The organism is Bacillus sp. SM2101 (genome assembly GCF_018588585.1).
GTDB classification, from domain to species: Bacteria; Bacillota; Bacilli; order Bacillales; family SM2101; genus Nanhaiella; species Nanhaiella sioensis.
This window is the reverse complement of sequence record NZ_JAEUFG010000001.1, coordinates 173,014-230,684: the sequence shown is the minus strand read 5'-3', so window position 1 is coordinate 230,684 and position 57,671 is coordinate 173,014. Positions and strand designations below refer to the sequence as shown.

Here is a 57,671-nt window from a genome sequence, read left to right as displayed (position 1 = left end):
AAATTAAGAACGGGTGTTACTAATAACTTGATTTATTACTAAATTATATAATGAAAGGTGTATCCTAGAAATGGAACTCTTAAAAAATAACTTTTTTATAATAACAGTTGATGATGATTCAAAAGTTTTTATTAATGTGTTTAAGGCTGGTTATACAATGACTGAGTTTAATAGTCTATTAACTAAGTATCCACGAATCAACATTTCGAAATTTTTACTGCTGAAACAAGCGATTAAAGAAGCTACATGTGAAACTGTGCAGATTGGTGAGTTAAAACCACTGGTTACTTGCAAAATTTCACAGGACAAAATGGTTGCGACAATTCACTTTCATTGTTCAAATGAAGAATTAAATGAGAATAAATTATTATATATTCCTAAAGCAATAGAACTTCTACATTCTAAAAGGGTAACAGATGGTATTTCCCTAGATGTTCTACACCAACAATTAGAAGCCAAAAAAGATATTGTTGTTGCAAGAGGTGTTGAACCAGTTAATGGGGAAGATTCTATTGTTTCATATTATAAGATGTCTGAAAGAAAGCCAACAATTAGAGAAGATGGGAAAGCTGATTATTTTGATATGAATTTTATCGATGTAGTAGAAGCAGGAGAATGGCTTGGAGAAAAAATTCCACCAACAACGGGGAAAGCTGGACGAACAGTTTTAGGAAGTCTGTTATTCCCGAAAAAAGGAAAAGATAAAGTTTTATATTATGATAAAAAAACGGTTAAAAAGGAAGAGTTAGAAAACGGGAAAGTTGTATTAAGAGCTGTTATTGATGGTGTGGTACAAATAGAAAACGGGAAGTTATCTATAGGCGACCATTTAGTCATTAATGGTGATGTTGGTGTCGAGACCGGAAATATAAATTTTGATGGAAGTGTTACGATAAAAGGTATTGTACAAGATGGATATTCGGTAATTGCAACGAAGGATATTTCTATTATGAGTGAAATCGGCATAAGTAGGGTTAAATTAATTCAATCTAAAACAGGTGATGTATTTATTAAAGGTGGTGTGTTTGGAAAAGGTGTTACGAACATTGTTTCAGGACAAGATATTTTTGTTAAATATGCAAATGAGTGTACGCTAACTTCAAAACGAAATATTAATGTCGGTTACTATGCAATTGGGTGTACTATAAAGGCAACTAATTTATATGCCCATGAATATAAGGGGAAAATTATTGGAGGGGAAGTAGAAGCAAGAGCAAGTGTTACAGCGGGTTTTATAGGAAATGAAATGGAAAAACCAACAGTTGTTATTGTAGAGGGTTTTGATCGTGATGAGATTAAAAAAGAGTTGGAAGAACTTCTTAAAAATTATAAAAAAGCAGTTCAAAAAACAGAATCAACAAAAATGCTTCTTGACAACTATAATCATAGTGATTTAGTAGAGAATGACCAAGAGTATGATCGCTTGAGACATAAATTTGATGAACAAGTTACAGAAGTTTCAAACTTTGAACAATCTCGAAAAGGGTTAACCGAATTGTTAAATTTAAAAGGTGATGGGCAAGTATCGATCTTTCAAAAGGTTTATCCGGAAACGTTTATCCAAATTAAGAAACAAACAAAGAAATTGAAAAGTCCAAGTAAAGGAGTTTTCTATGTAGTGGATAAACAACTACATATTGATTGATACGACATAAAAAATAATAAACTAAGCAATTGTGAGAAAAAGACGACAAGGAGTATAGCTTACTCCTTGTCGTCTTTTTTTTTCTCTGCTTCAGCCATTTTTTGAACAAGAATATGCTTTGGCATATGCATAATTTGTTCTATTGGAATATTTAGCGTGCTTGCAAGCTTTTGAGCAGTTTCAAGAGATATTTGATGTGGATTCATTTAACATGCACCTCCAGATATTCATTGTTAATGAGAATTTGACCAAATCAACATGTCTAGCTGTCCTCAGTTATTTTATCTTACTATTTTGCTGTAAGCGTGGTTGTACTTTATTTCGTTTACGGTCTCGGTGCAGTATAAAGCCGGCAACAAATACTAAACCAGCTATAAACATGATGAACCCTACGAGAAATTGAAGCCATAAAAAAGGAAAAGGTTTCTGTAATATATTGAAGAGCATATCCCTCATTAATTTAATTCCAAGGGCCGATAAAATTCCTGGTATTAATAATACTAATAATGCAATGATTCGTTTCATCGTATTAATCCTTTCAATGGAGTTTCTCTATTACAAGTTTTGTTGCTATTTCCTAAATTTGTACGATTAGAAAATGGTCTCGTGAACGCTAATCAAATATGAATTTAGTTCTTAGTATGGCAACTACAAGTAATGCAAAACAGTGCTCTAAAAAAAGAATAACTCTTCTAATTTATTTGTCAAGCAGTTAAAAAAACGGTATGATATGTTAGTGAAAGATATTGCATATATTTTGTTGAGAAGTATGTAATTTATTTCAAAGAGGCCGTAGAGGTGTGTTGTTCATGAAAAAAGCGTTGATTGTTGGGGCTGGAAAGGGTGGCTCGGCAATTCTAAAAATATTACAAGAAACAGAGATAATGGAAGTTGTAGCGGTTGTCGATATTAAGCCTACCGCGATTGGATTGAAGATGGCAAGAGATTTGAGTATTCGTACTGGGAGTAATTGGCGAGAGTTTTTAACAAGTGAGATTGATGTTGTTATAGAAGCAACAGGTAGTGAAAAGGTTTTTGAAGAAATTCGTGAAGTAAGAACTAAAAAAACAGTGTTAATCCCTGGAGCTGTTGCTTATATAACTGCCCAGTTAATGGAGCAAAAAGAAGGGTTAATTACTAAATTAAAAAACGAATCAGATAAGCATGATTTAATTTTAAATTCCACTCATGATGGTATGATAGTGATCAATTTCGACACAAATATTGTTTTGTTTAACAGAAGTGCTGAACGAATTGTTGGCTTGAGTAAAGAAGATGTGATAGGGAAGCCGATTGAGGAAATCATACCTGCAAGTCAACTGACTAGAGTGATGAAAACGAGGCAAACTGAAATTAATCAGGAGCTTATATTAAGTAATGGTAAGAAAATTATTACGACAAGAATACCTATTATTAATGAAGCAGGTGTCCTATATGGGGCGGTTGCTGTATTTAAGGATATAACTGATGCAGTAAAACTAGCCGAAGAAATAACTAACCTGAAAGAGATTCAAACAATGCTAGGAGCAATTATTCAATCATCTGAAGAAGCAATCTCAGTAGTGAATGAGAACGGTATTGGCTTACTAATTAACCGTGCCTATACAAAGATTACGGGGTTAACAGAAGATGAGGTGATCGGAAAACCTGCTACTGCAGATATTTCAGAAGGTGAAAGTGTTCACATGAAAGTGCTGAATACGAGAAGACCTGTTAGAGGGGTTAGGATGAAGGTTGGCCCTAATAAGAGAGATGTCTTAGTAAATGTTGCACCTATTATTGTGGATGGGAAATTAAAAGGGAGCGTTGGTGTCATCCATGATGTTTCTGAAATTCAGCAATTAACTACTGAATTAAATAGAGCAAGGCAAATTATTCGTACGTTAGAAGCAAAGTATTCATTTGATGATATCATTGGTCAATCTGAAGAGATGGAATTTGCTATCCAACAAGCGAAACTTGGAGCAATCACACCTGCTACAGTACTATTACGGGGTGAGTCAGGAACTGGTAAAGAACTATTTGCACATGCGATTCATAACGCAAGTAATCGAAAGTTTAATAAATTTATACGTGTCAATTGTGCGGCTTTATCTGAAACACTCCTAGAGAGTGAATTGTTTGGTTATGTAGAAGGAGCTTTTTCAGGAGCGAAACGTGGTGGGAAAAGAGGTCTGTTTGAAGAAGCGAATAATGGTAGTATTTTCTTAGATGAGATAGGTGAGCTATCGCCTAATACACAAGCAAAGTTATTAAGGGTGCTACAGGAAAATGAAATTATTAAAGTTGGAGGAACGCAGCCCATTCCAATTAACGTAAGAATAATAGCTGCAACAAATGTGAATCTTGAAATGGCTATAGCTGATGGGTCTTTTCGGGAAGATTTATTTTATCGCTTGAATAAGTTACCTATACAAATTCCTCCTTTACGAAATAGGAAACAAGACTTACCAGCATTATGCGAACACCTTCTTCGTAAAATAAACCAAGAATATGGAAGAAATGTAGAAGGTTTAGACTTGGAAGTGCTTGATTACTTTCATACATACAATTGGCCGGGAAATGTTAGAGAATTAGAGAATATTATTGGACGAGCAATGATCTTTATGAAATTTAATGAAGTTCATATAGGACTTAAACATGTTCCTACTCTTGAACCTGAAATAGCTAACAAAGCTGACGCATCTCTTATCACTATACCTACGCAAAATGATCAAACGTTATCAGAAATGTTAGAGAATTATGAAGGGGCTATTATTGAACAAGTTTTAACGAACAACAACGGGAATAAAACTGCCACAGCAAAATCTCTGGGTGTTTCATTACGGAATTTATATTATAAAATTGAAAAATATAATATTGCAATAAAAAGCATGCAATAAATTTCAAGTTTTGAATTTTTTTGCGCAGTGCATGTTGTGAAACATAACTTAATTAAACAATTACTTATCATTCTTTTTATGGCATGCTTCTTGCAAATATAAACATATGAGAACAATATACTCAGAAAGTAGGATTAGCTCAAGTAATTCTTATGAAAGGGTTGAAGTAGATTACATGAAATTGGACCTATTAATTGAGCAAGCTACAATGTCTCCCAAAAAAACTGTAGCAGTTGCAGTTGCTGAGGACAAAGAAATCATTGAAGCAGTAGTGGGAGCACTTCGAAAAAACTTAGCTAATTTTCGACTATTTGGTGATGAAGTGAAGATGAAACAATTGCTTCAGGAGTTAGCTCCTGACGATGTCAACAGTGAAGCAATTTTGCTTATTGCTGCAGATTCACATGAGCACGCAGCTGAGCTAGCCGTTAAATCCGTTTCTTCAGGTGAAGCGGATGTATTAATGAAAGGAAATCTTTCAACTTCGTTAATTTTATCTGCTGTGCTTCACAAAGAGTGGGGGCTTAGAACAGGTAAGGTATTATCTCATAATGCAGTGTTTGAGGTTGAGGGTTTTGATCGACTTATATTCATAACTGATGCAGCTATGAATATTGCACCAAACCTTGACCAAAAGGCACAAATAATAGGAAATGCAGTTCAGCTTGCCCGATCGATTGGCATTAATCAGCCCAAGGTAGCTCCAATATGTGCTGTAGAGGTAGTTAATCCAGTGATGCAAGCTACACTTGACGCAGCAGCCTTAACACAGATGAATAAAAGAGGTCAAATTAAAGATTGTATTGTTGATGGTCCATTGGCACTTGATAATGCTATTTCAGTTCATGCTACTAAACAAAAAGGTATTGTAAGTGAAGTAGCTGGAATGTCAGATATATTACTTGTTCCTAATATTGAAACGGGAAATGCCCTTTATAAAGCTCTTATTTACTTTGCTAAAGCAAAAGTGGGGGCTGTTATATCTGGTGCCAAAGCTCCAATTGTTTTAACTTCAAGAGCAGATTCATCAGAGAGCAAGCTTTACTCACTAGCTTTGGCTATTCGTTCTGTTCATTAAATAATTTAGAATTTTAGGAGGATTTTAATATGCAGATTTTTTCTTATATGGAAGAGTATGATTATGAGCAATTAGTGTTTTGTCAAGATAAACAATCAGGATTAAAGGCTATAATTGCAATTCATGATACAACTTTAGGGCCTGCTCTTGGTGGGACTCGAATGTGGACATATGCCTCTGAGGAATTAGCAATTGAAGACGCATTACGTTTAGCCAAAGGAATGACATATAAAAACGCTGCAGCAGGCTTAAATTTAGGTGGTGGTAAGACAGTTATTATTGGTGATCCACGCACTGACAAAAATGAAGAAATGTTTAGAGCATTTGGCCGCTATATTCAAGGACTAAATGGTCGCTATATTACTGCAGAGGATGTCGGTACTACAGTAGCTGACATGGATTTGATACATGAAGAAACAGATTTTGTAACAGGTATTTCACCAGCATTTGGTTCATCAGGTAATCCTTCACCTGTGACTGCTTACGGCGTGTATCGCGGAATGAAAGCAGCTGCAAAGGAAGCATTTGGAACAGATTCGTTAGAAGGAAAAGTCATCGCTGTTCAAGGTGTCGGTAATGTAGCTTTTAACTTGTGTAAACACCTTCATGAAGAAGGAGCACAATTAATCGTTACTGACATTAACAAAGAGGCAGTGCAAGCAGCAGTTGAACAATTTGGTGCACACGCTGTAGACCCTGATGATATCTACAGTGTAGACTGCGATATTTATGCACCGTGTGCTCTTGGTGCAACGATTAACGATGATACTATTCCTAAGCTGAAAGCAAAAGTAATTGCAGGAGCAGCGAATAATCAATTAAGAGAGCCACGTCATGGAGATACTATTCATGACTTAGGAATTGTATATGCACCTGATTACGTGATTAATGCTGGCGGAGTAATGAACGTGGCAGATGAATTAAATGGTTATAACCGTGACCGCGCTATGAAAAAAGTAGAAACGATTTATAATAATATAGAAAAAGTCATTGAAATAGCAAATCGTGATCGTATTCCAACTTATGTAGCTGCTGATCGTTTAGCTGAAGAGCGCATTGAACGTATGAGAAATTCACGTAGCCAGTTCTTACGAAATGAACATCACATTCTAAGTAGACGAAATCGCTAAAATAGGAAGCTTGTGATGAGGGTAAACGTGGATAAATTTTAGCAATTGTCAATAGAGTAATCATTGCTAAAGATTAATTGGAAAATTAGGTGGCAAAATGACGCCACCTGAGTACTCCATACATATGCTGTGGAGTTATCACGAAGCCCCAATGACATCACAAAATGGAGGTATTGATTTTGCAAGAGAGAGAATATCGTATTCTTGTTATCAACCCAGGGTCAACATCGACGAAAATAGGAGTCTTTGATAATGAACTCTCGATATTTGAGAAAACGATTCGGCATGATAGTAAGATCATTAACTCGTATGAAGCAATTATTGACCAATACGAATTTCGAAAAAACACAATCCTAGAAACATTGCATCATGAGGGCATTAATATTTCTAAATTAGATGCTGTTTGTGGACGTGGTGGGTTATTACGTCCTATTGAAGGTGGTACCTATCGCGTAAATGAAGCAATGCTTGCTGATTTACGTATTGGTTACGCTGGCCAACATGCTTCAAACCTTGGTGGCATCATAGCACATGAAATTGCTGGAGGATTAAATATACCTGCCTTTATCGTTGACCCAGTTGTAGTTGATGAAATGGATTCAATTGCAAAGATTTCTGGATTCCCACTTATAGAACGAAAAAGTATTTTTCATGCGCTGAACCAAAAGGCCGTTGCAAGAAGAGTTGCAAAAGATTTAGGTAAGAGATATGAGGAATGTAATTTAATTGTCACCCATATGGGTGGTGGTATAACGGTTGGTGCCCACAAACAAGGTCGTGTTGTAGATGTAAACAATGGGTTACATGGAGACGGACCATTTAGCCCAGAACGCGCTGGGACTGTACCTGCTGGTGACTTAGTTACGCTTTGCTATTCTGGTGATTATTACCGTGATGAAGTGATGAAAAAGCTAGTAGGTAACGGAGGTCTAGTAGGTTATCTAGGAACAAATGATGCAGTAGCGGTTGAAAAAATGATAACCAAGGGAGATGAAAATGCCCAACTTGTGTATGAAGCGATGGCTTATCAAATTGCGAAGGAAATTGGTGCTGCAAGTGCAGTCCTGTCAGGTAAAATCGATGCAATTATTTTAACTGGGGGATTAGCTTACGGCAAAGAGTTTGTTAAGCACATATCTACACGCGTTAACTGGATTGCTGATGTAATCGTTCTTCCTGGGGAAAATGAATTACAAGCGTTAACTGAAGGTGCGTTACGTGTTTTGCGTAATGATGAAGATGAAAAAATATATCCTGCTAACTAACATATAAGATCGTGTAATGAGGAAGGGGATAGTAACAATGTCAAAAGAATATGATCTCGTGATACTCGGCGGTGGTACAGGTGGTTATGTAACAGCGATCCGTGCATCACAATTAGGTTTGAAAACAGCTGTGGTTGAAAAGGGTAAATTAGGTGGTACATGCTTGCACTCAGGGTGTATCCCTAGTAAAGCACTGCTTAGAAGCGCTGAAGTCTATTCAACAACGAAAAAAAGTGAAGAATTTGGAGTTCTAACAACAGATGTTTCCTTAGATTTTTCAAAGGTTCAAGGTAGAAAAGATCAGATCATTTCCCAATTGTATAAGAGTGTTCAATATTTAATGAAAAAAGGTAAGATTGATGTTTATGAGGGAGTTGGAAGGATTTTAGGTCCATCAATTTTTTCTCCGATGCCTGGAACAATTTCAGTTGAAATGAATAACGGTGACGAAAATGAAATGCTCATTCCGAAAAATGTCATTATCGCAACAGGGTCACGTCCAAGGTCATTACCTGGGTTAGAAATTGACGGCGAATTTGTGATGACTTCTGATGAAGCTCTTGAAATGAAGGAACTACCATCATCAATGATCATTGTCGGTGGAGGAGTTATTGGAATAGAGTGGGCTTCTATGTTAGCAGATTTCGGTGTCGAAATTACTGTTCTTGAATATGCAGATCACATTCTACCAACTGAGGATATTGAAATCTCCAAAGAGATGCGACGCCTCATGAAGAAAAAAGGAATCAACATTGTTACTGGGGCAAAAGTACTTCCCGAAACGTTATCAAAAAGTCAAGAAGTGACGATTAAGGCAGAACATAAAGGGGAAGAAAAAACTTTCCAAGCAGAAAAAATACTCGTGTCTGTAGGTCGTCAAGCAAACGTTGAAGGAATTGGTATTGAAAATACTGATATTGTAATTGATAAAGGGTTCGTACAAACAAATGAATTTTATCAGACGAAAGAATCTCATATATATGCGATTGGAGATTGCATAGGAGGCCTTCAACTTGCACATGTTGCGTCACACGAAGGAATTGTTGCTGTAGAGCATATTAAGGGAGAAAATCCCTCTCCAATTGATTATTCACTAATATCAAAATGCGTATACAGTAATCCAGAGGTTGCAAGTGTTGGTTATACTGAACATGAGGCAAAAGAGCAAGGGTTTACTGTAAAAACAGGTAAATTCTCATTCAAGGCGATAGGAAAAGCGCTTGTGTTTGGTGAATCAGATGGTTTCGTTAAAATTGTTGCTGACACAGAAACAGATGATATATTAGGCGTACATATGATTGGCCCACACGTGACTGATATGATATCAGAAGCTGGGTTAGCACGTGTATTAGATGCTACTCCATGGGAGGTAGCACATACTATTCACCCGCATCCTACTTTGTCAGAAGCTATTGGTGAAGCTGCGCTAGCTGTAGATGGTAAACCAATTCATGGCTAATAGATAATATAAATAATGGCTCTTACCGTAAACATTGTTGCTATTGGTACTAAAGTATGGACAGTACGATGAATTTTATGAGAACTCAATAATTTTATAAGTAGAAAAGATGCCACGAATAAATTGCTTGCATTTAAGAACGAAAAGCAACAATCAATGTGAAAACAGCCAAAATAATAAAGGAGGTATATATGTATGACTGAAAATCGTCATCAAGAGCTCGGTTTAAATGATGAAAGAGTACTTGAAATGTATGAAACGATGTTACTTGCACGAAAAATTGATGAACGTATGTGGTTATTAAATAGAGCTGGTAAAATACCGTTCGTAATATCTTGTCAAGGGCAAGAAGCAGCACAGGTAGGTGCCGCCTTTGCGTTAGATCGCAATAAAGATTATGTCCTACCGTATTATCGAGATATGGGAGTCGTATTAACGTTTGGTATGACTGCAAAAGATTTAATGTTATCAGGATTTGCAAAAGCAGAAGACCCAAATTCAGGTGGACGTCAAATGCCAGGACATTTCGGTCAGAAGAGCAACAATATCGTAACAGGGTCATCACCAGTTACAACTCAAGTTCCACATGCTGTTGGAGTAGCTCTAGCTGGCAAAATGGAAGGAAAAGACCTTGTGACATTTGTTACTTTTGGTGAAGGATCTTCAAATCAAGGAGATTTCCATGAAGGTGCGAATTTTGCGGGTGTTCACAAGCTCCCTGTTATTTTTATGTGTGAAAACAATAAATATGCTATTTCAGTTCCAATTGAGAAACAATTAGCATGTGAGAAAGTTTCTGACAGAGCCATTGGATATGGAATGCCTGGTTATACAGTAAATGGTAATGATCCGTTAGAAGTGTACAAGGCTGTAAAAGAGGCTGCTGAGCGAGCACGTAACGGTGAAGGTCCTACATTAGTTGAAACAATTTCTTATCGCTTAACACCACATTCTAGTGACGATGATGACCGTAGTTATCGAGAAAGTAATGAGGTAACTGAAGCGAAGAAAAATGATCCTATCATCACTTTTGCTTCATATTTAAGAAATATTGGCTTATTAAGTGAAGAATTAGAAAAAGAAATTGATAATCGAGTGATGAGTCAAGTTAATGAAGCAACAGAATATGCGGAAAATGCTACTTATGCTGAAGCAGAAGAAGCAATGAAGTATGTTTATGCAGAGTGAAAGAGGGGGGAAATTAAATGCCTGTAATTTCATATATTGACGCTGTTACAATGGCAATACGTGAAGAGATGGAAAACGATTCAAAAGTATTTGTACTTGGAGAAGATGTAGGAAAAAAAGGTGGCGTATTTAAAGCTACGGTTGGCTTACATGAACAATTTGGGGAAGAGCGAGTCATAGATACACCTCTTGCTGAATCAGCGATTGCTGGGGTAGGTATTGGTGCTGCCATGTATGGTATGAGACCGATCGCAGAAATGCAGTTTGCTGATTTTATCATGCCAGCTGTAAACCAAATTATATCAGAAGCAGCTAGGATTAGATATCGTTCCAACAATGACTGGTCGTGTCCACTAACGATTCGTGCTCCATACGGAGGAGGAGTACACGGTGCGTTATATCATTCCCAGTCTGTTGAAGCTGTTTTTGCAAATCAGCCTGGTTTAAAAATTGTCATGCCTTCAACACCATATGATGTGAAGGGGTTATTAAAGGCAGCTATTCGTGATAATGATCCGGTCTTGTTTTTCGAGCATAAACGCGCGTATCGTTTAATTAAAGGCGAAGTACCAGATGATGACTATGTGTTGCCAATTGGCAAAGCTGACGTTAAGCGTGAAGGTGAAGATATTACTGTTATTACATACGGTTTATGTGTTCATTTTGCACTCCAAGCGGCTGAAAAACTTGCTCAAGATGGAATCTCTGCACATGTTCTTGATCTTCGTACAGTGTATCCATTAGATAAAGAGGCAATTATAGAAGCAGCTACAAAAACTGGAAAAGTACTTCTTGTAACAGAAGATAATAAAGAAGGAAGTATTATAAGCGAAGTTTCAGCTATTATATCTGAACATTGCTTATTTGATTTAGACGCTCCAATAAAACGTCTAGCTGGCCCCGATATACCTGCTATGCCATATGCACCAACTATGGAAAAATTCTTTATGGTGAATCCTGACAAAGTGGAGAAGGCCATGAGAGAGCTTGCAGAATTTTAGATGAAGGAGGGTTTATCCATTGGCACTTGAAAAAATTACAATGCCGCAGCTTGGTGAAAGTGTAACAGAGGGTACGATCAGTACCTGGCTCGTTTCTGTTGGTGATAAAGTAAATAAATATGATCCACTTGCTGAGGTAAATACAGATAAAGTAAACGCTGAAGTACCATCATCATTTACTGGTGTGATAAAAGAATTAGTTGCTGAAGAAGGTGAAACGATTCCTGTTGATGGTCTCATATGTACAATAGAGGTAGAAGGTGAACAACCTGCTCAAGAGGCAAAGGAACAGGATACACCTACGGCTAATGAACAACCTAAAGTGGAAGAGCTACGTGAAAATAAAGTACGCTATTCACCGGCTGTTTTAAGATTAGCTCAAGAACATAATATAGACCTTGAACTTGTTTCAGGTACAGGCAAAGGTGGCCGTATAACGAGAAAAGACTTGAAGAAGTTAATAAGCTCTGGTGATATTCCAGTGGCAGGTGCAAATAAAAAGAAGGAAACGGTTATTGTTGAAACAGTTGAAGAATCAAAGGTGCAAAATACTGTTACAGAAAGAGTGCAACACAAAGAAACAAGCCAAGCTCCTAACATTCCTGTCCAAACTGGTGATATTGAAATCCCTGTATCAGGCGTTCGAAAAGCGATTGCAACAAATATGTTACGTAGTAAGCATGAAGCCCCACATGCGTGGATGATGGTTGAAGTTGATGTAACAAATCTAGTTGAGTATCGAAATGAAATTAAGAACGAATTTAAACAAAAAGAAGGATTTAGTCTAACTTTCTTTGCATTCTTTGTCAAAGCTGTTGCTCAAGCTTTGAAAGAGTTCCCACAAATTAATTCAATGTGGGCAGGTGACAAAATTATTCAAAAGAAAGATATAAATATATCAATCGCCGTAGCTACAGATGATGCATTGTTTGTACCTGTAATTAAGCACGCTGATGAGAAAACGATCAAAGGAATTGCACGTGAAATAACGGAACTGGCTACAAAGGTTCGCTCAGGTAAGCTATCGGCTGATGAGATGCAAGGTGGAACTTTTACTGTAAATAATACAGGGTCATTCGGGTCAGTACAATCAATGGGAATTATTAATTATCCACAAGCAGGAATCGTCCAGGTCGAATCAATTGTGAAACGACCAGTTGTTATGAATAATGGGATGATAGCTGTTCGGGATATGGTGAATCTATGTATGTCTTTAGACCATCGTGTTCTTGATGGACTTGTATGTGGACGCTTCCTTGCACGTGTGAAGGATATTCTAGAAAAGACATCAAAAGATAATACATCTATATATTAGTAACGAAAAACACTGCTGCAAATTTGTAGCAGTGTTTTTTGAAGTATTGCTTTTTCAATTCTCTTTTATAAAGTCAAAATGTACTAAACGTATATGGAATTAAAGTCATTTTTTTAATATACTAATGTTAGCAGTACTTTTGAAAATATTTAGACAATTATGTTGAAAGCGGTTTCTTTGTTAACTCATGTTGAATATGAGAACAAGAATAAATGAATAGTTTTTACGCACCATATGACTTGGTATTGGGTGATGTGGGAAGAGTAATGCCAATGCTACGGTGACTAGATGACATCACTTATTTGTAGATTGGCAATGACTGGCAACATGAACAGCATAGTGAGGGAAAACGGGACGTAGAACTTACAATCTATATTTCTTGTAAGGGAATCTTCAAGGATTAAAAAATTTTATAATAATAAACTACCTTAAGGAGAGAAGGAACGGTTATGAAGAACATAAATGAAGTTAAGAATTCACAATTCGCTGTTCCGTCATTCGATGACTGGAAAGGCAAAGCGACACAATCTCTAAAGGGTAAATCAATTGAACAGCTTTACACTAATACATATGAGGGCATTGAACTAAAACCATTGTATACAGAGGAGGATGTAGAGGGTTTACCTTTTTTGAATGATTTACCTGGGCAAGGATCACATCTTCGTGGGACAAAGCTTTTAAGAACGAGCGGGCAGGCTTGGGACGTTAGTCAAGAAATAGATGAGCCATGTCCCCATCAGTGTAATCAAGTGTTGAAAGATGATATAGATCGTGGTTTAACAATGATTCATCTATTATTAAATGATAAAACTAAACGAGGATTTAGTTTGCCTAACTCTAATGGTAAGGGTCTTTTAGTAGAGACGATTCATGATATTGAGAAAGCTTTAAATAATATTTCTCTACAACATAAATCGCTTATGATTGACACCCATTATTGTTCATTGCCAATGCTATCAATGTTGACAGCTTATTTTGAAAAGAACAATATTCCTTTGGAAACGATTAAGGGAACGATTGGCATGGATCCGTTGGCTGCTCTAGTGGAAGATGGAGAATTACCTATGAATACATCTCAGCTCTATGATGTAATGGCACAATTAACATTGTGGGGAAAGAAACACAGCCCAAATATAAATACCATCCTAGTGAAAGGACATCCATACCATAATGGAGGGGCAAGCGCTGTTCAAGAATTAGCCTTTTCGTTAGCAACTGCTGTCGAGTATGTAGCGGAAGCGCTGAAAAGAGGCTTGGCCATAGATGATGTTGCTCAAAAAATAACATTTTCGTTCTCAATCGGAGCAAATATGTTTATGGAAATTGCGAAATTACGAGCTGCTAGAACTCTTTGGACATCGATTGTTAAATCTTTTGGTGGAAATAAAACATCACAAAAAATGAACATTCATGGTCGTACATCTGCATTTACGAAAACATCCTATGATCCGTACGTAAACATGTTAAGAGTGACAACAGAAGCGTTTGCAGCAGGAGTGGGCGGAATTGATAGCTTAGATGTTTCGTCTTTTAATGAAGTAATAGATCGATCGACTAACTTTTCAAGGAGAATTGCAAGAAATACTCAAATTATTCTTCAAGAAGAAGCTTTTATATCAAAGATTATTGATCCAGCTGGTGGTTCTTGGTATATTGAAAAGCTCACGAATGATGTTGCAAAGGAGTCATGGGAATTATTCCAAAAGGTTGAACAATTAGGAGGTATGGAGCAAGCATTGAAATTGAACTTTGTTCAACAAGAAATAGATGATGTTGCAACAAAACGGCAAGAGCATGTTCATAATAGAAAACACAAAATTGTAGGAACTAATTTTTATGCAGATTTGCATGAAGAACCTATGACGATGAGTAGTTTGAACAAAGATGAACATGCTGACACTAAAAATCAACTATCAATTGAGAAGTTAGCGCGATTACAAGAAGTACTTGAAAAGGATATTAATAATGTCATGGATGTAGCTGTTCATTATATGCGTGAAGGGCTCACTATATCACAATTTATTAATTTGATGAAAGATAAAGAAGCTACTGTAAAAGTAAACAGCATAGAAAAAATAAGACTTACGCAATCTTTTGAAGAATTAAGACAAACATCTGACCAATATGTAGAAAAGTATGGTTTTCGTCCTAAAGTTGGCTTAATTAATTTAGGTTCGATACCTGAGCATAAGCCTCGTGCAGATTTCATTACGGGATTTTTTGAAGCAGGTGGCTTTGAAATTGTACCATCTCATGGTTATTTATCAGTAGAAGATGCTATTGAAGGTACAAAAGCTATGAACCTAGCAACATATGTAATTTGTGGTAGTAATGAAACATATAAAAAAATGGCTGTTGCTATTTGTAGAAAACTTCTTGATGGAACAAAGGATATTAAGCTATATCTAGCTGGAAAGCAAGAAGATAGCCTTACAAAAGAGCTAGCTGAAGCTGGAGTAAGCCACATCATAGATGCTACAACAAATTGCTATGAGTTTTTAACTTCATTACATCAGGAACAGGAGATGTAAAAAATGAAACGACCGGATTTTACAAAAATAAATTATACTAGCCCACATAATCATACCTCACAGCCTGATAATGGAGAAGCCATTCGTCAGCACATCGATGCGACGATGGAGGACTTATTATTTGAAACGAATGAACACATTGCTTTAAAACAAGTGTATACAAAAGATGATTTGAAAGACATAGATCATCAACATTATATGCCAGGTGTAGAACCTTATTTACGAGGGCCATATCCGACAATGTATGTCAATCGACCTTGGACTGTTAGACAGTATGCTGGTTTTTCTACAGCTGAAGAAAGTAATGCTTTTTACCGTCGAAATTTAGCAATGGGGCAAAAGGGCCTATCTGTTGCATTTGATTTAGCCACACATCGCGGCTATGATTCAGATCATCCCCGTGTTATTGGTGATGTTGGAAAAGCAGGTGTAGCAATAGATTCTATTGTAGATATGAAAGTATTATTTGATGGGATCCCACTTGATAAAATGTCCGTGTCAATGACGATGAATGGAGCTGTACTACCAATAATGGCATTTTACATCGTCACAGCAGAAGAACAAGGGGTAAGCCGAGAAAAGCTAGCTGGGACTATTCAAAATGATATTCTAAAAGAGTATATGGTTCGTAATACGTATATTTACCCTCCTGATACTTCAATGCGTATCATTGCAGATATTTTTGAGTATACATCAACATTTATGCCGAAATTCAATAGCATTAGTATATCCGGATACCATATGCAAGAAGCCGGAGCACCAGCAGATTTAGAGTTAGCATATACACTTGCAGATGGTCTAGAATACGTCCGAACAGGGATAAAAGCTGGAATTGATATTGATTCATTCGCTCCGAGGTTGTCGTTTTTTTGGGCGATAGGTATGAATTATTTTATGGAAGTTGCCAAAATGCGGGCAGCTAGACTGATGTGGGCACAATTAATGAAACAATTTAATCCTAAAAATCCTAAATCTTTAGCTCTGCGAACACATTCACAAACATCTGGATGGAGTTTAACTGAACAAGATCCATTTAACAATGTCACAAGGACATGTATTGAAGCATTGGCAGCCTCGCTCGGCCATACTCAATCACTGCATACGAATGCACTTGATGAAGCAATTGCCCTACCAACAGATTTTTCGGCGAGAATTGCAAGAAATACTCAGTTATATTTACAAGATGAAACAGGTATTTGTGATGTGATTGATCCATGGGCTGGGTCATACTATGTTGAATATTTAACGCACGAATTGATGAAACGTGCATGGGAACATATAGAGGAAATTGACAGCTTAGGGGGCATGGCTAAGGCGATAGAAACTGGATTGCCAAAAATGCGTATTGAGGAAGCTGCTGCTCGCAGACAGGCCAAAATAGATTCTGGTAAAGAAGCGATCATTGGTGTAAATAAATATAAATTAACTGAAGAAGAACCGATCGATATTTTGGATATTGATAATACTGCTGTGCGTAAAAAGCAAATTGAACGTTTAGAAAAGCTTAGAGCGACTAGAGATGAATCTACAGTACAGCAAACTTTACTTGACATAACAAAAGCGACAGAAAGTGGCGAAGGGAATTTACTTGACCTTGCAGTAAAAGCTGCAAGGGCTCGTGCAACATTAGGAGAAATCTCTGATGCGATTGAAAAGGTAGCTAAACGTCACAAAGCGATTATCCGTTCAATTAGCGGCGTGTACAGCTCAGAGTTTTCAAGTGAGGAGGAAATTGAGCTGATCAAACGTACTACAGATGAATTTCTTGAACTAGAAGGAAGAAGACCACGTATTTTGGTTGCAAAAATGGGGCAGGATGGACATGATAGAGGAGCTAAGGTGATTGCAACTGCATTTGCCGATTTAGGTTTTGACGTAGACGTTGGTCCTCTCTTTCAAACACCTGAAGAAACGGCGATACAAGCAGTTGAAAATGATGTTCATGTAGTTGGCATAAGTTCTCTCGCTGCTGGTCACAAAACGTTGCTTCCTCAATTAGTCTCAGAATTAAAGAAGCTAGGTCGTGAAGACATTGTTGTCGTAATTGGTGGAGTCATTCCAGCTCAAGACTATGATTATCTTAAAGAAAATGGAGCTTCCGCTATTTTTGGCCCTGGTACGATCATCCCGGTAGCTGCCCAGAAGGTCATTGAAGAAATTTATCATAGACTCGGCTATGAGGAAGTGGATGTTAGTGACGAATATAAATGAAAGACCTGATTGGGTACCTTCAAAAGAAAATGACAGCTTTACATCATATATTAAAAAAGGTGTAGCTGGTAGTCACGATGGGATGGAAAGTCAACATTCTGAAAACAAGAAGTTTATGAGAAAAACGGAGAAGCAAGTAAATGACTATGTTGATGGAGTATTAAACAAAGATCGAACAATGTTGGCTCAAGCGATAACGTTAATCGAGAGCAACGCACAGAGACATGTCGAAAAAGCTCAGGCTGTTTTAAATGAATTACTTCCACATGTAGGTTCCTCTATTCGAATAGGCATTACTGGGGTCCCTGGTGCAGGCAAAAGTACATTCATTGAATCTTTTGGTACATATCTTTGTGACCAAGGGTATCATGTTGCGGTATTAGCTGTTGATCCTAGTAGTTCAATTACTGGAGGAAGTATTCTTGGAGATAAGACTAGGATGGAGAACCTATCTCGACACCCCCGGGCATTTGTACGGCCATCACCTTCAGGTGGGACGCTTGGGGGAGTACATCGGAAAACGAGGGAAACGATGTTGCTCTGTGAAGCGGCAGGCTTTGATGTTATCCTTGTTGAAACAGTTGGTGTAGGGCAAAGTGAAATCGTAGTTAGAACGATGGTTGATTTCATTTTATTACTCGTTCTTACAGGGGCAGGCGATGAGTTACAAGGGATGAAAAAGGGTGTACTTGAACTGGCTGATGCGTTAATTATCAATAAAGCAGATGGCGAAAATAAGCGTCATGCGGAGATGGCACAACGAGATTATAATCGATTTCTACATTATTTACGACCCGCTACTGAAGGGTGGGAAACGAAAGCGTATACGTGTTCAGCGCTCTTTGGAAAAGGAATTGATAATGTATGGAAAATTATTAATGAATTTGTAGATCAGACAAAGGCAGCTGGTACTTTTGAAAGCCGTAGAAAAGCACAAATGAAAGAATGGATATATGCGACAATTAAAGATCAGCTAGAAACAAGGTTTTTTACTCATCCACAAATAAAAGGAAGATTACCTCAAGTAGAGAGTAATGTAATATCAGGGAATGTACCAGTAACGTTAGCTGTTCAACAGTTACTTGCATTGTATTTTAATGAAAACTAGTTATGTTTTATACGTTTATATAGTGAAATCATTGCAAATAAGATTGATTACTTGCTATCATAGTAATAGGTTGATAATTAAGGGAGTGATATTGTAAATGAATATTGATTTTAACTTGTTTATGAATGATGTTGTTCGTCAAGCTCGTCAAGAAATGGATGCAGCGGGTTACGAGCAATTGACTACGATAGATGATGTAGAAGCAGCTTTCCAGCGTTCTGGAACAACATTAGTTATGGTTAATTCTGTTTGTGGCTGTGCAGGGGGGATTGCTAGACCAGCTGCTACCCATGCAGTCCACTACGATAAACGCCCTGATCATTTAGTGACAGTTTTTGCTGGACAGGATAAAGAAGCGACTGCTCAAGCTAGAGAATACTTTGAAGGCTACCCACCATCTTCGCCTAGCTTTGCTTTATTAAAGGACGGCAAAATTTGCACGATGGTAGAACGTCATGAAATAGAAGGGCATGAACCAACGGCAGTTATTAATAAGCTCCAAGCATCATTTGAAAAGTATTGTGAAGAAATATAAACACGCTTATCCTCTAGAGAATAAAGCCTTAATGAATTGTGTCTAAACATTTCTATAAGGCTTTTCTTTAGAAAGGCTGTATATATACTTATAAATGAAAACGCTTACTAAAAATTATTTTCTCATATAAGAATGAGGTAATTGAATAAAATTATTATTGCTGTTCTATATTAATCTCAAAAGCGACAAAGTATACGATATCAATGGTAATGAATCCCTCTCAATGTGCCATATACATATAACTAAATCTTGAATACATAATAGATTTCATATTTAGAATAAAACATGTATTAGATGAGTGGTCGTGGAGTATATACTCTTCTGTATAGATGAAAGCCACATAAAGCCTTATTTGTGTTCTAATTTAGTAAATAGGTTTAGAAAAGAGCCATCCAAAAAGAGGTGATACATTCTAGTAAACATAATAATTATTTTTGTTGCATAATTATAGATTTATGTTAAAATACAATTACTTGCATAAAAATACAATGTTTTAAGGGGGATAAATGTGAAAAAGAATATTTTGTTAGGCTTAATTAGTATATTAGTAATTGGTTTGTTGGCAGCATGTGGAACAACGAAGGATGAAGGTGCAGATAACGGACAAGCTGCTGAGGGAGAAGCTGAAACAAAAGTATTAACAGTTGGTACTTCGGCAGATTACCCACCTTTTGAATATATTGATACAGCACAAGGTGATGATATAATCGGATTGGATGTAGACATTGCGAATGCAATTGCTGACAAACTAGGCTATGAGCTAGAGTTCACGGATACAACTTTTGATGGGATTATCGCTGCATTACAAACAGGTAAGTTTGACTTAGTTATTTCAGCAGTTACACCTGATGAAGATCGTAGGAAAAATGCAGATTTTACTGATATATATTATGTAGCAAATAACATGATTATTTCAAATAAGGACAGTGGAATTACTTCAATTGAAGATTTAGAAGGAAAAGTTGTCGGTGCACAATTGGGTTCGGTTCAAGAGGATGAGGCAAACAGTCTTGCTGAAACAGTTGATATCACAATTGAAAGTAGAAGTAGAGTTCCAGAGCTTATACAAGAAATACTAATTGGGAATTTTGATGCAGTCATTATAGAAGATACAGTTGCACAAGGGTATTTTAAAAGCAATGATAATTTATCGGGCTTTACACTTGAAGGAGACGAAGAAGGCTATGCCATTGCATTTCCGAAAGGTAGTGATTTAACGGAAGAATTTGATAGTGCTTTAAAAGAGATGAAAGAAGATGGAGAGCTTGAAAAATTAATTGTTAAATGGTTTGGCGGAGAAGAATAATAGTAGGAAATACTGTGATTTTGTAAGGTGAGGAACGATTCTCACCTTTTTAAATGTTTAGTTGGAAAGGAATGAAGAGGGTTTTGAATTTAGATTTTGGACAAATCGTTCCATCAATGCCTTTCATATTAAAGGGTATTTTTGTTACTTTACAAATTGTAATTAGTTCGGCAATCATCGGTTTTCTATTAGGTGTAATAATATCACTCTTTAAAATTGGTCGAATTAAGGTTCTAGTTTTACTAGCAGATTTTTATACATCTATTTTCCGAGGAACACCTCTCATATTACAAATTATTATTATCTATTATGGTCTACCGCAGTTTATTGGAGGAGATATTGATAAAATTCCAGCTGCTATTATTGCATTTAGCTTAAACTCATCAGCGTACATTTCTGAAATTATAAGGGCAGGAATTTTAGCAGTAGATAAGGGGCAAAAAGAAGCGGCACAAGCACTCGGGGTACCGTATAGTAAAATGATGCTTGACATCGTATTACCACAAGCCTTGAAGAATATTTTACCAGCTCTAATGAATGAGTTTATTACATTAACAAAAGAATCTGCTTTAGTTATGACAATTGGTATCATGGATATTATGAGATCAGCATATGTAGTTGGAGGAGATTTATTTAGATTTTTCGAACCATTGTTATTTGCAGCAGGTATTTATTATGTTATGGTTATGATCTTAACCCTCCTTGGCAAAGCGATTGAAAGGAGATTGAGAACAAGTGATTAAAGTAGAAAACCTGTATAAATCATTTGGTAAACTTGAAGTATTGAAGGATGTCTCGACAATGATTGATTCTGGTGAGGTAGTGGCTGTCATTGGACCTTCAGGGTCTGGTAAGTCAACTTTTCTACGCTGCCTTAACCTATTAGAGGAGCCTACGAATGGTAAAGTTTGGATAGGACAAGATGAAGTAACGAACCCTAAAACTGATATTATGAAAGTCCGTCATCATGTAGGGATGGTTTTTCAGCATTTTCATTTATTTCCGCATAAAACGGTCCTAGAAAATATTATGTATGCTCCTATTAAAGTAAAGGGTGTTAGTAAAACTGAAGCAGAAACGAAGGCTAGAGATTTATTGGGGAAGGTCGGGCTTTCAGATAAAGCAAATGAGTATCCTAAGCGACTGTCTGGAGGGCAAAAACAACGTGTTGCCATTGCCCGTGCTCTAGCCATGGCACCTGATGTTATGCTGTTTGACGAGCCTACGTCTGCCTTAGATCCAGAGATGGTGAAGGAAGTGTTAGAGGTTATGAAATCACTAGCCCATACAGGTATGACGATGGTTATTGTAACGCATGAAATGGGCTTTGCAAAAGAAGTAGCTGATAGAATTTTGTTCTTAGATGACGGTCAATTGATTGAGGATGCAGCACCAGAACAATTTTTCTCCTCACCAAAAAGTCAACGTGCACAAGATTTCTTAGCAAAGGTGTTATAATTTTAAACTCAATTAATTAACAACCCTAAGTGAAGCTGTAATTTACACTTAGGGTTGTTCAGATGGACATTTACGCAAGGATTGTTGTAATTCGTACCATGATTATAACTACATTTCATGGCACATTAATAGTTGACAACCGTAGTAACAATTTGGTTAAATTTGTAACTAAGTGTACGATAAATTCTTTTCAAATGGCTCTTTTCGTAAACGTAGTTGCTATTGTTTAAATAGACAATATGATGAGTTATAAGAGAGCTCAATAATTGTACAAGTAGAAAATGCCACTAACGCTAGATTGTATATGTGCTTATATCTTAGAAAGAAAAGTAACAATCAATGGGAAAACAGCTTTTCAAATACAGTAATGAACAAGTTAGGGGCAACTTGTTCGTCTTTTATTTCTACAAATCCTAATTTACTGTATAAATTTTTTGCTGGAGTATTCATTTTGCCAGTCCTAACAATATACTTGTCCACATTTTGGTAGTTGTTTAACGTATATTGAACTAATGCTCTACCTACACCTGCTCTGAAAAAGTCAGGATGGACGAATAATCGATGGATATCTAACATATTGTCGTAAAGTTTGAATGAAATTGCACCTGCTAGCCTTTCATTAACATAATACCCGTAGAATTCCTCCCCGCATGACATTATCGCCTCAGTTGTATCATTTAACGGAGGTAAATTCTTATAGTCAATAATTTTTGCCTCTACCTCATACGATACGAGCTGGACATTCAATAGCTCGGTTGCAATTAAAGAATTACGAATATCCAGTTTTTTAATCACCCTTACCAGCACCTTTATACATTGTCAATTTCATTTTGCCATGTAACTGAATATTGTGTACACATTTCTATAAATGCGTCTAAAGCAGGCGAGAGCCATTTGTTTTTATGAATGGCTAATAATGTTGATACATTTTCACCATCAATTTTCCAATCAAGTGATGCGATCTTTCCCTCCCCCAGCTCAGTTTGTACTGCTATCGAAGGAAGATATGAGATTCCTAACCCACACATCACACATTGTTTAATTGCTTCGATACTCCAAAATTCAAGTGTTGTATCAGGGACATAACCGTGCTTAAGTAAGTGATTTTCAAAAGTTGCTCGATAATCACAGCCTTTCTCTGTATAAATAAACGTTTCATCGAATGGGATCGAAATTGGTTCATCGTGTTTTTTAGCTAAAGGATGTTCGATTGGTGCAATAACATTCATTGGTTCATCTATTAGTTTTGTAAGTTGTAAATCCGAATCTTCGTGTTCTGGTTGTAGCAGCAAGGCAATGTCTATTTCGCCACTACGTAATAACTCTTTTAATCTCCAACACTCAAATGTTTTAATGATAATTTGTACATTAGGATATAGCTTTTTATATGCTGAGATAATTGGTGGTAGTCGATAAACTGTTAAGGATTCAGGGGCACCAATTTTAATTGTTCCGGCTGGGTTTTCTTCCTCTTTAGCAATATGTCTTGCTCGATCATATAAATCTAGCATTTGAATAGCATATGGTAATAGTTTTTTACCAGCATCTGTAATAACAACCTTTTTACCGATCCTATCAAATATAGGAGAGCCTATTTCATCTTCAAGGGTTTGAATATGTGCAGTAACCGAAGATTGAGCATAACCAAGCATATCTGCGGCTTTAGTAAATCCTCCCACATCTGTAATAACCTTAAATGTTTTTAAATGTTTAAGTTCCAATTACATATCTCCCTTCATGAAGAATCGATCGTTTTATTCGATTGTTTTGTTCGGAACTATCTATTTTACTGAAGTAAGAAACGAAGATATAATCAAACCAACAAACATTAAACGATTTATCATTATTTTACATTGGAGTGAAGCAAAATGAAATCAAAACTTATTGGTCCACTGCTTTTAAGTGGTTTAATTATCGGTCCAATACTTGGGTCAGGTATCATACTATTGCCTCCAATCATTAAGGAGCAGGCTGGAAATTCCGCTATTATTGCTTGGCTGATCATTACGATCTTAAGCTTTCCCTTTGCTTATGTGTTCGGCAAGCTTAGTATTTTATTTCCTGGTGATTCAGGTGTGACGAATGCAGTAAAGCACACTTTTGGTGACACTATTAAGCAATTAACAGCTGTTTTTATGATACTGGCAGTTTGTGTAGGCCCAGTAGCGGTGTTAATGACTGCGAGTGAGTATATTTCATTGTTATTTCAATGGTCAACAATAAAAGTTGAAATATATGGAGTTGTGCTGTTAATCATATGTCAGATGATATTGTTGAGAAACATTTCATCTTTAGGAAAAATCTCATTAGTATTAACATCTATTTCAGCACTCGTATTATTTATTGGAGGCCTTTCAACTCTACTATTTTATAGATCAGAAGTATCAATAGTAGGGTCACTTAATATTCAATCGTTAGGAAACAGTGTGTTACTTCTTTTTTGGGCAATGATGGGATGGGAGATTATTGGAAACTATTCAATGGAAGTGAGAGATCGTGAAAAAACGATTAAAAAGAGTGTTTTCTTTAGTGCAATTATCATTGCGATCATTTATATAACTGTTGCTGCAGCTTATCAGTGGATTGACACAGCTGCCTTAAGCAGTGGGCAAGCCTCTTCTCAGCTCAAATTGGCGTTAATCATAGCACCTCTCTTTGGATCGTATGCAATACCTGTACTGACATTAATTACTTCAGCTCTATGTGTTACTACATATATTATGATCGTAGGTGGGATCGCAAGATTAATTTCTGCTCAAGCTGAAGATAGCAAGTTACCTAAGGTGTTGGGATATAAGTCAAAATCAAATATCCCGATTGTAAGTTTAATATTACTAGCAAGTATCCATTTAATCGTTTTAGTTATTCTGTATACTGATTTAGTTAACCTTGAATTACTCGTTGAAATTGCAAATGCATTTTTTATTAGTAATGCAATTATTGGGTTGCTAGCAGCAATGCGTATCATCAAGAACTGGGCAATTACCTTTAGTTGTATGGTTTTAATTGTAGCCTTATTTTGGATGCTGACATATTCACCAATCTGGGTATTGTTGTTAATAGGCATACTAACCCTTTACGCGATTTTAGCTGAAATGAAAAAAAGATCTACTCGAGTAAAGCTAGTGCAAATGAAAGAAGAAGTGTAACATAACTTTTCATGTCACACTTCTTTTTTAGTAGTATAATATAATGAAACGGAAAGAAAGGAAAAGATATAATGGCCACAACGCATACATTTACGAAAAAAGAAGAGATTGCCAACGCCATAACACATGGAATTGGAGCTTTACTAAGTGTAGCCGCACTCGTTATACTCATTGTTACCGCTGCAACAGAGGGAACAGCATGGCATGTCGTTAGCTTTACGATATATGGTGTGACGATGCTTTTACTATTCTTATCTTCAACTTTAGTTCATAGTTTCCCTGATGGAAGGGTCAAGGATTTATTTCAGATTTTTGATCATTCAGCGATTTACTTGTTTATTGCAGGAACGTATACACCCATTTTATTTACTGTTATTAAAGGTGCGTTAGGCTGGACGTTATTTGGAATAGTTTGGGGTCTTGCCATCGCGGGAGTTATTTTTAAAGTATTTTTTGTTAAGAAATTTCTTTATACTTCTACTTTCATGTATGTATTAATGGGTTGGATCATTGTGTTTGCTTGGAAGCCGCTTACTGTAAGTATACCTGTGGTAGGAATGTACCTACTCGTTCTTGGAGGAGTGCTTTATACAGTAGGAACGATTTTTTATATGTGGCGCAGCTTTCCATACCACCATGCAGTTTGGCATTTATTCGTTCTTGCTGGTTCAGCTGCACACTTTTTTGCAGTCTTAAATTTTTAGGATCTTTTCGTGCATTTCGTTATTATACTAGGAAAAAAGTACACATCATTTAACTGATTATTATTGTTATTGAGAAGACAAGATGGTACAAAATAATTAATTCAAGAACAACAATACGAATACGGATTTATAATTAAGCTGTAGTAGATATAACGATCTTTTACAGCTTTTTTATTTTATTCTTTGTTCTTTTCGTTTGAATCCAATATAAAAAGAACTAATTTGTTTATTTACAATTTACCTTGGCTGTTCTGGTATACTATCACGCTAAAACGAATAGAATAAGGGTGGCAAATCTATTTCTAGGGGTGGAGAGCAAATGTTAGATTATGAGTTAATGAGTATTGACATGATTAGGAACAAAATACTAGCTAGTGTTGAAGAGTTAACAGATTCTCAAATAAATAAACGAAGTTCAGATGATAAATGGAGTATTGCACAGCTTTTGCGCCATTTGTACGATAGTGAAACTGGACTTACACAGATGATAAAATTTGCAATAGAACAATCTAATACTGGAAATCTAGAAAGAAAACCACTATTCATGATTCTCGATAGAACTCAAAAAGGTAAAGTTCCAGAAGGAAGGGCACCTTCACAAGAATTTACAACGAAGGATGAGTTACTATTACTGTTGGCTCAATCAAGACAAACATTGTTACGGCTAATTGATGAGATTAAAGATCAAGATGAAGTAGAAAGGTTAGCGATCAGTTTTCCCAAGTTTGGTGTATTAAGTGTAGCACAGTGTCTAGAGTTTATCGGCCTTCATGAGTTAAGACACTTTGAACAACTGAATGAGATTAAACTAGAAACTCTTTATGTACCTGTTTCACCATAAATGTTGTAAGCTATTATTGTCACAGTGCTTTTGCTTAGATAGTTGTATTACTTACGAGGGATTACAAGGTCATCAATGTGGTTGAGCTTTTATAAATTTGGCTGAAAATAGAAAAATTAAATTCACAAGGTGGATCTTATTTTTTGATAAAACGCAGAGTTTGCTTTTTACAACTCTGCGTTGTTGTTTTATTGGTTTATTCAAATACCATGTATAATGAAGAGCTTTACTTCACCTAATTCACCGATGGACAAGTACTTGTTTTTCAAGTTCACTTCTATTCTTTGACTTCTACAACAATACTTCCATAAAGTTTATCCCCTATAAAAGCATTTAATCGCCATAAACCAGCCGTTGGAAGTGAAAACACAGTATGTTGAGACGATTGAGCCCCTAGTACACCTTTTATTCCCGTTTCCTTATCATTTTGATTTACGACTTCCCACCCCTTTGATTCAATCAAAGTTATTTCTTTTCCTGTTTTTTTATGAATACCAATCAATTTAAAATTCTCCTCATTAACTTCTTTTAATTCTTCACTCCAGAAAAACCACCTTGTTTTACCACCTTGACCAATTGTAAAATCCATTGTATCCAAAAAAGCGACTTCACCTTTATATCCTCTTAACTCTCTTTCATGCTCTTCGCTTTTTACAGTAAATGTAGGGGAAACTTCCCAACTCTCCTCAGTAACGGTTCTTTCTGAACAACCTACTAATATTCCAATAACAAACAAACATAATATATTTTTTTTCATAAGAACCTCCTCATATATAATTGACGAATAATTCAAAAAAATGTTTCAGAGAAAGGTAAGCTGATTACCCGTTTTTATAACAAAGTTAACATAAAATCCCATAATTCAATCATAAGAAGCTAAACGAATTATTTTCACTTTATATAACCAATTAATCCATTAAATATCTTAATTCGAGATGCTAGTTTTTGATCACGTATCTTAAAAGAGGTTTCTTCATTTTTCTTTATGATATGAGCCAAAAATAAGCTATTAAATTGTCATTTGAGTGTGAATGAAATCAAAACCTATTTTTTTAAAAGTTCAAGTAATGTATGATTAGTGGTACTTTCTACCTGTATACGTATAAATATAAACTGGTTCTATCGATATATTTTCTGAATTTTCTGCATATAACTAGTTTTGTAGCTTATGAATATATTAAAAACAATATAAACATATTGTTAAACTAGTAAGGAGGAATTTGAAATTGTATAAGAAAATGTTGTTATTTGTTATTATTTTTGTTGTTGTACTTTCATACTCGCCTGTAGTAAAAACTGAAAGCGCTACCAATTCAAATGGATTTGATTATTATGTAGGTGCTGGTATGTACGATATAACGGGCCCAGCTGCAGAAGTAGTGATGATGGGGTATGCTGATTCTGCTCAGAAAACAGAGGGTTTGCATTTTCGTTTACGCTCTAGAGCTTTTATAATGAAAGAAAAAGATACAAATAATAATGTTGTATTTGTAAGTGCTGATGTAGGACAAATTTTTCATTCTGTAACACAAGGGGTAATCAATAAATTAGAGCAAAACGGCTACGGTCATCTTTATAATTACAGCAACGTAATACTAAGTGCAACACACAGTCATAGTGGGCCAGGTGGATACTCGCATGAAGGGCTATATAATGTTTCTACATTTGGGTTTCATGAAGAAAACTATCAAGCAATCGTAGATGGGATTTATGAATCTATTATTAGAGCACATTATAATCTTGAGCCAGGATACGTTGAAATAACAGAAGGGTATTTAGACGGAACAAGTGCAAATCGGTCTATCGAAGCATATAACAATAACCCTGAAAGTGAACGAAGTAAATTTCAAGACAGTGTTGATAAAACGGTGACACATCTTAATTTTCGCAATCAACAAGGTGAGTTGCTAGGAATTATAAATTGGTTTGCTGTTCACCCTGTCTCAATGAGTCAAGAAAATCATTTGATTTCCGGAGATAATAAAGGGTACGCATCTTATTTATATGAACAAGAGATGGAGACAGATTATAACGCTAATAAAACATTTGTTGCTGCTTTTGCACAATCAAATGAAGGAGACGTAACCCCTAACATATTTGGAGATGGTAAAGGTTATGGTGATGATGACTTTGATAGTACTAAAAGATCTGGAGAAATTCAATTTGAGAAAGCAAAAGCATTAAGCAACTTAGCTGAAACGCGGTTAACAGGGCAGATAAGCTCTAGGCATGAATTCGTAGATTTTTCAAATTTAGTAGTTGATCCACAATATACCGATGGTGAAGAAAGAAGAACGTATCCATCGACGATGGGATATTCTTTTGCAGCTGGTACAGAGGATGGTCGAACCAATTTACCGGTTTTTGTTGAAGGAATGACACAACCTGAATATTCAGTTGACGGTTATGATAACCTTGTAACTTATGCACAAGGACTATTGACTCTCGTTCCGCAAATAGGTGAAATGAGTGGGGTGTTATATCCGGAGCTATGGGAGCAGCACTATCCGAAGCCAATATTATTTGCACCGTCAGAAGTATCACCTGATCCATGGACTCCACAAATTATCCCATTACAAATGGTTCAAATTGGTCAGCTTTCGATTCTAGCCGTGCCTGCAGAATTTACATCAATGGCCGGTAGAAGGTTGAAAGAGAGTGTAAATGAGCATATGGCTCCACAATTTAACGGTGAAAATTACGTAGTCATTGCAGGGTTATCAAACTCGTACAGCAGTTATGTTACAACGCCTGAAGAATATGATATCCAGCATTATGAAGGAGCATCAACTCAATTCGGGAAATGGACGTTAAGCGGATACTTGCAAGAATTTGATAAATTATCAAACGCGATTATTAATAATGAAGCAATAGCTCCTGGTCCACTTCCAAAAGATTTAAGTAATGAACAAGTGTATTTTGATATTGGTATTATTTTTGATGCACCACCAATTTTTAAGAACTTTGGTGATGTAAAAGAAGATGTGCAATCGTCTTATCAAAAAGGGAATATCGTTAGTGTTAGTTTTTGGTCTGGACATCCAAATAATAATTTTAGGACACAGTCCACATACTTAGAAGTTCAAAAGCTTGAGAATGGTGAGTGGATAACTGTTGCTAATGATGGAGATTGGGAAACGAAGTTTAGGTGGATAAGAGAATCAACAATATTAGGGACTTCCTCCTCTTTGATTGAATGGGAAATTCCTTATGACGCAGATGCTGGGGATTACCGAATTGTTCATTATGGTGCTTATCAGACTATTACAGGAAAGGTATATGAGTACGAAGGGACCTCTTCAGAGTTTACTGTAGAGTAAGCGATAAATAGAAGCACTCCTTTATGAGGAGCGCTTCTATTTTTTTTAGAGCAAGTTCTTATGTAAACGTAACAAACTCTCTTACTGGTTTTCTATATCCTCTTGGAGAACGACTAGATAATTTTTCTTTGCCAATTGTAATTAATAATACAGGTTCATAGCGATCCTCTAACTGTAAAATCTTTTTTACTTGAGTAGGATCAAAACCAATCATTGGGCAAGTATCCCATCGGTGTTCTTTAGCTGCAATCATAAATAACATTGCTGATAAGCTAGCATTTCTAATTGCTTCTTCTGTTAAGAATTGAGAACCGCGAGATTCATATAGTTGATTAATACTTTGAATCGTATGATCAAATTCTTGCTTACTGAGTATATTTAAGTTTACAAGTCCTTCATATATATCGGCAGCTTGTTGATAAGCTAGCCGATCACCTAAAACAACGATTGTTGCAGAAGCTGTACCTACTTTGTGTTGACCAAAAGCTGCTTCTTTGAGTGCAAGCTTCGTTTCAGCATTTTGTACGACAACATAGTGTGTATGCTGCAAGTTAAATGCTGATGGAGCATATTTTACTAGTTCAAATATTTGTTCGAAATCATGTTCGGTCATTTTGATATCTTCTTCAAAATTACTTGCGGACCGTCTTTCTTTGATTAATTGCTCTGCGCTCAATTTCAATACCTCACTTTCATCATCTATTGATTTGAAAAACATGACTAATTATCTCATATTAAAATATTTTTAATTCGAGATAATTAAAACATCTTTTGCTTTGCTTGTCAATTTTAAAAAAGCTACACATATCTCCTTTTAACTAACGGAACTTTCAATTCTTTAGCATGCAGTTTATAATTATGTTTGCAAAGAAAGTGTAACTACATATATAGGAATTCACAACCTAGGAGAAAATTATGTTTAAAATTGGTTATCGAACGTTGAAAACTGCACTTGGAATAACGATTTCAATGGCTCTTGCGAATTTTTTGCAATTGGAGAATTACATTTCTGCGGGAATTATTACTGTTTTATGTATTCAATCGACAAAGAAGGAATCGGTTTTGAGCTCAATTGACAGGTTTCTAGCTTGTGTTGTTGGAATTATTTTTGCATTTTTATTTTTTGAGGGTTTTGGATATACACCAGTTTCAGTCGGTCTATTAGTTTTATTTTTTATTCCTACAACTGTTATGTTGCGGATTCAGGAAGGAATAATAACGAGTATTGTAATTATTCTTCATTTTTACGCAGCGCAGCAATTTACTGTTCAATTTGTAATTAATGAATTAATTATTATTTTAATTGGTATATTAATTGCGTTACTCGTAAATATATACATGCCAAGTGTTGAAAAAAGATTACGAAGTTATCAACAAGAAGTCGAAGGTAATTTTAAAAAAATATTCGAACATATTGTTGTGTACCTACGAACCAATGATATGAGCTGGAAAGGTGAGGAGATAACAGCAACAGATACGCTAATACACGAGGCTAAAGATGTGGCACTTAAGGACATAGAAAATCGCTTTCTTCGGAAAAAAGATGGTTACTACCATTACTTTACTATGCGAGAAAAGCAGTTTGAAATTATAGAAAGAGTGTTACCTACAGTAACATCTATTACGATCACAGTGGAACAGGGAGAAATAATAGCTGATTTCGTAGAGGATTTAATTACAGGCATTCATCCTGGTAATACAGCAAAAACATACTTAGTTAAGTTAGCAAATATGAAGAAAAAATTTGAGGACATGCCTTTACCTGTTAGTCGTGAAGAATTTGAGGCAAGAGCTTCTTTACTCCATTTTATAAAAGAAATGGAGCTCTACTTAATTATTAAAGACTCGTTTATACCAATGAACTAGTTTAAATCTTGAATAAAACCTCTCGTTCTAATAACACTAAAGATAAAGTGTTTTAAATGGGGGTGGTTAAGTTTGAATTGGTCCATGTTGCTTTTGTTTACTATTTCTTTATCTCCAATATGGCCATTAGGGCAAAATCCAATAGTTGGTGACCCTTTTGTAATTATTAATAAACAGGACAATAAATTAGCATATATTAATGACGGGGATATACAGCAGGTTTACCCTATCGCTACTGGTGCTACTAACAAAGATACACCACAGGGAGAATTCACGATTATCGTTAAAGCAATTAATCCATATTATCGAAAAAAAGATATTCAAGGTGGCTCTCCAAAAAATCCATTAGGGAGCAGGTGGCTAGGGCTTGATGTCAAAGGTACACAAGGTAGAATTTACGGTATCCATGGTACGAATACCCCTTCATCTATTGGTACATATGTAACACAAGGCTGTGTTAGGATGCAAAATAAAGATGTTGAACAGCTTTTTGAACGATTGCCAATCGGTACAAAAGTTTTAATTGTTCGCAGTGAGGATAGCTTTGAAGAGTTAGCAATACAATATGGCGCAATGAAACGTTGAATGATAAACAGCAAGCTCAGTTCAAATAAAAAGATGAAGTATGAAAAAGCATCGGAATTTGTTTATTCCGATGCTTTAATAATTATATTTTATAGCCACGTACTAGCACCAGCTAATAACGTAGTAAGTAACATTGTACCGAGCATGACATAAATGATAACCTTTTGTGTCTTTTTACGGGACATTCTTTTTCCCCTCCTAAACAAAACTTTCTTTATATCATTTTAACCCCAAATGATAACTTGGACAAGAAGTTATTCTATGAAGTTGTAGTTGATTTTGGAAATTAGAATAATTGAAGGAAAATGTCGCTTTTTGGAGAATAAGATAATTAGGAAAACAAAGCCGACTGAATTCTACATAAAATTAGCCCACCCATGTGGGCAATAGTAGGGTTACCCTTGATTCCCACAAGTGTTGAAGACTATACACTAGAAGTCGTTCTTTGCCTTTAGTTGTATAGATGAAACAACTTGAGAAGCAAGGAGGCGCAGCTGGATAATTGGAAAGCGCATCAGATGTAATTTCACCTAGAATAAGTAAGCTTACGCCCAGTAGATATGATGTAATGTCATAACCTGTGACTCTCTAGACTAGAATAGAAACCTCTAGACTAGGATGAGGTAAAATATTATGGAAACTACAGCTTTATTACAGATAAGAGTAGCTATATAATCACTATTGTGTGAAGATATGCTATTAGAAGGGGTGTTATTGCTATATGGTAAAGAAAATTGATCATATTGGTATTGCAGTACGTTCCATAAAGGAAGCGCTACCATTCTATCAAGATGTACTTCACCTACATTTAGAAGGAATCGAAGAGGTTGAGTCTGAAAAAGTTCGCGTAGCCTTTTTAAAAATAGGTGAATCTAAGCTAGAACTATTAGAACCAATAAACACAGATAGCCCCATAGCAGTTTTTATTGAAAAACGTGGAGAAGGTATCCATCATATAGCATTAGCTGTAGACTCTATAGAACAACGACTAGAAGATATGAAGTTGAACGGGATTCGGGTGATTAACGAGAAAGCAAAAACGGGTGCAGGAGGTTCGAAAATAGCTTTTATTCATCCTAAATCGTCAAAAGGTGTTTTATTTGAGCTATGTGAAAAAAGAAAGCAGGAGGATTAGCATGGAAGACATCTATGAAAAAATTAATGACCTATACGATCGACGTAGAAAAGTTGAGATGGGTGGTGGGGATAATAAAATAGCTAAACAGCATGAAAAAGGTAAATTAACAGCTCGAGAGCGTATTGAGCTGTTAGTAGATGAAGGAACATTTGTTGAATTAAACCCATTTATTGAACATCGTTGCAACGACTTTGGCTTAGGTAATAAGGAAGGTCCTGGAGATGGAGTTGTAACAGGATATGGGAAAGTCAACGGGAAACCGATATATTTATTTTCACAAGATTTCACTGTTTTTGGTGGTGCGCTAGGGGAAATGCATGCTAAAAAAATAGCAAATGTAATGGATTTAGCTGTTCAAAATGGTGCCCCATTTGTCGGACTAAATGACTCTGGTGGTGCGAGAATCCAAGAAGGGGTTTTGTCTTTAGATGGCTATGGCCATGTCTTTTATAGAAACTCAATCTATTCAGGTGTGATTCCACAAATTTCTGTAATTATGGGACCTTGTGCAGGAGGAGCTGTGTACTCCCCTGCAATTACTGATTTTGTTTTCATGGTAGAAAAGACGAGTCAAATGTTCATCACTGGTCCAAAAGTAATTGAGACTGTAACTGGTGAACAAATTAGCTCAGAGGATTTAGGTGGAGCAAATGTACATAATTCTATAAGTGGGAATGCCCATTTTTCTGGTCAGACTGAAGAGGAGGTACTCGCTCAAGTTCGAAGGTTACTAAGTTATTTACCCCAAAATAATGAGGAGAAGGCTCCGATATATGACGCTTCATCAGATGATGATTATCGAGCAGATTTAACAGATGTGATCCCATTTGATCCTGTACGTCCATATGATGTCCGTAAAGTCATTGAACAAGTGGTAGATGAAGGCTCTTTTTTAGAAATTCATGAGCACTTTGCTCGCAATATAGTTGTAGGCTTTGCGCGAATAAGAGGCGAAGTAGTTGGGCTTGTATGTAACCAACCAAAGTTTATGGCGGGGGGATTAGATATCGATTCCTCAGATAAGGCTGCACGATTTATTCGTTTTTGCGATTCGTTTAACATTCCACTTATCACGTTTGAAGATGTGACGGGCTTTTTCCCTGGTGTTAAACAAGAACATGGTGGAATTATTCGTCACGGTGCAAAAATTTTGTATGCCTATTCTGAAGCGACTGTTCCAAAATTAACCGTAATACTACGTAAGGCATATGGTGGAGCATATGTTGCGCTAAACAGTAAGTCAATCGGAGCAGATATTGTATTTGCATGGCCAAATGCTGAAATAGCTGTAATGGGCCCTCAAGGTGCGGCAAATATTATTTTTGCAAACGAAATTAACGCAAGTGAAAATCCTGAAGAGATACGAGCACAAAAAATAGAAGAATACCGGGAAAAGTTTGCAAATCCATATGTAGCAGCTAGTCAAGGTATGGTTGATGATGTCATCGACCCACGAGAAACGAGAATTAAAATAGTTCAAGCGCTTGAAATGTTGAGGAATAAGAAAGAACAGCGTCCAAAAAAGAAACACGGTAACATCCCGTTGTAGGAACAAAATAGGAGCTTACTGTTCTTCTCGACAAGAGCAGGAACCTTTAACAGTGGAAGACGCACAATGTCTCTTGGCGAAGTGACCTCGAGGGGATAGGCGCTGAAGTTAGCCAGTAATAAAAACGCAAGCGCCTTGTTCATCCCCGACAAGTGCTGGAGCCAACTCGCAAGTAGGTGCTTTTTACCTTCAAGTGAATTGGCGAAGTGACCTCGAGGGGATAGGCGTTGAAGTTAGCCAGTAACAAAATCAGGCAAATACCTATAATCAACCCAAGTCCTGTTTGCAACGGTGGATTGCCATCCTTACTCCTTTGACAAGTGTTAGAGTAAACTTGACATGATGGGCACATTAACCAGTTCGCGTTTGTATAGGGTTCCTCCTTATAACTAAACATTGAAGTTTTACCGAGCTCTTATTCATATAAACAATAATAGTATTCATTGAGAGAGGCATTATGTGTTTGAAGTAATGCTTCTTTCTTTTTTAACAGTATAGTTTAAGATGAAGCTGGTAATGAATTTAGGATCAAGATAATTTAGGTGGCCTGCATTAGAAGGATGAACAACCGACAAAAGGTGAAAAATAAACTGTTTTATATTACACTAGAAATGTGCAAAAGCTGATAAAAATGATGGAGGAATGACAATGATTCAACAAGATCGTCTAGTTAACGAATTTATTGAACTAGTGAAGGTAGATTCTGAAACTAAATATGAAACAGAAATAGCAAAAGTATTAAAGGAAAAATTTTCATCCTTAGGTGTAAAAGTAGTTGAAGATGATACAACTTCACAAACAGGGCATGGTGCTGGCAATTTAATTTGCACATTAGAAGGTACAAAAAATGGTGTTGACCCAATCTATTTTACGTCACATATGGATACAGTTGTACCAGGAAATGGCATCAAACCTTCGATCAAAGATGGCTACATTGTAACTGATGGCACAACGATTTTAGGTGCAGATGATAAAGCTGGATTATCTGCAATGCTAGAAGCCATTCGCGTGTTAAAAGAAAATAATATAGCGCATGGAACGATTCAATTTATTATTACTGTTGGTGAAGAGTCTGGTCTAGTTGGTGCAAAAGTATTAGACCCATCGCAAATCATTGCAAAGTATGGTTATGCTATTGATAGCGATGGTAAAGTAGGTAATATTGTGGTAGCTGCACCTACGCAAGCGAAAATAATAGCAACCATCCATGGGAAAACAGCTCATGCTGGAGTTGCTCCGGAAAAAGGAGTTTCTGCAATAACAATTGCGTCAAAAGCAATTGCACAAATGCCGTTAGGTCGTATTGATGAAGAAACTACTGCAAATATTGGACGCTTCGAGGGTGGCACCCAAACAAATATTGTTTGTGATCGTGTTGATATTTTAGCTGAGGCACGCTCATTAGTTCAGGAAAAAATGGAAGCACAAGTTGCGAAAATGAAGGATGCCTTTGAATCTGTTGCAGAACAAATGGGTGGAAAAGCTGATGTTGAAGTCAACATTATGTATCCAGGATTTAAGTTTGGAGATGGCGATCATGTTGTTGCGATCGCAAAAAAAGCTGCAAAAAAAATCAATCGTCCATGCGAACTACAAAGAAGTGGTGGGGGCAGTGACGCTAATGTAATTGCTGGGTTTGGAATCCCAACAGTCAACTTAGCAGTTGGTTATGAGGAAATACATACAACAAATGAAAAAATACCAATAGAAGAATTAGTGAAATGTGCTGAAATGGTCGTTGCAATTATTGAAGAAGTAGCGAATTAAGGTAAGGATCAGGCTCCATTTCCTTATCATGGGAAGTGGGGTCGATTTTTTTGCTAAGCACTTTTCTTATCATTTGTTGCCAACATTAATATACCTTAGAAGAAAAGGTGCCATGGACGCTAAATATATATATTTTATAAAACAACAACGAATACAAAAAACAGCCTTTGGAGTCTCTAGAAATGATTTGCATTTCAATTGAATACACTTAGCAAATAGTTTTTGTAGGCGTTGCCATTTGAAGGGGGAATTTAAATGGAAAGTAATAAAGTGGTCGTTTTTAATATAAATAAGGAAGAATACGGATTTCCAATTAACCAAGTCGTTTCGATAGAAAAAATGGCGTCTGTTACGATCATTCCTCAAATGCCTCCATATGTGATAGGTGTCTTAAAAATTCGCGATGAGCTTGTGCCGATTATTGATACGAGTACTATTTTATTTAACAACTCTTTTGAAACTATGGCTAACATAAAAATAATAGTTACAAAAGCCAAAGATATTACTGTCGGCTTTGTAGTTGATGAAGCAAAGGAAATTATTGATATTGCTAGTGAGTATATAAAAGAGGTTCAACTTGTACAGTTTAAAAAGACATCTTATTTCACAGGTGTAGCAAATCTACAAAGTCGTTTAGTAACTTTAATTGACCCGGCTATGCTATTTGATAGTTTGGAAGGGAAAGAAGATATTAAAGGACATATGCACAGTTACCAATAATTGGTGACTGTGTTATCACATTAATTTTGGAAGTGTTTTTTATGAAACATTTATATCCGAAAAATGGTCAAGTAATTTTACATGTAGACATGAATAGTTTTTATGCATCTGTTGAAGTATCGTATGAACCATCGCTTAAGGGAAAGCCAATAGCGATCGCTGGAAATGTAGAAGAACGAAGAGGAATAATTATAACTTGTAGCTACGAAGCACGTGCTCTAGGAGTTAAGACTACAATGCCCGTATGGGAAGCGAAAAAGCTTTGTCCAACACTAGCGATAATTAAACCAAATTTCGAAAGATATAGGAAAGCTTCATTGCAAATGTTTGACGTGCTTAGAACTATTACTCCACTTGTCGAGCCGGTGTCCATTGATGAAGGATACGTAGATATTACTAATTGCTATGAGCTCGGTTCACCTCTTCATATTGCCACAGAGATACAAAAAAAACTTCTTCACAATCTGCAATTACCTAGTAGCATTGGTATAGCACCTAATAAATTTCTAGCTAAAATGGCATCAAATATGAAAAAACCGCTTGGTATCACGATTTTGAGAAAAAGAGATGTAGTAACAAAGCTTTGGCCGTTACAGGTTGATGCCATGCACGGGGTTGGTAAAAGAACAGCAGAAAAGTTAAATACAATCAATATTCAAACGATCGAGGATTTAGCGAAAGGAAAAGATGTTCAGTTAAGAAACCTTCTTGGGATTAACGGTATAAAATTGAAGGAAAGAGCAAATGGGCAAGATGGGAGGAAGGTTGACCCAGAGGCGATTTATGATCGTAAAAGTATAGGTAATTCAACAACTTTACCACACGATACAATTGATGACCGTAAAATAGAAAAAGTATTGCAGAAATTAGCCCAATCGGTGGGACAACGTTTGAGGCGTAAACATTTAGTTTGTCAAACAGTACAACTAACGATCCGCTACGCTAATCGCAAAACAATTACTCGCAGTCAAAAGCTTTCAAACCCAATGTCTGACGATGAGATGCTTTTTTCAACAGGGCTACAACTATTAAAAAGCCATTGGGATGAGCAACCGATTCGTCTGCTCGGTATTACAGCTCAAAACTTACTTGAAAAAGAAACTGCATCAAAACAGCTTGATATTTTTTCATTCGAAGATGACGCTAGAGAAGAACCATTAGCTAATACGATAACACAAATAAATGAAAAGTTCGGTAAAGATACGATAAAAAGAGGTGTGAAAGTTAACAAATCAAATGACTATGGAGATAATGAATCAGGCACAAGCTTTGAAAAAGACTTTTTCCTGTAGTACATTAGGGTGTGGAACTTGATTATAGTAGTATATTTGTGGTATTTTCAAGGTTGAAGATAGAATTTGTTGATAGAAAGGAAGTACTTATCATGACAAAACAGCAAATTGGTGTGATCGGCTTAGCGGTCATGGGGAAAAATTTAGCATTTAATATTGAAAGTAGAGGGTACTCTATATCTGTATATAATCGTTCACGTGAAAAAACGGATGAAATGCTTAGTGAAGCACAAGGAAAAAATGTTAAACCTACTTATAGTATTGAAGAATTTGTGGAATCACTTGAAGTACCAAGAAAAATCATGTTGATGGTTAAGGCAGGGAAGCCGACGGATGCAACGATTGAGCAATTACTTCCTCACTTATCAAAAGGGGATATATTAATAGACGGTGGAAATACTTATTTTGGCGATACACAAAGAAGAAACCAACTGTTAGCTGAGAAAGGCATTCACTTTATTGGTACAGGGGTTTCAGGTGGAGAAGAAGGTGCTTTAAAAGGCCCAGCTATTATGCCAGGAGGTCAAAAGGAAGCATACGAGCTTGTACGACCAATTTTTGAAGCTATTTCCGCAAAAGTTAATGGTGAGCCTTGTTGTACATATATTGGCCCAGATGGAGCTGGACATTATGTAAAAATGGTACATAATGGAATTGAATATGGCGATATGCAGCTTATTAGTGAAGCTTATTTTCTATTGAAAAACGTCCTAGGACTCGACGCTTTAGAACTTCATGAAATATTTAAAGAGTGGAATACTGGTGAACTTGATAGTTATCTCATTGAAATCACAGCTGATATATTCAAAAAAATTGATGAGGAAACAGGGAAACCTCTAGTTGATGTTATTTTAGATACAGCTGGTCAAAAAGGTACAGGAAAGTGGACAAGCCAAAGTGCTCTTGACCTCGGTGTGCCATTACCTATTATTACAGAATCTGTTTTTGCTCGCTTCATATCTGCTATGAAGGAAGAACGGATTAAAGCAAGCTCCATGTTAAGTGGTCCGAAATCACCTGCTTTTGATGGAGATAGACAAGAGTTTATTGAAGCGGTAAGAAAAGCACTGTATATGAGTAAAATATGTTCCTACGCTCAAGGCTGGGCTCAATATAAAGCAGCTTCTGAAGAATATGATTGGAATCTACAATACGGAGATATTGCGATGATTTTTAGAGGCGGGTGTATTATTCGAGCAAGATTCCTACAAAAAATTAAGGATGCATATGATAGAGATGCTCATTTACCAAACCTTTTGCTTGATCCATATTTTAAAGAGATCGTTGAAAGCTATCAATCATCACTACGTGAGATTATTGCTAGTGCGGTGAAGTTAGGTATTCCTGTACCTGCATTTTCTAGTGCTCTCGCATATTACGATAGTTATCGTACTGAAACTTTACCTGCAAACCTACTTCAAGCACAGCGTGACTATTTTGGAGCGCATACGTATCAAAGAATTGATAAAGAAGGCATTTTCCATACAGAATGGTTAGAAAAATAAAAGTAATGAAGAAAGCTCCTCAAGGTGGGGCTTTCTTTTGTATATTTGCAGATTAAATTATTTATTAGTCAATAGGAGGGGAAGATTTTGCTAAAGAAGCGGTTCATATCGGAAAATTTAACACTATCATATGAAGAAGTTGGACAAGGTGAAGCCATTGTCTTACTGCATGGATTTTGTGGGAGTCATGCTTATTGGGAAAGGATTATGCCAGAATTAGCGAAACAATATCGAGTAATTGCTCCCGATTTACGCGGGCACGGAGGTTCAACTTATCAAACCGACGAATATGCGATTGAAGATATGGCTGAAGATATTAAACTTCTGTTAGAAGCGCTAAATATTAATAAAGTTTCAATGTTTGGACATTCACTAGGTGGGTACATTACACTCGCTTTTGTAGAACATTATAGTAGTATGCTAAATAGTTTTTCACTCATTCATTCGACTGCTTTTGCTGATTCAGATGAGGCGATAGCCGGTAGGGAAGCGAATATAAAAAAAGTTGAAAAAGACGGGGTAGACCCCCTAATTAATGGTTTAGTCCCGAAGCTCTTTTCAGAAAATAACGTAATGAAAATGAAGGAAGAGGTGGCTTACATAAAGGAAATTGGGTATAAAACATCGAAAGAGGGAACTATTGGTGCGTTAAATGCAATGAAAAACCGCCCAAATCGCAAAGAAATACTAGAGCATACTCCTTTACCTGTGTTATTAGTCGCTGGAGAACAGGATCGAATCATATCAACAGCAAACGTGTTTTCCACTTCAAAAGATAATGTAACTCAATCTCTAATTAAAAACGTTGGTCATATGAGTATGTTTGAGGATAGTGAACAGTTATTATCAGATATAAAAAGTTTTTTATCGTGAGAACCGATAAAAAATAATTTCGCTGTTACTGAAAATTATTGATAAATATAAGAGTGAGGAGGGTGGTTTTTTGAATTACGTAATTATAGGCGGTGATGCAGCTGGTATGAGTGCTGCTATGCAAATTATAAGAAATGACAGCGATGCCAAGGTCACAACATTAGAAAAAGGTGGAATTTATTCTTATGGACAATGCGGTCTACCATATACGATAAGTGGAGTAATTCCATCCACTGAGAAACTTATAGCTAGGTCTGTGGAGACTTTTCGAGACAAATACGGAATTAATGCACAAATATACCACGAAGTTCAAAATGTGATTTCTGAAGAAAAAGTAGTTCAAGGTATTAACATCCATACCGGAGAAACGTTTGCTTATGAGTATGATAAATTATTAATTGCTAGCGGTGCATCGCCTGTCGTTCCAAAATGGAAGGGTGTTGACCTTAAGCGAGTGTTTACACTGAAAACAATCCCAGATGCTAATAGCATACTCGAAGAACTGGATGATGATATAAACAATGTGACTGTAATTGGCGGTGGTTACATTGGCTTAGAGATGGCAGAAAACTTCAAGATGCTTGGAAAAAATGTTCGCATGATTCAACGTGGAAGTCAATTGGGAAGTATTTTTGATGAAGATATGGCCGAACTCATTCATGAAGAAGCAATAAAGCATGGAATAGAGTTAAATACAAATGAAAATGTCATTTCCTTAAATGGGGATAAATTTGTTGAATCAGTTCAAACAGATCGTGGTGAATATGACACAGATCTCGTTTTAATAGCTATCGGTGCAAGACCTAATACGACATTTGTGAAAGACACGGGGCTTGTTTTTGGCGTAAAGGGTGCTATTCAAATAAATCGTTATATGCAAACAAATATAGAGGATGTGTATGCGGCAGGGGACTGTGCAGTACAATATCATATGGTAAAAGGACAAGATGACTATATTCCTCTTGGAACGACAGCAAACAAGCAGGGAAGACTTGCTGGTTTAAATATGATAGGAAGTGCAAGAGCTTTTGCGGGAGTTACAGGGTCATCCATTATAAAATTTATGGATCTATCATTAGGCAGAACAGGACTATCGGAGAAAGAAGCTCATGCTTTAAATATTCCCTATGAAACAGTAAAAATAACTACGAAGCATATTGCAGGGTATTATCCAGGGGCTGATCCAATACATATAAAACTAGTTTATAGAAGTGATAACCACCTTTTACTTGGTGGACAATTGATCGGTAAAGCAGGGGTTGATAAGCGTGTGGACGTGTTAGCAACAGGACTGTATAATCGCATGTCAATAAACGAACTAGAAGATCTTGATCTATGTTATGCTCCGCCATTTAACGGCGCGTGGGATCCAATTCAACAGGCTTCTAGAAGAGTACGGTAAAAACTAGAATCATAGTTGTAGCTTTGATTGATATTTTGTTCTGACAGATCAATATATATAACTCAAGTTCGCAACATCTTTTTCTGCGTTAACGACTATGATATTGTATAAAAGTTGCTTAGCAGATCAAATATATTAAAAACCTTGTTATAAAATAAGGAGGCTTATGTGGATACAAAAAGAATTGCAGGAGAAAAAGCAGTAGAATATATTACAGATGGAATGACAGTAGGACTTGGAACGGGTTCAACAGTATATTGGACCATTAAAAAGCTGGCTGAGTTAGTAAAAGCAGGGCTTTCGATAAAGACTATACCTACCTCAAATCATACAGAGATATTAGCAAGAAAGTTAAATATACCATTGAGTAATTTTGATGAAATAAAAGAACTTGATATAACAATAGATGGTGCTGATGAAATTGATGCTAAGTATAATCTTATAAAAGGTGGAGGCGGTGCATTGTTGAGGGAGAAGTTAGTTGCTCTTTCTTCAAAACAGCTAGTCATAGTTGCTGATGAAACCAAAGTCGTAGAAACCTTGGGAAAGTTTCCACTACCCATTGAAGTTGTACCATTTGCTTGGCAAAGAACTGCTAAGGAAATTACTCAGCAGTTGAATGTATTGCCTAAACTACGCTCTGTTCAGAATGATCCATATATTACTGACAATGGAAATTTCATACTTGATTGTAATGTAAGTGACATTCATGCTCCAGCAGTGTTACAACAAAGCTTGAAACAAGTTACTGGAGTCATTGACACAGGTTTGTTTCCGAGTATGGCCAACGTAGTTATCATTGGGTCAAGAGACGGTGTGCAAGTTATTGAAAAGGTATAGGTTGTTTCTTTGTACATTTGTCTAAACTAAATTGCTCGCTAAGGTTTAATACGGTAAAATGCTACAAACAATAGCGGTATAAGCTTTTGATCTCATGATCAATGTGTCAGCTGTTGGAATAAAAAAATAAAATGTGTACACCTTTTTACATATGGATGTACACATTTTTATATTGAAAAACTATTTATGAGAGCTCTTTATTTTACATACCTTCAAACAATAAAACACGCGCTGGAGCAGCATCACAGCCCTGCAGCTTTATTGGGGCAGCAACCATAAAGTATTCACCAGCAGCTATTTCTTTTAAACGAAGACCTTCGATAATAATAACATCATTCGTAAATAGTGTTTTATGTGTTGGGTGTCCTGGCTGGCTTCTTTCGATGCCTAATGCATCAACACCAACACCCTTTATTCCTTTTTCAGCAAGATAAGTTGCAGCTTCTTCATTCACAAAAATAAATTCAAAATTAAACTCTTCATCATACGAATTTTTCGTTTTGAATATAACAAAATCATTTTCTTGAATGTCGAATTTTTCAATGTCTTTTTTTGTAATTTGGTCTTCAACCTCTGTTAGGTCAAATACTTTACATTGGCCTACTAAGTCTTCAATTGATATCGTTTCAATCGTTTCACCATCATTAATCATGTGTAGAGGCGCATCAACATGCGTGCCACCGTGCACATCCATATCAATTCGAGATTCGGTTATATAATCATTAGTTACAGTTGTTAAACTCGGTTGTTTTGATGGTGTATTTTTGTACACAGGCATTCCTGTATAAACTTGTGCAGTCACATCATACATCTTCATTATTATTCAATTCCTTTCATGGGGTATGTCCCCCGCTAAATTAATATGTATATCTGGTGGAGGGTTAAATCCCCCACCAAGCGAAGCCATCTTTTGCAAGGAGTTGATCTGCTAATTTTGGTCCTGTTGTGCCAGCTTCATAATTAGGAAAATCCTTGGCTTTCTCTTTTTCCCAAATAGATGATATTGTATCAACAAATTTCCAAGAAAGAGCGACTTCATCCCAATGAGTAAAGTTTGTAGCATCACCCCTCATACAATCAAAGATGAGTTTTTCATATGCTTCAGGCGTATTTATGCCGTCCACACAATTATTGCAATAATCTAGCTGTATAGGTGTTGTTTTCATCGTCTGTCCACTCCTTTTTGCATTCAAATGCAATGTAATTCCTTCATCAGGTTGAATGTGTATGACGAGTAGGTTAGGGTGCATCGTTTCCCCTTTTTTATAATAGAGGTTCATCGGTACATCATTAAATTGAACTACAACTTTCGTTGATTTTGTAGGCATTCTTTTACCTGTTCTTATGTAAAAAGGTACCCCTGCCCAGCGGAAATTATCGATAAGTAGTTTTCCAGCTACATACGTTTCAGTATTAGACTCTGCATCAACTAAATTTTCTTCACGATATGCACTCACGTTCTTATCGTTAACGATACCTTTGCCGTATTGACCACGAACAAAATAATCATTAACTTCTTGTTCTTCTATTGGACGAAGTGCACCTAATACTTTTACTTTCTCATTTCGAATTTCTTTTGTTGCAAGCCTACTTGGTGGCTCCATTGCTAGGAGAGATACGATTTGTAGCATATGGTTTTGCAACATATCCCGCAATGCTCCGGATTTTTCATAGTATCGTCCACGATCTTCCACACCAAGTGATTCACTAGACGTGATTTGGATATTTGATATATATCTATTATTCCAGAGCGGTTCAAATAAAGCATTCGCAAAGCGAATAACTTCGATATTTTGAACCATTTCTTTACCCAAGTAATGATCGATACGATATATTTGATCTTCAGAGAAGGATTCTCTAATTTGTTCATTTAATTTTTGTGCCGATGGTAGGTCATGCCCGAAAGGTTTTTCAATGACTAGCCTTGACCACCCTTGAGTGTTTGTTAATCCTTCTGATTTTAAGAAAGAGGCAATTGTACCGAAAAACTCCGGAGCCATTGCTAAATAAAACATTCGGTTGCCCACGGTGTTATATTTCGTATCAAGTGTGTCTACTAACTCCTTTAATTGCTCGTATGAAGAACTATTCGTTACGTCAAAAGGGTGATAGTAAAAATGCGACGTAAAATCATCATTATCAAGCTCTTGGATGTTGGAATCTTCAATCGAAGTTTTTACATCGTTACGGAACTCTTCGTTTGATAAAGGCCGCCTTGCAACCCCCACAACTGCAAAGTCATTAGACATCTTTTTTTCCTTAAATAGGTTATAAATGGAGGGATATAATTTTCGCTTTGCTAAGTCACCTGTTGCTCCAAAAATAATAATAATTGCTTTTGGTTTTTCTACATTGCTCACGCTCAAAACCTCTCTCTTCTCGTAGCGTTAAAAGTATTTATGCAATACTTAATTGTGGTTTGTAAGTAAAAGGAAAATATATGATATTAGCTGATCCTTTATATTTAGTTTTATCATAAATGACTACAAAAATAAAATTTATAGCAACCAATTTTATGTTTTAAAAGAAAAAATACGATAAAACAGGCTAATATTCTACATATTTATCGAAAAAACCCGACACCTACATAGTAAACTTATGTATTAAATATATACTTAGTAACTAAGGTCTATTAATACAACAACTACTGTTATGATGAAGTTCTGGAGTCATTATCTGAAGAAATCATACATGAGTTTAACTATCATTTTTCTTTTTGCCTAATCCAACTGTAGTTGTTATGCTTAGTATAGCGCAACGGTGGGGGAGGTATTATTATGGAAGTTATTTTTTTAGGAACAGGGGCTGGTGTACCTGCAAAGGAGCGGAACGTAACATCAATTGCTTTACAATTGTTAGAAGAGCGTGCATCCGTATGGCTTTTTGATTGTGGTGAAGCAACTCAACACCAAATTTTACATACGTCAATTCGCCCGAGGAGAATAGACAAAATTTTTATCACCCATCTTCATGGCGATCATATTTTTGGACTTCCAGGGTTATTAGGAAGCCGATCGTTTCAAGGTGGAGAAACACCAGTGACAGTTTATGGACCGAGCGGTATTAAAGATTATTTAACCATCTCCTTAAAAACTAGTAGCACCCGTTTAAAATACGATTTACATATTCATGAAATTGATGAAGGATTGATCTATGAGGATGAGCAATTTCATGTTACTGCAGGTAAACTTGAACATGGTATCACTTCCTATGGATATCGAATTGTTGAAAAAGATTTACCAGGAGCGTTACTTGTAGACGAGTTAAAAGCACGTGGTATCCCCCCTGGTCCAATATACCAACAATTAAAAAAGGGTTTAACTATTGAGTTAGAAAACGGTGACATCATTGATGGAAAACAATTTATTGGTCCAAGCCAAAAAGGAAGAATTATTACGGTTTTAGGAGATACGAGAAGCAAAGAAAAAAGTGTTGAACTCGGTAAAAATGCAGACTTATTGATTCACGAAGCAACTTTTGGAGGAGCAGAAGAAGAGTTAGCTTATAATTATTTTCATTCAACTAGTTATGAAGCTGCAGAGATTGCAAAAAAGGCAAATGTTAAAGCTTTGATGCTAACACATATTAGCTCGCGCTATCAGGGGAGTAGCTCTGAAGTGCTTGTAAATGAGGCTCGTGAGATATTCGATAATACATATATGGCTCATGACTTTTTGTCATACCCTATTCCAAAATTATCAAGAGGCATGAAAGGCTAATGTCAATTTTTTTGGTATGAAGTTAGTTTCTACTTCATCTAAAGGGGGTGTCATCAGGTGGGGAAAAGCTCCACCTGATGAAATAGATTGCTCTACGGTAGAATTGGGTATGCTAAGCTTTGCTATTTAACAAGTTGTGTTAAAGCTGCCCCCAATTCAGTTGATCGATCAGTTGCCCGTTTTATACATGCAATGACAGCTTGTTGATATTGGTGCTGTTCTAGGACCTGTATGCCAGCCTCTGTTGTACCACCTGGACTTGTCACCTCGCGTCTAAGTGTGGCCGGTTGTTTTTCTGATGTCTTTAACATTTCTGCTGCCCCGATAATTGTTTGTAAAATAAGCTCTTTGGCAACAGCTTTATCTAGGCCAATTTCAACTGATGCATTTTCCATTGCTTCCACTAAATAATATACATATGCTGGCCCACTTCCAGAAAGGCCTGTTACAGCATGTAACTTGTCTTCAGCAACGATAGTAACGATCCCAACAGTTTCAAACAATGTCCTAGCAATTTCTAAATGGCTTTTTGAACTATATGTTCCTTGTGCCAAAGCAGTTGCGGATTTGCCAATGGTTGCAGACGTATTTGGCATGGCTCGTATAACAGGGTTCTTTTCCTGTAAAAGTTCATTTATAGATGTCGTAGAAACGCCTGCCAACAATGAAATAATGAGCTGATCTGCTCGAATATATTTCGATATGGAGGACAACCCTTCAGCCACATCTTTCGGTTTCATTGCTAGGACGATAACATCCGCATTCTTTATAAGGCTTTCTTTAGAGGTAGTCGTTGTCACCCCATATTTATTCGATAATTCTACTAAACGAGAATGGTTGGAGCGATTTGTTACTGAAATTTGCTTTGGTTGATACAGTGATTCCTTCACCATACCAGCTATTAGCGCTTCAGCCATCGAACCTGCTCCGATGAAAGCAATGTTTAACTCAGTGCTCATTGTAATCCCTCCAAAATCAAATTGATATTCCAAAAAGCATGTGAAATATAAAAAGACCTATTCCATCCATAATAAGGACGGAATAGGTCTATTTCCGCGGTACCACCTTCATTGACAATAACACTCGATACTCACAATTCACGAATGAAAATCGTCCAGCTCTCTCCCGTAACGAGGGTATACGGTTAGTTTTGCTAACTGCTCCTGGGTAGGTTCATTGATTAAGCGGGTTATGAAATCTTTCAGCCGATGGATTTCATTCTCTTATTACCATTAATCATTTACTAGTCCCATTCAGTGCATTTGCTATATGGTTAGAAGGCATAAATTGCCTAGGTTATTTGTGTCTAGATATCGAGCTCGATCGGGTTCAAGTCGTTTCAGACAAACATTTGAAGACAAAAGGTGTATTCAAATGTTTGTCTTTCAGCTCATGTACCCAACAAGTTTTGATTTTCAGTTTTCTTATTTGTTTGTCATTATGAATTGTCCACATCTATTTGTCAATAGCTATCAGTTGATTTTTTTTACCACATTAACGCGTTATTATATCTAATTATTTGAATATAATGACAAGTGAGAGGAAAACATGTAAACTATGATACATAGTATATGATTATTAAAGTCCTCATGTTAGGGGAGCTATAAAATTGTAAATTAACAGCTGAAAAATGATTATATAAATATAATTGAACATGAAAGGGTGAAAAGTAATGGAACAAATTTTAAAATTAACTGTACCAACACCATTTCCAGTTGGTGATGTTAATATGTATCTCATAAAAGGTGACAGCTTAACGTTAATAGACGCTGGAATTAAAACAGAGGAAGCATGGAATGTTTTTAGAACTCAATTAAAGGAATACGGCTATCGCCCAGAGGATATTGAGCAAGTTGTTATTACACATCATCATCCAGATCATGTTGGTTTACTAGAGTATTTACCTGCTGATCTACCGGTCATTGGTCATCCGAAAAATGAACCATGGATTAGTCAAGATAAGGAATACTTAACGCAAAGGGAATCTTTTTTTACATCACTTTTTTTTCAAGCGGGTATCGATCCAGCTTATATGCCTCTCATAGCAAAAATGAAACTGTCTCTCCGCTTTTCTTGCACTCGGTCATTAACACGTGAAATTATTCAAGGCGATACGATTGACGGTTTGCATGAATGGAAGGTTATAGAAACACCAGGGCATGCCCAAAGTCATATCGTGCTTTATCGCGAATCAGATGGACTGCTAATTGCAGGTGATCATTTATTAGCAGCTATTTCACCTAACCCGCTGCTTGAAGCACCTATGTTTGGTGAGATAAATCGTCCAAAACCTCAATTACAATATAATGAGTCAATTAAAAAGCTACTTGATATTGATATCTCTTATGCTTTTACTGGCCACGGAGAAGATATAGAAGATGCACATTCGTTAATTCTTAAACGCCTTGATAAACAAAAAGAAAAGGCATATTATGTGCTAGACATGTTAAAGAAAAAACCTATGACTGCTTTTGAGGTGTGTAAGCAGTTGTATCCTTCTGTTTATCAAAAAGAGTTAGCTCTCACAATGTCTGAAGCGTTTGGGCAATTGGACTATTTAGTTGATATCAACGAAATTGTAGTCGATACATCGAGCGAGCAATGGCTATATTCCGCTCAAGTTTCTAAAGTGTTGTAAAGTGAACAAATAGAAAGTGTTTAAAGGCTAACGGTTTAGGACCAGTTAGCCTTATTTAAGTAGATGGCTTTTATTCTAAACCACTATATATTGTTTTAAATTTTTTATCTTCAAATTGTACTGCTAATTCGTGAGTTGTTTCTTTTTCAGACCTCAGTGGGTGTGAATAATGAATAGGTAGCTTAAACATTAAAACGTATATATTTTAACAATTTAGTGTATTTTAGAAGTAAATATTTACAAAAAATGCTTGCACTGATACTATAAAAAAAACTAAAAATTGTAATCGCGACGACGAGAAGAGTAGATAATATTAATTCTTTCCAGAGAGCTCCAACTGCTGAAAAGGAGTAAGAATTATTTGTTGAACCAAGCCTCAGAGTATCGCATTGGAACTTATTTTAAGGGATAGTGTGACAGGTGCTCCTGTTATAGAGCTAGGGTATAAGTATTAAATTTTAATACCGTACCTGAAGAGGTTAATATGGTGACATATTAACAAACTGGGGTGGTACCACGATATATAATCTCGTCCCCAAGACATAACTAGTCTTGGGGGTGAGATTTTTTTTGTTGAACCATTCAAATTTAAATTTAGGAGGATAGAAAATGAGTGAGAATAAGATAATTACCAACGGTTTTATAGATAGATTAATCGAAGACGACTTATTGGATGGTACTTTTAATAGACCTAATTGTACAAGGTTCCCACCTGAGCCAAATGGATATCTTCATATTGGTAGTGTTTATGCTATTCATACAAACTTTATGGTCTCTCAAAAGTTTAATGGAAATTTTAATCTACGTTTTGATGATACAAACCCTTTAAAAGAGGATATTGAGTATGTTAATGCAATTATTGAGGATATTAATTGGTTAGGCTATCGCCCAGGTAATCGAGTATTTTATGGGTCAGACTATTCTAATGAAATTTTTAATGCTGCTGTTACATTGATAAAAAAAGGTAAAGCTTATGTTTGTGACCTTTCTCCTGAGGAAATTACAAATTATCGTGGTACTTTAATTGAACCTGGAAAAAATAGTCCATATAGAGAAAGAACTATTGAGGAAAATTTAACTTTATTCTTAAAGATGAAAAAGGGTGAATTTCCAACAGCTTCTAAAGTATTACGAGCAAAAATAGATATGGAGTCGCCAAATATCAATTTAAGAGACCCTATCTTATATAGAATTATTCACAAAAACCATTATAGAACGGGTAGTGATTGGTGTATTTATCCGATGTATGATTTTGCACATCCAATTCAAGATTCAATAGAAGGGGTTACACATTCTCTATGTTCCATAGAATTTAGAGACCATCGCCCGTTATACGAATGGGTATTAAGTGAACTCGATGTAAAAGAACCACCGAAACAAAGAGAGTTCGGCAGAGTAAATCTAACAGGAGTTGTAACTAGTAAAAGATATTTAAGAGAGCTGGTAACAGAAGGGTATGTAGATGGATGGGATGACCCGAGATTACCAACAATAAGGGGATTAAGAAGAAGAGGAGTTACTCCAGAAAGTATCAGAAAGTTTATCAATGAAATTGGTTTTGTAAAACATCAAAGCACTGTTGATTATGCAATGCTTGAAAGTATCGTTCGTAACGAACTGAAACCGAAAGTGAAAAGTGTTATGGCTGTCTTAAATCCTTTAAAGGTTACTATTACGAACTTTGATGAAAATAAGAAGGAAATGCTATCAATTGACAACAATGTAGAAAATCCTAATTTAGGAAAAAGAGATGTACCTTTTTCAAGCGTAATCTATATTGAAAAAGATGACTTTATGGAAGTGCCCGTAAAAGGTTTTAAAAGATTAACATTGAATTCAGAGGTTCGATTAAAGGGAGCCTATTTTATTAAGTGTAATGAAGTTATAAAGGATGAGACTGGTGAAATTATTGAACTTCGTTGTACGTATGACCAAAAAACAAAAAGTGGAACAGGTTTTACAGGCAGAAAAGTAAAGGGTACGATTCATTGGGTTTCAGCTCTACATGGTGTAAAAGCAGACGTTATATTATATATATGAGAAATTATTCGAGAATGAAGATATCGTAAAGGACAAAGAAAAAACATGGATGGAAAAAATCAATCCGAATTCGAAAGTGATTAAAAAAGACTGTTTCATAGAACCTGCTATTAACAACTCAAGGATTGAAAATAAGTTTCAATTTTTCCGTCATGGTTATTTCAACGTAGATAAAAATTCATCAGCCGAAAAGTTAATTTTTAACAGAATTGTTGCATTAAAAAATTCTTGGAAAAGAAAATAGAATGAAGATAATCCTATATATAATTCCAAATGAAGTGATAAAATTACAATATCAGTAAACGTCTAGTAAACCAGAAACTACTTTAATTATTAAAGCAATCAATATCTATATTGGAAAATAATTGAAAATGGATTAGTAAATGTTCGATCCTATCAGGTGTATTAATGCATGTGAAAATACAATGTTTGTCTATAGATAAAAAAACTTTTAAAGGCTACAATTGATAAAACCGTCATAAATAAAATGAGCTAATATGTCTCTTATGAAACTTAATTTTTGCGGGGGAGAAGGATGAGTACACTATTAAACAAAAATATCGTTATTACAGGAGCTTCCTCAGGGATTGGTGAAAAAATTGCATTGAAGGTGGCTAAGCTGGGTGCACGACCTATACTGCTTGCTAGATCTGAAGATAAATTAAAAGAGATTTCATTATATATAAACGAACAAGCTTCAGTCGATAGTCTGTATTTTTCACTTGATGTAAGTAACTTACATCAAGTGAAAGTAGTTTTTCAACAAATTTATCAAGAGGTTGGACATATAGACATTCTCGTAAATAATGCCGGATTCGGTATTTTCGATGCATTTATTGATGCAAATATGGATGATATTGAACGAATGTTTGCAGTAAATGTACTTGGATTAACGGCTTGTACGAAGGAAGTGTTACCTTCTATGCTAAGCAATAACTCAGGGCATATTATAAATATTGCATCTCAAGCGGGAAAATTGGCTACACCTAAATCGAGCGGTTATTCAGCAACTAAACATGCGGTAATTGGATTTACTAATAGTTTAAGAATGGAGCTTGCTAAAACAAACATTCATGTTTCGGCAGTTAATCCTGGGCCAATTGAAACAAATTTTTTCAACACTGCTGACAAATCAGGTAATTATGTGAAAAATGTAAAAAAAATAATCTTGAAATCAGATTATGTGTCTGAGCAAATCATAAAATTAATGATTAATCCTAAGCGAGAGTTAAATTTACCTAGATGGATGAATGCTAGTAGTGTTTTGTATCATTTATTTCCTAGAGCTTTTGAGAAATTTGCAGGAGTATTTGATAAGAAATAACATTAGTTAATGAGGAGTAATTTAACATTACACAAAACAAACCACCGCTATGAACGGTGGTAACTTGTCTAAGAGCGCTTAGTTAAGATTTGTGAATTTATGGAATTGTGATATAATTCGGGAATCACTGCTACAGCAATAGAATATTGATTCTATGGTCCATTTGAGTTTGAAGAAAATGTTGTTGGGGGAGGACTATTTGTTATGCATCTTTCTGAAGATGCCAACTCCCATTTTATTTCACACATATCTCCATCGTTACCTCCACTACACGAAGCGGTAACTCTTGTTACATTATTAAAAGAAAAGCTAAAGTTTTGTGTCACAATTAAATCCTGTTGATGTAATAATAGGTTATTTGATAAGATACGTATAGTTGCATTAGAGCAAGGTCCTGTACCGGCTCCATTGGTAGAGATTGTTCCACTTAAAGAGCCTTGGGTATTTCCAGTGAAAATTGTGTATTCAGATGCCCCACAAGATAAGTTAACACTACTGTTCATCTGGTTAACAAAGGTAGGGCAATCGCAACAAGCTGTCTTCTCTGCGGTAGTTATCTTAGTGCTACCACAACATGACGATGTAGTATATTTACCCATTTTTTAACTCCTTTTCATAGTTTGTCTAGTGTATTTTATTCTTGCTAATCAGCATTGATTGGGCACGAGGGTAAATAATATCTTCTTTGGTGATAGTAGTTGTTTAGTTATCTTATACAATTCAGTAAACCTTGCTCATGTATTACAGAGTAAGGTTTTTTTGAGTGGAAAGTCCATAAGTAAAGAAATTACTAAACTTATTTTGTTATACATAGTACAACTTTAACAGGAATACATTGAGCATAAATGGATTTGCAAGAATAAATTGAGGCACTACTTTATAGGAGGAATTTGCCGTTGAAAATGCTTGTTACAGGGGGGGCTGGATTCATTGGTAGATGGGTTGTTAAACAGCTTTTATCAGATCAGCACAAAGTGTGGATAGTGGACGACCTATCTAACGGCAGAACAGAAAATATTGAAGAGTTTATTGGAAATGAAAATTTTATGGAGTTTGTTCATGGGGATATTAAAGACATCGTTTTATTAAACGAGCTCTTTCAACAAAAATTTGATCTTTGTTATCATCTGGCGGCGAGCATTAATGTTCATGATAGTATTGAGCATCCCGATACAACTTTTAATAATGATACAATTGGAACATTCTACATTCTTGAACAATGCAGGAGATATGATGTAAAGCTTGTTTTTATGAGTACATGTATGGTTTATGATCGATCTTCAAACGATGTTGGTATTAATGAGACACATTCAATTAAACCAGCATCTCCATATGCAGGAGCGAAAATAGCAGCTGAAAATATGGTGCTCTCTTATTATTATTCATACGGTCTTCCTGTAGTAGTTCTTCGCCCGTTTAATACGTATGGTCCGTATCAAAAATCAAATGGCGAAGGTGGGGTTATTACTAAATTTCTGCAAAATAAATTGAATGGTCAAAGCTTAAATATATATGGGAATGGGACTCAGACGAGAGATTTTCTTTTCGTAGATGACTGTGCTCAATTTGTCGTTACAGCAGGCTACTCTAATCAAGCAAATGGCGAAATAGTAAATGCGGGGTTAGGATCTGATATTACAATAAAAGAGTTAGCAAAGATAATTGTTAATGGTGATCAATCTAGGATTCGACTCGTTCCTCATATTCATCCTCAAAGTGAAATAGAGAAACTATTATGTAATTTTGATAAGGCAACACAATTATTAGGATGGGTGCCGAAAGTGAGCTTAGAAGAAGGCATAAGAAGAACAGAGGAGTGGTTAAAAGATAGGTGGAAAAAAATATAATGATTTATGCTAACAGGACATAGTGGAAGGCAAATACGCTTAATGAATATACATTAGACCTGAACTACCCATGCTGATACAGACATACCCCAAACTACAATTTAGTATACGAGTTGGTCATGAAAAAATAAGCAACTGAATCAAAAAAAGAGGCATCTCAATATTCTTAGAAATGATCGGTAAACAGCCTAGGAATGGTTTATACAATTGTAAATAAGAGGTGATGGAAAATGAAGAGGGTATTGGAAATCACCCCATTTTTAATAAGTGGTTCTGGAAAAGTTGTAACTACATTATCTTTAGAATTAAGAAAATATTTTGAAGTAACTGTGGCAACTTCAAATCCAGTTGAACAAATAAAGAATTGGGAGGAATATGAAGAAATATTAAAGAAAAATGATGTTCCTATTATAAAAGTTGACTCCTTTAAACGTGATTACAAAAATATGTGGACAGAAATTATATCGTTGACAACTATTCTAGATCAATTTGACCTTGTTCATGTGCATGCCGGATATCCAGCTTTCTTAGTAAATATGGCAAAGAAACTTTGCGGTAAAAACATTCCAATTGTAGCAACGTTTCACAGTTGGAATGTTAATAGGCCAACATGGATGAACATAGCAGATGGTTATGCATTTAAAATGTGTGATGAAATATATACAATGTCATACTATTGGAAACAATTTCTAGAGGTGAACGTGAATATTGATAAGAACAAATTAGAGGTTGTCCCTTGGGGAATTGATGTGGAATATTGTGAGAATATTAAGATAAATAAAAAGTTAAAAACATTATTTTGTCAGAGCGATGAATTTTGTTTTGTTACTTTAGGGCGTGTAGAAGAAAGGAAGGGGCTATTATATTTAGTTAAATCTTTTAAAAAAGCGCTAACTCAAATTAAAAGAGCGAAATTAATCATTATAGGTGAAATTGCTGAACAGGACTATTATGAGAAAGTACTAAATGAAATACATCTGAGTGGTATACAAGAACATGTTGTGTTTACTGGTATGCTGAAAAACCCTCTCGAATTGGTTAAGTGTTGCAATGTTTTTGTGTTTCCTACACTAAGTGAAGGCCTAGGTATTGTTGGGCTAGAGGCGATGGCTCTTCAAGTCCCTGTAATAGCCTCTTATACAGAAGGTATTCAAGATTACTTACGGCCGAATATTAATGGCATAGGGGTGAAGCCAGGGAATATAGATGAACTTGCTGATGCATTAATTTATTCATATGAGAATTACTATAAATTATTAGAATTAACAAAAAACGCAAAAATGACTGTGAAGAAGAAGTATGATATTAACGATTGTGTCAGTAAATATGTAAACACGATTAGAAGACATAACCAATAGTTATTCTTAACACTCTTTAATATGAATAACAACTATTGCTACAATTCAATTCTATGAAAACTGTTAGCTACTTTCACTATTAGTTCAAGGTTCCAATCGGATTTACCGAAAATCATACAAAGTAAGTAACGGAATAATGTTTAATCATGACAGTTTGTTAAGAAGGAAAACATTCGTAACAAAAACATGCTAACATCTGTGACTTAAATTGCCGTTAATTTACGAGATAAATTGTACTTAGTATTCTAAATTCAAAGAATGTTGACCTGAATGATTTTATTAGTATTCTCTCTTCAATATTGAAAATCATAATGAGAGTAGGGGAATAAATGCACCACGTGTTACTATCAGGTGGTTCGGGGAAACGGTTGTGGCCAATTTCTAATGATTCAAGATCAAAGCAGTTTTTGAAGATATTAAAAGATGACAATGGCAATGTAGAGTCAATGGTTCAGAGAGTTTTACGTCAACTGCAATTGGCTGGTGTAAGGGATTCAATATACATTACTGCACCTAAATCTCAAGTAGAAATAGTACAAAATCAAATTTCTTCACCTATATCACTCATTGTTGAGCCTAACAGGAGAGATACGTTTCCAGCTATATCGTTAGCTGCAACTTACTTACTATCATTAGGAAATGACCTTGATGAGGTGATTTGTGTCATTCCTGTAGATTCTTATGTTGAAAATGATTTTTTTACTAAGGTACTAGAATTAGAGAAGGTTGTAAATGAAACAGAATGTGATATTGCCTTAATTGGAGTACGTCCTGTATATCCGTCTGAAAAATATGGATATATTGTGCCGAAGCAATCTTTTGTTCAAGGTTCTTACTATCATGGGAGTTACTTTATTGAAAAACCGAATGAAAAAGAGGCGCAACAATTAATAAAAGAAGGTGCACTTTGGAATTGTGGGATTTTTGCATTTAAACTAAGATATTTAATAAATTTATTAATACAAAAAGGTATATCGGTTACATATGACAAGTTGTTAAGACAGTACGAACAATTAAAGAGAATTAGTTTTGATTTCGAAGTTGTCGAATTTGCAAAAAATATAGTCATTTTGCCATATGAG

48 protein-coding genes, 1 pseudogene and 1 other annotated feature (1 of these 50 running past the window's edge) are annotated in these 57,671 nt (G+C 35.9%); of the genes and pseudogenes, 38 read left to right on the top strand and 11 right to left on the bottom strand.

The features are described from left to right. Nucleotides 1-70 precede the first annotated feature (70 nt). On the top strand, nt 71-1,645 hold the full coding sequence (locus JM172_RS01150) for a flagellar assembly protein A (protein ID WP_214480203.1): 1,575 nt from the start codon (nt 71-73) through the stop codon (nt 1,643-1,645). Nucleotides 1,646-1,704: 59 nt separating this feature from the next. Here JM172_RS01150 and JM172_RS01145 read toward each other — a convergent pair whose 3' ends face one another. Further along, nucleotides 1,705-1,851 carry a YycC family protein gene (locus tag JM172_RS01145; protein ID WP_214480202.1) on the bottom strand — a complete coding sequence of 49 codons (147 nt, stop codon included), beginning with the start codon at nt 1,849-1,851 and terminating at the stop codon, nt 1,705-1,707. Nucleotides 1,852-1,921: 70 nt separating this feature from the next. Continuing rightward, nucleotides 1,922-2,170 carry a DUF2627 domain-containing protein gene (locus tag JM172_RS01140; protein WP_214480201.1) on the bottom strand — a complete coding sequence of 83 codons (249 nt, stop codon included), beginning with the start codon at nt 2,168-2,170 and terminating at the stop codon, nt 1,922-1,924. A 284-nt stretch (nt 2,171-2,454) separates the two neighbouring features. Here JM172_RS01140 and JM172_RS01135 point away from each other — a divergent pair, with 284 nt between their 5' ends. The 15 genes from JM172_RS01135 (at nt 2,455) to JM172_RS01065 (ending at nt 22,112) form a co-directional block, all read left to right on the top strand. Continuing rightward, on the top strand, nt 2,455-4,527 hold the full coding sequence (locus JM172_RS01135; RefSeq protein WP_214480200.1) for a sigma 54-interacting transcriptional regulator: 2,073 nt from the start codon (nt 2,455-2,457) through the stop codon (nt 4,525-4,527). Nucleotides 4,528-4,702: 175 nt separating this feature from the next. After that, entirely contained in the window at nt 4,703-5,605 is a 903-nt protein-coding gene (gene yqiS, locus JM172_RS01130; RefSeq protein ID WP_214480199.1) for a phosphate butyryltransferase, read from the top strand. 29 nt (nt 5,606-5,634) lie between these two features. After that, entirely contained in the window at nt 5,635-6,735 is a 1,101-nt protein-coding gene (bcd, locus tag JM172_RS01125) for a branched-chain amino acid dehydrogenase (protein ID WP_214480198.1), read from the top strand. 179 nt (nt 6,736-6,914) lie between these two features. After that, nucleotides 6,915-8,000, top strand: coding sequence for a butyrate kinase (gene buk, locus JM172_RS01120; RefSeq protein ID WP_214480197.1), 1,086 nt, complete (start codon nt 6,915-6,917; stop codon nt 7,998-8,000). 37 nt (nt 8,001-8,037) lie between these two features. Then, nucleotides 8,038-9,459, top strand: a complete 1,422-nt coding sequence (gene lpdA, locus JM172_RS01115; RefSeq protein ID WP_214480196.1) for a dihydrolipoyl dehydrogenase — start codon at nt 8,038-8,040, stop codon at nt 9,457-9,459. A gap of 195 nt (nt 9,460-9,654) precedes the next feature. After that, a complete protein-coding gene (locus JM172_RS01110) occupies nt 9,655-10,647 on the top strand; it encodes a thiamine pyrophosphate-dependent dehydrogenase E1 component subunit alpha (RefSeq protein WP_214480195.1) in 993 nt (330 codons plus the stop codon). A gap of 17 nt (nt 10,648-10,664) precedes the next feature. Next, nucleotides 10,665-11,648: an alpha-ketoacid dehydrogenase subunit beta gene (locus tag JM172_RS01105; protein WP_214480194.1), complete on the top strand. Its 984-nt coding sequence runs from the start codon at nt 10,665-10,667 to the stop codon at nt 11,646-11,648. A 19-nt stretch (nt 11,649-11,667) separates the two neighbouring features. Next, on the top strand, nt 11,668-12,963 hold the full coding sequence (locus JM172_RS01100) for a dihydrolipoamide acetyltransferase family protein (RefSeq protein WP_214480193.1): 1,296 nt from the start codon (nt 11,668-11,670) through the stop codon (nt 12,961-12,963). A gap of 449 nt (nt 12,964-13,412) precedes the next feature. Further along, the gene (locus tag JM172_RS01095) at nt 13,413-15,494 is read left to right on the top strand and encodes a methylmalonyl-CoA mutase family protein (RefSeq protein WP_214480192.1); all 2,082 of its coding nucleotides are present in this window, start codon (nt 13,413-13,415) and stop codon (nt 15,492-15,494) included. Nucleotides 15,495-15,497: 3 nt separating this feature from the next. Then, nucleotides 15,498-17,705, top strand: a complete 2,208-nt coding sequence (scpA, locus tag JM172_RS01090; protein ID WP_214480191.1) for a methylmalonyl-CoA mutase — start codon at nt 15,498-15,500, stop codon at nt 17,703-17,705. Continuing rightward, nucleotides 17,689-18,813: a methylmalonyl Co-A mutase-associated GTPase MeaB gene (meaB, locus tag JM172_RS01085; protein WP_483297230.1), complete on the top strand. Its 1,125-nt coding sequence runs from the start codon at nt 17,689-17,691 to the stop codon at nt 18,811-18,813. The genes scpA and meaB overlap by 17 nt, the downstream gene beginning before the upstream one ends. 97 nt (nt 18,814-18,910) lie before the next feature. After that, the gene (locus JM172_RS01080) at nt 18,911-19,348 is read left to right on the top strand and encodes a BrxA/BrxB family bacilliredoxin (RefSeq protein ID WP_214480189.1); all 438 of its coding nucleotides are present in this window, start codon (nt 18,911-18,913) and stop codon (nt 19,346-19,348) included. 508 nt (nt 19,349-19,856) lie between these two features. Further along, complete coding sequence (locus JM172_RS01075) at nt 19,857-20,654, top strand: transporter substrate-binding domain-containing protein (RefSeq protein WP_214480188.1); 798 nt, start codon at nt 19,857-19,859, stop codon at nt 20,652-20,654. Nucleotides 20,655-20,737: 83 nt separating this feature from the next. Further along, nucleotides 20,738-21,397 carry an amino acid ABC transporter permease gene (locus JM172_RS01070; protein ID WP_214480439.1) on the top strand — a complete coding sequence of 220 codons (660 nt, stop codon included), beginning with the start codon at nt 20,738-20,740 and terminating at the stop codon, nt 21,395-21,397. Further along, on the top strand, nt 21,390-22,112 hold the full coding sequence (locus JM172_RS01065) for an amino acid ABC transporter ATP-binding protein (protein ID WP_214480187.1): 723 nt from the start codon (nt 21,390-21,392) through the stop codon (nt 22,110-22,112). The genes JM172_RS01070 and JM172_RS01065 overlap by 8 nt, the downstream gene beginning before the upstream one ends. A 336-nt stretch (nt 22,113-22,448) precedes the next feature. On the opposite strand, the gene JM172_RS01060 is transcribed toward JM172_RS01065, so the two are convergent. Both JM172_RS01060 and JM172_RS01055 read right to left on the bottom strand, forming a co-directional pair. Continuing rightward, nucleotides 22,449-22,907, bottom strand: coding sequence for a GNAT family N-acetyltransferase (locus tag JM172_RS01060; protein WP_214480186.1), 459 nt, complete (start codon nt 22,905-22,907; stop codon nt 22,449-22,451). Nucleotides 22,908-22,921: 14 nt separating this feature from the next. Next, on the bottom strand, nt 22,922-23,833 hold the full coding sequence (locus JM172_RS01055; protein WP_214480185.1) for a LysR family transcriptional regulator: 912 nt from the start codon (nt 23,831-23,833) through the stop codon (nt 22,922-22,924). 147 nt (nt 23,834-23,980) lie between these two features. Here JM172_RS01055 and JM172_RS01050 point away from each other — a divergent pair, with 147 nt between their 5' ends. The 3 genes from JM172_RS01050 to JM172_RS01040 all read left to right on the top strand — a co-directional run bounded on the left by JM172_RS01050 (nt 23,981) and on the right by JM172_RS01040 (nt 26,806). Beyond that, nucleotides 23,981-25,261, top strand: coding sequence for an APC family permease (locus JM172_RS01050; protein ID WP_214480184.1), 1,281 nt, complete (start codon nt 23,981-23,983; stop codon nt 25,259-25,261). A 71-nt stretch (nt 25,262-25,332) separates the two neighbouring features. After that, on the top strand, nt 25,333-25,965 hold the full coding sequence (trhA, locus tag JM172_RS01045) for a PAQR family membrane homeostasis protein TrhA (RefSeq protein ID WP_214480183.1): 633 nt from the start codon (nt 25,333-25,335) through the stop codon (nt 25,963-25,965). A 319-nt stretch (nt 25,966-26,284) separates the two neighbouring features. After that, nucleotides 26,285-26,806: a DinB family protein gene (locus JM172_RS01040; protein WP_214480182.1), complete on the top strand. Its 522-nt coding sequence runs from the start codon at nt 26,285-26,287 to the stop codon at nt 26,804-26,806. Nucleotides 26,807-27,083: 277 nt separating this feature from the next. Here the strand turns inward: JM172_RS01040 and JM172_RS01035 are convergent, their stop codons facing one another. Next, nucleotides 27,084-27,563 carry a DUF4871 domain-containing protein gene (locus JM172_RS01035; protein WP_214480181.1) on the bottom strand — a complete coding sequence of 160 codons (480 nt, stop codon included), beginning with the start codon at nt 27,561-27,563 and terminating at the stop codon, nt 27,084-27,086. 469 nt (nt 27,564-28,032) lie between these two features. On the opposite strand from JM172_RS01035, the gene JM172_RS01030 reads away from it, so the two are divergent. Further along, nucleotides 28,033-30,126 carry a neutral/alkaline ceramidase gene (locus JM172_RS01030; protein ID WP_214480180.1) on the top strand — a complete coding sequence of 698 codons (2,094 nt, stop codon included), beginning with the start codon at nt 28,033-28,035 and terminating at the stop codon, nt 30,124-30,126. Between the two features lie 58 nt (nt 30,127-30,184). Here the strand turns inward: JM172_RS01030 and JM172_RS01025 are convergent, their stop codons facing one another. Continuing rightward, complete coding sequence (locus JM172_RS01025) at nt 30,185-30,844, bottom strand: nitroreductase family protein (RefSeq protein WP_214480179.1); 660 nt, start codon at nt 30,842-30,844, stop codon at nt 30,185-30,187. Between the two features lie 197 nt (nt 30,845-31,041). Here JM172_RS01025 and JM172_RS01020 point away from each other — a divergent pair, with 197 nt between their 5' ends. Then, nucleotides 31,042-31,992, top strand: a complete 951-nt coding sequence (locus tag JM172_RS01020; protein ID WP_214480178.1) for an aromatic acid exporter family protein — start codon at nt 31,042-31,044, stop codon at nt 31,990-31,992. 72 nt (nt 31,993-32,064) lie between these two features. Continuing rightward, nucleotides 32,065-32,577, top strand: a complete 513-nt coding sequence (locus tag JM172_RS01015; protein WP_214480177.1) for a L,D-transpeptidase — start codon at nt 32,065-32,067, stop codon at nt 32,575-32,577. Between the two features lie 89 nt (nt 32,578-32,666). Here JM172_RS01015 and prli42 read toward each other — a convergent pair whose 3' ends face one another. Continuing rightward, a complete protein-coding gene (prli42, locus tag JM172_RS01010) occupies nt 32,667-32,762 on the bottom strand; it encodes a stressosome-associated protein Prli42 (RefSeq protein ID WP_214480176.1) in 96 nt (31 codons plus the stop codon). A gap of 536 nt (nt 32,763-33,298) precedes the next feature. Here prli42 and mce point away from each other — a divergent pair. The 9 genes from mce (at nt 33,299) to rpiA (ending at nt 43,663) form a co-directional block, all read left to right on the top strand. Then, the gene (gene mce / locus JM172_RS01005; RefSeq protein ID WP_214480175.1) at nt 33,299-33,712 is read left to right on the top strand and encodes a methylmalonyl-CoA epimerase; all 414 of its coding nucleotides are present in this window, start codon (nt 33,299-33,301) and stop codon (nt 33,710-33,712) included. A 1-nt stretch (nt 33,713) separates the two neighbouring features. Further along, complete coding sequence (locus tag JM172_RS01000) at nt 33,714-35,264, top strand: acyl-CoA carboxylase subunit beta (RefSeq protein ID WP_214480174.1); 1,551 nt, start codon at nt 33,714-33,716, stop codon at nt 35,262-35,264. A 648-nt stretch (nt 35,265-35,912) separates the two neighbouring features. Next, a complete protein-coding gene (locus JM172_RS00995; RefSeq protein ID WP_214480173.1) occupies nt 35,913-37,031 on the top strand; it encodes a M20/M25/M40 family metallo-hydrolase in 1,119 nt (372 codons plus the stop codon). 255 nt (nt 37,032-37,286) lie between these two features. Further along, on the top strand, nt 37,287-37,751 hold the full coding sequence (locus JM172_RS00990; protein ID WP_214480172.1) for a chemotaxis protein CheW: 465 nt from the start codon (nt 37,287-37,289) through the stop codon (nt 37,749-37,751). 41 nt (nt 37,752-37,792) lie between these two features. Further along, entirely contained in the window at nt 37,793-39,043 is a 1,251-nt protein-coding gene (locus JM172_RS00985; RefSeq protein WP_214480171.1) for a DNA polymerase IV, read from the top strand. A 92-nt stretch (nt 39,044-39,135) separates the two neighbouring features. Then, the gene (gndA, locus tag JM172_RS00980; protein WP_214480170.1) at nt 39,136-40,548 is read left to right on the top strand and encodes an NADP-dependent phosphogluconate dehydrogenase; all 1,413 of its coding nucleotides are present in this window, start codon (nt 39,136-39,138) and stop codon (nt 40,546-40,548) included. Between the two features lie 87 nt (nt 40,549-40,635). Then, complete coding sequence (locus JM172_RS00975; RefSeq protein WP_214480169.1) at nt 40,636-41,421, top strand: alpha/beta fold hydrolase; 786 nt, start codon at nt 40,636-40,638, stop codon at nt 41,419-41,421. A 70-nt stretch (nt 41,422-41,491) separates the two neighbouring features. After that, on the top strand, nt 41,492-42,823 hold the full coding sequence (locus JM172_RS00970; protein WP_214480168.1) for a CoA-disulfide reductase: 1,332 nt from the start codon (nt 41,492-41,494) through the stop codon (nt 42,821-42,823). Between the two features lie 168 nt (nt 42,824-42,991). After that, nucleotides 42,992-43,663, top strand: a complete 672-nt coding sequence (rpiA, locus tag JM172_RS00965; protein WP_214480167.1) for a ribose-5-phosphate isomerase RpiA — start codon at nt 42,992-42,994, stop codon at nt 43,661-43,663. Between the two features lie 202 nt (nt 43,664-43,865). On the opposite strand, the gene JM172_RS00960 is transcribed toward rpiA, so the two are convergent. Continuing rightward, nucleotides 43,866-44,480 (bottom strand): cyclase family protein, encoded by a 615-nt coding sequence (locus JM172_RS00960; RefSeq protein WP_214480166.1) that lies wholly within the window; start codon nt 44,478-44,480, stop codon nt 43,866-43,868. 64 nt (nt 44,481-44,544) lie between these two features. Further along, a complete protein-coding gene (gene zwf / locus JM172_RS00955; RefSeq protein WP_214480165.1) occupies nt 44,545-46,023 on the bottom strand; it encodes a glucose-6-phosphate dehydrogenase in 1,479 nt (492 codons plus the stop codon). 417 nt (nt 46,024-46,440) lie between these two features. On the opposite strand from zwf, the gene rnz reads away from it, so the two are divergent. Further along, nucleotides 46,441-47,382, top strand: a complete 942-nt coding sequence (rnz, locus tag JM172_RS00950) for a ribonuclease Z (protein ID WP_214480164.1) — start codon at nt 46,441-46,443, stop codon at nt 47,380-47,382. Nucleotides 47,383-47,504: 122 nt separating this feature from the next. Here the strand turns inward: rnz and proI are convergent, their stop codons facing one another. Then, a complete protein-coding gene (gene proI, locus JM172_RS00945; protein ID WP_214480163.1) occupies nt 47,505-48,341 on the bottom strand; it encodes a pyrroline-5-carboxylate reductase ProI in 837 nt (278 codons plus the stop codon). 713 nt (nt 48,342-49,054) lie between these two features. Here proI and JM172_RS00940 point away from each other — a divergent pair. The 3 genes and pseudogenes from JM172_RS00940 (at nt 49,055) to JM172_RS00930 (ending at nt 53,384) form a co-directional block, all read left to right on the top strand. After that, the gene (locus JM172_RS00940) at nt 49,055-50,020 is read left to right on the top strand and encodes an MBL fold metallo-hydrolase (protein WP_214480162.1); all 966 of its coding nucleotides are present in this window, start codon (nt 49,055-49,057) and stop codon (nt 50,018-50,020) included. 282 nt (nt 50,021-50,302) lie between these two features. Then, nucleotides 50,303-50,560: a binding site (T-box leader), on the top strand. A gap of 69 nt (nt 50,561-50,629) precedes the next feature. Beyond that, nucleotides 50,630-52,304, top strand: a pseudogene (locus JM172_RS00935) (glutamine--tRNA ligase/YqeY domain fusion protein). 291 nt (nt 52,305-52,595) lie between these two features. Then, nucleotides 52,596-53,384, top strand: a complete 789-nt coding sequence (locus tag JM172_RS00930; RefSeq protein ID WP_214480161.1) for an SDR family NAD(P)-dependent oxidoreductase — start codon at nt 52,596-52,598, stop codon at nt 53,382-53,384. Nucleotides 53,385-53,536: 152 nt separating this feature from the next. Here the strand turns inward: JM172_RS00930 and JM172_RS00925 are convergent, their stop codons facing one another. Next, on the bottom strand, nt 53,537-53,983 hold the full coding sequence (locus tag JM172_RS00925) for an S-Ena type endospore appendage (protein ID WP_214480160.1): 447 nt from the start codon (nt 53,981-53,983) through the stop codon (nt 53,537-53,539). Between the two features lie 297 nt (nt 53,984-54,280). Between JM172_RS00925 and JM172_RS00920 the strand changes: the two genes are divergently transcribed. The 3 genes from JM172_RS00920 to JM172_RS00910 all read left to right on the top strand — a co-directional run. Beyond that, nucleotides 54,281-55,231 (top strand): dTDP-glucose 4,6-dehydratase, encoded by a 951-nt coding sequence (locus JM172_RS00920; RefSeq protein WP_214480159.1) that lies wholly within the window; start codon nt 54,281-54,283, stop codon nt 55,229-55,231. A 230-nt stretch (nt 55,232-55,461) separates the two neighbouring features. Then, the gene (locus tag JM172_RS00915) at nt 55,462-56,589 is read left to right on the top strand and encodes a glycosyltransferase family 4 protein (protein WP_214480158.1); all 1,128 of its coding nucleotides are present in this window, start codon (nt 55,462-55,464) and stop codon (nt 56,587-56,589) included. A gap of 329 nt (nt 56,590-56,918) precedes the next feature. Next, nucleotides 56,919-57,671: the 5' portion of a sugar phosphate nucleotidyltransferase gene (locus tag JM172_RS00910; RefSeq protein WP_214480157.1), read on the top strand. Its footprint extends 609 nt past the window's final position; the window shows 753 of its 1,362 coding nt (coding positions 1-753); the start codon lies at nt 56,919-56,921; its stop codon lies beyond the right edge, outside the window.

Excerpts from the sequence above, each read along its gene's own strand:
- JM172_RS00995 (WP_214480173.1), top strand. The coding sequence starts at position 35,913 with ATGATTCAACAAGATCGTCTAGTTAACGAATTTATTGAACTAGTGAAG.
- JM172_RS00930 (WP_214480161.1), top strand. The coding sequence starts at position 52,596 with ATGAGTACACTATTAAACAAAAATATCGTTATTACAGGAGCTTCCTCA.
- JM172_RS00940 (WP_214480162.1), top strand. The coding sequence starts at position 49,055 with ATGGAACAAATTTTAAAATTAACTGTACCAACACCATTTCCAGTTGGT.
- JM172_RS00990 (WP_214480172.1), top strand. The coding sequence starts at position 37,287 with ATGGAAAGTAATAAAGTGGTCGTTTTTAATATAAATAAGGAAGAATAC.
- prli42 (WP_214480176.1), bottom strand. The coding sequence starts at position 32,762 with ATGTCCCGTAAAAAGACACAAAAGGTTATCATTTATGTCATGCTCGGT.
- proI (WP_214480163.1), bottom strand. The coding sequence starts at position 48,341 with ATGAGCACTGAGTTAAACATTGCTTTCATCGGAGCAGGTTCGATGGCT.
- JM172_RS01040 (WP_214480182.1), top strand. The coding sequence starts at position 26,285 with ATGTTAGATTATGAGTTAATGAGTATTGACATGATTAGGAACAAAATA.
- JM172_RS01140 (WP_214480201.1), bottom strand. The coding sequence starts at position 2,170 with ATGAAACGAATCATTGCATTATTAGTATTATTAATACCAGGAATTTTA.
- JM172_RS00960 (WP_214480166.1), bottom strand. The coding sequence starts at position 44,480 with ATGAAGATGTATGATGTGACTGCACAAGTTTATACAGGAATGCCTGTG.
- lpdA (WP_214480196.1), top strand. The coding sequence starts at position 8,038 with ATGTCAAAAGAATATGATCTCGTGATACTCGGCGGTGGTACAGGTGGT.
- JM172_RS00915 (WP_214480158.1), top strand. The coding sequence starts at position 55,462 with ATGAAGAGGGTATTGGAAATCACCCCATTTTTAATAAGTGGTTCTGGA.
- JM172_RS01025 (WP_214480179.1), bottom strand. The coding sequence starts at position 30,844 with ATGTTTTTCAAATCAATAGATGATGAAAGTGAGGTATTGAAATTGAGC.
- JM172_RS01105 (WP_214480194.1), top strand. The coding sequence starts at position 10,665 with ATGCCTGTAATTTCATATATTGACGCTGTTACAATGGCAATACGTGAA.
- JM172_RS01110 (WP_214480195.1), top strand. The coding sequence starts at position 9,655 with ATGACTGAAAATCGTCATCAAGAGCTCGGTTTAAATGATGAAAGAGTA.
- yqiS (WP_214480199.1), top strand. The coding sequence starts at position 4,703 with ATGAAATTGGACCTATTAATTGAGCAAGCTACAATGTCTCCCAAAAAA.
- JM172_RS01020 (WP_214480178.1), top strand. The coding sequence starts at position 31,042 with ATGTTTAAAATTGGTTATCGAACGTTGAAAACTGCACTTGGAATAACG.
- scpA (WP_214480191.1), top strand. The coding sequence starts at position 15,498 with ATGAAACGACCGGATTTTACAAAAATAAATTATACTAGCCCACATAAT.
- rnz (WP_214480164.1), top strand. The coding sequence starts at position 46,441 with ATGGAAGTTATTTTTTTAGGAACAGGGGCTGGTGTACCTGCAAAGGAG.
- trhA (WP_214480183.1), top strand. The coding sequence starts at position 25,333 with ATGGCCACAACGCATACATTTACGAAAAAAGAAGAGATTGCCAACGCC.
- JM172_RS01135 (WP_214480200.1), top strand. The coding sequence starts at position 2,455 with ATGAAAAAAGCGTTGATTGTTGGGGCTGGAAAGGGTGGCTCGGCAATT.
- JM172_RS01000 (WP_214480174.1), top strand. The coding sequence starts at position 33,714 with ATGGAAGACATCTATGAAAAAATTAATGACCTATACGATCGACGTAGA.
- gndA (WP_214480170.1), top strand. The coding sequence starts at position 39,136 with ATGACAAAACAGCAAATTGGTGTGATCGGCTTAGCGGTCATGGGGAAA.
- JM172_RS01145 (WP_214480202.1), bottom strand. The coding sequence starts at position 1,851 with ATGAATCCACATCAAATATCTCTTGAAACTGCTCAAAAGCTTGCAAGC.
- JM172_RS01150 (WP_214480203.1), top strand. The coding sequence starts at position 71 with ATGGAACTCTTAAAAAATAACTTTTTTATAATAACAGTTGATGATGAT.
- JM172_RS01050 (WP_214480184.1), top strand. The coding sequence starts at position 23,981 with ATGAAATCAAAACTTATTGGTCCACTGCTTTTAAGTGGTTTAATTATC.
- JM172_RS01080 (WP_214480189.1), top strand. The coding sequence starts at position 18,911 with ATGAATATTGATTTTAACTTGTTTATGAATGATGTTGTTCGTCAAGCT.
- bcd (WP_214480198.1), top strand. The coding sequence starts at position 5,635 with ATGCAGATTTTTTCTTATATGGAAGAGTATGATTATGAGCAATTAGTG.
- JM172_RS01035 (WP_214480181.1), bottom strand. The coding sequence starts at position 27,563 with ATGAAAAAAAATATATTATGTTTGTTTGTTATTGGAATATTAGTAGGT.
- mce (WP_214480175.1), top strand. The coding sequence starts at position 33,299 with ATGGTAAAGAAAATTGATCATATTGGTATTGCAGTACGTTCCATAAAG.
- JM172_RS00925 (WP_214480160.1), bottom strand. The coding sequence starts at position 53,983 with ATGGGTAAATATACTACATCGTCATGTTGTGGTAGCACTAAGATAACT.
- JM172_RS00985 (WP_214480171.1), top strand. The coding sequence starts at position 37,793 with ATGAAACATTTATATCCGAAAAATGGTCAAGTAATTTTACATGTAGAC.
- JM172_RS01095 (WP_214480192.1), top strand. The coding sequence starts at position 13,413 with ATGAAGAACATAAATGAAGTTAAGAATTCACAATTCGCTGTTCCGTCA.